The sequence below is a fragment of the Streptomyces gardneri genome, from assembly GCF_006539185.1.
GTDB lineage: Bacteria > Actinomycetota > Actinomycetes > Streptomycetales > Streptomycetaceae > Streptomyces > Streptomyces gardneri.
In genome coordinates this window covers 1-54,847 of the sequence record NZ_BJMN01000051.1, presented here as the reverse complement: position 1 = coordinate 54,847, position 54,847 = coordinate 1, and the positions used below count along the sequence as shown (strand labels likewise).

General features: G+C 72.8%; 56 protein-coding genes and 1 other RNA gene (1 of these 57 cut by a window edge). 38 read left to right on the top strand and 19 right to left on the bottom strand.

Annotation, left to right across the window (positions count from 1 at the left end):
• Positions 1 to 728: the 3' portion of a tol-pal system YbgF family protein gene (locus SGA01_RS33175; RefSeq protein WP_255325315.1), read on the top strand. Its footprint begins 607 nt before the window's first position; the window shows 728 of its 1,335 coding nt (coding positions 608–1,335); its start codon lies beyond the left edge, outside the window; the stop codon is at positions 726 to 728.
• 81 nt (positions 729 to 809) lie between these two features.
• Here SGA01_RS33175 and SGA01_RS33170 read toward each other — a convergent pair whose 3' ends face one another.
• The 3 genes from SGA01_RS33170 to SGA01_RS33160 all read right to left on the bottom strand — a co-directional run bounded on the left by SGA01_RS33170 (position 810) and on the right by SGA01_RS33160 (position 2,266).
• The gene (locus tag SGA01_RS33170) at positions 810 to 1,076 is read right to left on the bottom strand and encodes a hypothetical protein (RefSeq protein WP_141301273.1); all 267 of its coding nucleotides are present in this window, start codon (positions 1,074 to 1,076) and stop codon (positions 810 to 812) included.
• Between the two features lie 84 nt (positions 1,077 to 1,160).
• Positions 1,161 to 1,790, bottom strand: a complete 630-nt coding sequence (locus tag SGA01_RS33165; RefSeq protein WP_141301271.1) for a class I SAM-dependent methyltransferase — start codon at positions 1,788 to 1,790, stop codon at positions 1,161 to 1,163.
• Between the two features lie 47 nt (positions 1,791 to 1,837).
• Positions 1,838 to 2,266, bottom strand: a complete 429-nt coding sequence (locus tag SGA01_RS33160) for an ATP-binding protein (protein WP_167534234.1) — start codon at positions 2,264 to 2,266, stop codon at positions 1,838 to 1,840.
• An 84-nt stretch (positions 2,267 to 2,350) separates the two neighbouring features.
• On the opposite strand from SGA01_RS33160, the gene SGA01_RS33155 reads away from it, so the two are divergent.
• Genes SGA01_RS33155 through SGA01_RS33140 form a run of 4 tightly spaced genes read left to right on the top strand, consistent with a single transcriptional unit; the run spans position 2,351 to position 4,151 of the window.
• Positions 2,351 to 3,190 (top strand): helix-turn-helix domain-containing protein, encoded by an 840-nt coding sequence (locus tag SGA01_RS33155; protein ID WP_141301269.1) that lies wholly within the window; start codon positions 2,351 to 2,353, stop codon positions 3,188 to 3,190.
• Positions 3,159 to 3,434 carry a DUF397 domain-containing protein gene (locus SGA01_RS33150; protein ID WP_141301267.1) on the top strand — a complete coding sequence of 92 codons (276 nt, stop codon included), beginning with the start codon at positions 3,159 to 3,161 and terminating at the stop codon, positions 3,432 to 3,434. The genes SGA01_RS33155 and SGA01_RS33150 overlap by 32 nt, the downstream gene beginning before the upstream one ends.
• 2 nt (positions 3,435 to 3,436) lie before the next feature.
• On the top strand, positions 3,437 to 3,895 hold the full coding sequence (locus tag SGA01_RS33145; RefSeq protein ID WP_141301265.1) for a hypothetical protein: 459 nt from the start codon (positions 3,437 to 3,439) through the stop codon (positions 3,893 to 3,895).
• Positions 3,888 to 4,151: a hypothetical protein gene (locus SGA01_RS33140; RefSeq protein ID WP_141301263.1), complete on the top strand. Its 264-nt coding sequence runs from the start codon at positions 3,888 to 3,890 to the stop codon at positions 4,149 to 4,151. The genes SGA01_RS33145 and SGA01_RS33140 overlap by 8 nt, the downstream gene beginning before the upstream one ends.
• Here SGA01_RS33140 and SGA01_RS33135 read toward each other — a convergent pair.
• Positions 4,131 to 4,574 (bottom strand): DUF4259 domain-containing protein, encoded by a 444-nt coding sequence (locus SGA01_RS33135; protein WP_141301261.1) that lies wholly within the window; start codon positions 4,572 to 4,574, stop codon positions 4,131 to 4,133. The two genes, SGA01_RS33140 and SGA01_RS33135, sit on opposite strands and share 21 nt — an antisense overlap.
• A gap of 134 nt (positions 4,575 to 4,708) precedes the next feature.
• Between SGA01_RS33135 and SGA01_RS33130 the strand changes: the two genes are divergently transcribed.
• Complete coding sequence (locus SGA01_RS33130; RefSeq protein ID WP_141301259.1) at positions 4,709 to 5,707, top strand: endonuclease/exonuclease/phosphatase family protein; 999 nt, start codon at positions 4,709 to 4,711, stop codon at positions 5,705 to 5,707.
• Positions 5,708 to 5,725: 18 nt separating this feature from the next.
• Here the strand turns inward: SGA01_RS33130 and SGA01_RS33125 are convergent, their stop codons facing one another.
• A complete protein-coding gene (locus tag SGA01_RS33125; protein WP_141301257.1) occupies positions 5,726 to 6,127 on the bottom strand; it encodes a cupin domain-containing protein in 402 nt (133 codons plus the stop codon).
• 136 nt (positions 6,128 to 6,263) lie between these two features.
• On the opposite strand from SGA01_RS33125, the gene SGA01_RS33120 reads away from it, so the two are divergent.
• Positions 6,264 to 6,593 carry an FKBP-type peptidyl-prolyl cis-trans isomerase gene (locus SGA01_RS33120; protein WP_141301255.1) on the top strand — a complete coding sequence of 110 codons (330 nt, stop codon included), beginning with the start codon at positions 6,264 to 6,266 and terminating at the stop codon, positions 6,591 to 6,593.
• A 38-nt stretch (positions 6,594 to 6,631) separates the two neighbouring features.
• A complete protein-coding gene (locus SGA01_RS33115; RefSeq protein ID WP_141301253.1) occupies positions 6,632 to 7,645 on the top strand; it encodes a GlxA family transcriptional regulator in 1,014 nt (337 codons plus the stop codon).
• A gap of 22 nt (positions 7,646 to 7,667) precedes the next feature.
• Here SGA01_RS33115 and SGA01_RS33110 read toward each other — a convergent pair whose 3' ends face one another.
• Positions 7,668 to 8,762, bottom strand: a complete 1,095-nt coding sequence (locus SGA01_RS33110; RefSeq protein WP_229917566.1) for a phage baseplate protein — start codon at positions 8,760 to 8,762, stop codon at positions 7,668 to 7,670.
• Between the two features lie 206 nt (positions 8,763 to 8,968).
• Here SGA01_RS33110 and SGA01_RS33105 point away from each other — a divergent pair, with 206 nt between their 5' ends.
• The 4 genes from SGA01_RS33105 to SGA01_RS33090 all read left to right on the top strand — a co-directional run bounded on the left by SGA01_RS33105 (position 8,969) and on the right by SGA01_RS33090 (position 15,334).
• Positions 8,969 to 11,140, top strand: coding sequence for an acyl-CoA dehydrogenase family protein (locus tag SGA01_RS33105; protein WP_141301251.1), 2,172 nt, complete (start codon positions 8,969 to 8,971; stop codon positions 11,138 to 11,140).
• Between the two features lie 12 nt (positions 11,141 to 11,152).
• Complete coding sequence (locus tag SGA01_RS33100) at positions 11,153 to 12,355, top strand: lipid-transfer protein (RefSeq protein ID WP_141301249.1); 1,203 nt, start codon at positions 11,153 to 11,155, stop codon at positions 12,353 to 12,355.
• A 137-nt stretch (positions 12,356 to 12,492) separates the two neighbouring features.
• A complete protein-coding gene (locus SGA01_RS33095; protein ID WP_141301247.1) occupies positions 12,493 to 13,974 on the top strand; it encodes an MFS transporter in 1,482 nt (493 codons plus the stop codon).
• Positions 13,975 to 13,984: 10 nt separating this feature from the next.
• Entirely contained in the window at positions 13,985 to 15,334 is a 1,350-nt protein-coding gene (locus SGA01_RS33090) for a phospholipase D-like domain-containing protein (RefSeq protein WP_141301245.1), read from the top strand.
• A gap of 22 nt (positions 15,335 to 15,356) precedes the next feature.
• Here the strand turns inward: SGA01_RS33090 and SGA01_RS33085 are convergent, their stop codons facing one another.
• Entirely contained in the window at positions 15,357 to 15,989 is a 633-nt protein-coding gene (locus SGA01_RS33085) for a response regulator transcription factor (RefSeq protein WP_141301308.1), read from the bottom strand.
• 400 nt (positions 15,990 to 16,389) lie between these two features.
• Here SGA01_RS33085 and SGA01_RS33075 point away from each other — a divergent pair, with 400 nt between their 5' ends.
• A complete protein-coding gene (locus tag SGA01_RS33075) occupies positions 16,390 to 16,971 on the top strand; it encodes a hypothetical protein (protein WP_141301243.1) in 582 nt (193 codons plus the stop codon).
• Positions 16,972 to 17,124: 153 nt separating this feature from the next.
• On the opposite strand, the gene SGA01_RS33070 is transcribed toward SGA01_RS33075, so the two are convergent.
• A complete protein-coding gene (locus SGA01_RS33070; protein WP_141301241.1) occupies positions 17,125 to 17,949 on the bottom strand; it encodes an ABC transporter permease in 825 nt (274 codons plus the stop codon).
• A complete protein-coding gene (locus tag SGA01_RS33065; RefSeq protein WP_174867591.1) occupies positions 17,946 to 18,866 on the bottom strand; it encodes an ATP-binding cassette domain-containing protein in 921 nt (306 codons plus the stop codon). Before SGA01_RS33065 ends, SGA01_RS33070 begins: the two co-directional genes overlap by 4 nt.
• A 212-nt stretch (positions 18,867 to 19,078) precedes the next feature.
• Between SGA01_RS33065 and SGA01_RS33060 the strand changes: the two genes are divergently transcribed.
• Both SGA01_RS33060 and SGA01_RS33055 read left to right on the top strand, forming a co-directional pair.
• Positions 19,079 to 20,254, top strand: a complete 1,176-nt coding sequence (locus tag SGA01_RS33060; protein WP_141301237.1) for a sensor histidine kinase — start codon at positions 19,079 to 19,081, stop codon at positions 20,252 to 20,254.
• Positions 20,251 to 20,913: a response regulator gene (locus SGA01_RS33055; RefSeq protein ID WP_141301235.1), complete on the top strand. Its 663-nt coding sequence runs from the start codon at positions 20,251 to 20,253 to the stop codon at positions 20,911 to 20,913. The genes SGA01_RS33060 and SGA01_RS33055 overlap by 4 nt, the downstream gene beginning before the upstream one ends.
• On the opposite strand, the gene SGA01_RS33050 is transcribed toward SGA01_RS33055, so the two are convergent.
• Entirely contained in the window at positions 20,880 to 21,524 is a 645-nt protein-coding gene (locus SGA01_RS33050) for an HIT family protein (RefSeq protein ID WP_141301233.1), read from the bottom strand. The two genes, SGA01_RS33055 and SGA01_RS33050, sit on opposite strands and share 34 nt — an antisense overlap.
• A gap of 62 nt (positions 21,525 to 21,586) precedes the next feature.
• Here SGA01_RS33050 and SGA01_RS33045 point away from each other — a divergent pair, with 62 nt between their 5' ends.
• Positions 21,587 to 22,135: a GNAT family N-acetyltransferase gene (locus tag SGA01_RS33045; protein WP_141301231.1), complete on the top strand. Its 549-nt coding sequence runs from the start codon at positions 21,587 to 21,589 to the stop codon at positions 22,133 to 22,135.
• 29 nt (positions 22,136 to 22,164) lie between these two features.
• Here SGA01_RS33045 and SGA01_RS33040 read toward each other — a convergent pair whose 3' ends face one another.
• Genes SGA01_RS33040 through SGA01_RS33030 form a run of 3 tightly spaced genes read right to left on the bottom strand, consistent with a single transcriptional unit; the run spans position 22,165 to position 24,963 of the window.
• Complete coding sequence (locus tag SGA01_RS33040; RefSeq protein WP_141301229.1) at positions 22,165 to 23,313, bottom strand: sensor histidine kinase; 1,149 nt, start codon at positions 23,311 to 23,313, stop codon at positions 22,165 to 22,167.
• A 13-nt stretch (positions 23,314 to 23,326) separates the two neighbouring features.
• Positions 23,327 to 24,046: an ABC transporter permease gene (locus SGA01_RS33035; RefSeq protein WP_174867589.1), complete on the bottom strand. Its 720-nt coding sequence runs from the start codon at positions 24,044 to 24,046 to the stop codon at positions 23,327 to 23,329.
• A complete protein-coding gene (locus SGA01_RS33030) occupies positions 24,043 to 24,963 on the bottom strand; it encodes an ABC transporter ATP-binding protein (protein ID WP_141301227.1) in 921 nt (306 codons plus the stop codon). Before SGA01_RS33030 ends, SGA01_RS33035 begins: the two co-directional genes overlap by 4 nt.
• 295 nt (positions 24,964 to 25,258) lie before the next feature.
• Here SGA01_RS33030 and chsH3 point away from each other — a divergent pair, with 295 nt between their 5' ends.
• The 3 genes from chsH3 to SGA01_RS33015 are packed head-to-tail and all read left to right on the top strand — an operon-like array spanning position 25,259 to position 28,191.
• Entirely contained in the window at positions 25,259 to 26,113 is an 855-nt protein-coding gene (gene chsH3, locus SGA01_RS33025) for an enoyl-CoA hydratase ChsH3 (RefSeq protein ID WP_141301225.1), read from the top strand.
• Between the two features lie 41 nt (positions 26,114 to 26,154).
• Entirely contained in the window at positions 26,155 to 27,231 is a 1,077-nt protein-coding gene (locus SGA01_RS33020) for a Zn-dependent alcohol dehydrogenase (RefSeq protein WP_055643842.1), read from the top strand.
• Positions 27,232 to 27,246: 15 nt separating this feature from the next.
• Positions 27,247 to 28,191, top strand: coding sequence for a 3-oxoacyl-ACP reductase (locus tag SGA01_RS33015; RefSeq protein WP_141301223.1), 945 nt, complete (start codon positions 27,247 to 27,249; stop codon positions 28,189 to 28,191).
• A 318-nt stretch (positions 28,192 to 28,509) separates the two neighbouring features.
• On the opposite strand, the gene SGA01_RS33010 is transcribed toward SGA01_RS33015, so the two are convergent.
• A complete protein-coding gene (locus SGA01_RS33010) occupies positions 28,510 to 29,649 on the bottom strand; it encodes a hypothetical protein (RefSeq protein WP_141301221.1) in 1,140 nt (379 codons plus the stop codon).
• Positions 29,650 to 29,891: 242 nt separating this feature from the next.
• Here SGA01_RS33010 and SGA01_RS33005 point away from each other — a divergent pair, with 242 nt between their 5' ends.
• The 5 genes from SGA01_RS33005 (at position 29,892) to SGA01_RS32985 (ending at position 34,994) form a co-directional block, all read left to right on the top strand.
• Positions 29,892 to 30,929 (top strand): ABC transporter substrate-binding protein, encoded by a 1,038-nt coding sequence (locus SGA01_RS33005; RefSeq protein WP_141301219.1) that lies wholly within the window; start codon positions 29,892 to 29,894, stop codon positions 30,927 to 30,929.
• Between the two features lie 177 nt (positions 30,930 to 31,106).
• Positions 31,107 to 31,940, top strand: coding sequence for a Nif3-like dinuclear metal center hexameric protein (locus SGA01_RS33000; protein WP_141301217.1), 834 nt, complete (start codon positions 31,107 to 31,109; stop codon positions 31,938 to 31,940).
• On the top strand, positions 31,937 to 32,680 hold the full coding sequence (locus tag SGA01_RS32995; RefSeq protein ID WP_190133496.1) for a zinc ribbon domain-containing protein: 744 nt from the start codon (positions 31,937 to 31,939) through the stop codon (positions 32,678 to 32,680). The genes SGA01_RS33000 and SGA01_RS32995 overlap by 4 nt, the downstream gene beginning before the upstream one ends.
• Positions 32,680 to 34,116, top strand: a complete 1,437-nt coding sequence (locus tag SGA01_RS32990; protein ID WP_141301215.1) for a bifunctional RNase H/acid phosphatase — start codon at positions 32,680 to 32,682, stop codon at positions 34,114 to 34,116. Before SGA01_RS32995 ends, SGA01_RS32990 begins: the two co-directional genes overlap by 1 nt.
• A gap of 44 nt (positions 34,117 to 34,160) precedes the next feature.
• A complete protein-coding gene (locus tag SGA01_RS32985; protein ID WP_141301213.1) occupies positions 34,161 to 34,994 on the top strand; it encodes a GNAT family N-acetyltransferase in 834 nt (277 codons plus the stop codon).
• Here the strand turns inward: SGA01_RS32985 and eda are convergent.
• Both eda and yaaA read right to left on the bottom strand, forming a co-directional pair.
• A complete protein-coding gene (eda, locus tag SGA01_RS32980) occupies positions 34,975 to 35,643 on the bottom strand; it encodes a bifunctional 4-hydroxy-2-oxoglutarate aldolase/2-dehydro-3-deoxy-phosphogluconate aldolase (protein WP_141301211.1) in 669 nt (222 codons plus the stop codon). The two genes, SGA01_RS32985 and eda, sit on opposite strands and share 20 nt — an antisense overlap.
• A gap of 67 nt (positions 35,644 to 35,710) precedes the next feature.
• A complete protein-coding gene (gene yaaA / locus SGA01_RS32975; RefSeq protein WP_141301209.1) occupies positions 35,711 to 36,478 on the bottom strand; it encodes a peroxide stress protein YaaA in 768 nt (255 codons plus the stop codon).
• Between the two features lie 95 nt (positions 36,479 to 36,573).
• Between yaaA and SGA01_RS32970 the strand changes: the two genes are divergently transcribed.
• A complete protein-coding gene (locus tag SGA01_RS32970) occupies positions 36,574 to 38,016 on the top strand; it encodes an RNB domain-containing ribonuclease (RefSeq protein WP_141301207.1) in 1,443 nt (480 codons plus the stop codon).
• On the opposite strand, the gene SGA01_RS32965 is transcribed toward SGA01_RS32970, so the two are convergent.
• Both SGA01_RS32965 and SGA01_RS32960 read right to left on the bottom strand, forming a co-directional pair.
• Positions 37,961 to 38,809, bottom strand: coding sequence for a hypothetical protein (locus tag SGA01_RS32965; RefSeq protein ID WP_141301206.1), 849 nt, complete (start codon positions 38,807 to 38,809; stop codon positions 37,961 to 37,963). The two genes, SGA01_RS32970 and SGA01_RS32965, sit on opposite strands and share 56 nt — an antisense overlap.
• A complete protein-coding gene (locus tag SGA01_RS32960) occupies positions 38,806 to 39,567 on the bottom strand; it encodes a MerR family transcriptional regulator (protein WP_141301204.1) in 762 nt (253 codons plus the stop codon). Before SGA01_RS32960 ends, SGA01_RS32965 begins: the two co-directional genes overlap by 4 nt.
• A gap of 78 nt (positions 39,568 to 39,645) precedes the next feature.
• Here SGA01_RS32960 and rnpB point away from each other — a divergent pair.
• Positions 39,646 to 40,044: RNase P RNA component class A (gene rnpB / locus SGA01_RS32955), an RNA gene on the top strand.
• A gap of 85 nt (positions 40,045 to 40,129) precedes the next feature.
• Here rnpB and SGA01_RS32950 read toward each other — a convergent pair.
• On the bottom strand, positions 40,130 to 41,287 hold the full coding sequence (locus SGA01_RS32950) for a serine hydrolase domain-containing protein (protein WP_371866245.1): 1,158 nt from the start codon (positions 41,285 to 41,287) through the stop codon (positions 40,130 to 40,132).
• 169 nt (positions 41,288 to 41,456) lie between these two features.
• Between SGA01_RS32950 and SGA01_RS32945 the strand changes: the two genes are divergently transcribed.
• From SGA01_RS32945 to SGA01_RS32885, 12 genes are all read left to right on the top strand, one after another.
• A complete protein-coding gene (locus SGA01_RS32945; protein ID WP_141301202.1) occupies positions 41,457 to 42,734 on the top strand; it encodes a sensor histidine kinase in 1,278 nt (425 codons plus the stop codon).
• A complete protein-coding gene (locus SGA01_RS32940; protein ID WP_141301200.1) occupies positions 42,731 to 43,405 on the top strand; it encodes a response regulator in 675 nt (224 codons plus the stop codon). The genes SGA01_RS32945 and SGA01_RS32940 overlap by 4 nt, the downstream gene beginning before the upstream one ends.
• A 149-nt stretch (positions 43,406 to 43,554) precedes the next feature.
• On the top strand, positions 43,555 to 45,048 hold the full coding sequence (locus SGA01_RS32935; protein ID WP_141301197.1) for a DHA2 family efflux MFS transporter permease subunit: 1,494 nt from the start codon (positions 43,555 to 43,557) through the stop codon (positions 45,046 to 45,048).
• A gap of 45 nt (positions 45,049 to 45,093) precedes the next feature.
• Positions 45,094 to 46,218 carry a ketoacyl-ACP synthase III family protein gene (locus SGA01_RS32930; RefSeq protein ID WP_141301195.1) on the top strand — a complete coding sequence of 375 codons (1,125 nt, stop codon included), beginning with the start codon at positions 45,094 to 45,096 and terminating at the stop codon, positions 46,216 to 46,218.
• Between the two features lie 64 nt (positions 46,219 to 46,282).
• A complete protein-coding gene (locus SGA01_RS32925) occupies positions 46,283 to 47,551 on the top strand; it encodes a beta-ketoacyl-[acyl-carrier-protein] synthase family protein (RefSeq protein ID WP_229917567.1) in 1,269 nt (422 codons plus the stop codon).
• A complete protein-coding gene (locus SGA01_RS32920) occupies positions 47,548 to 48,765 on the top strand; it encodes a ketosynthase chain-length factor (RefSeq protein ID WP_141301191.1) in 1,218 nt (405 codons plus the stop codon). The genes SGA01_RS32925 and SGA01_RS32920 overlap by 4 nt, the downstream gene beginning before the upstream one ends.
• Positions 48,762 to 49,967, top strand: coding sequence for an acyltransferase domain-containing protein (locus SGA01_RS32915; RefSeq protein ID WP_141301189.1), 1,206 nt, complete (start codon positions 48,762 to 48,764; stop codon positions 49,965 to 49,967). Before SGA01_RS32920 ends, SGA01_RS32915 begins: the two co-directional genes overlap by 4 nt.
• Positions 49,940 to 50,734 carry a 3-oxoacyl-ACP reductase FabG gene (gene fabG / locus SGA01_RS32910; protein ID WP_055643856.1) on the top strand — a complete coding sequence of 265 codons (795 nt, stop codon included), beginning with the start codon at positions 49,940 to 49,942 and terminating at the stop codon, positions 50,732 to 50,734. The genes SGA01_RS32915 and fabG overlap by 28 nt, the downstream gene beginning before the upstream one ends.
• 119 nt (positions 50,735 to 50,853) lie before the next feature.
• Positions 50,854 to 51,843, top strand: coding sequence for an aromatase/cyclase (locus SGA01_RS32900; protein ID WP_229917569.1), 990 nt, complete (start codon positions 50,854 to 50,856; stop codon positions 51,841 to 51,843).
• Positions 51,844 to 51,847: 4 nt separating this feature from the next.
• Positions 51,848 to 53,623, top strand: a complete 1,776-nt coding sequence (locus tag SGA01_RS32895; RefSeq protein WP_141301187.1) for an acyl-CoA dehydrogenase family protein — start codon at positions 51,848 to 51,850, stop codon at positions 53,621 to 53,623.
• A 143-nt stretch (positions 53,624 to 53,766) separates the two neighbouring features.
• Complete coding sequence (locus tag SGA01_RS32890) at positions 53,767 to 54,420, top strand: 4'-phosphopantetheinyl transferase family protein (protein WP_141301185.1); 654 nt, start codon at positions 53,767 to 53,769, stop codon at positions 54,418 to 54,420.
• 99 nt (positions 54,421 to 54,519) lie between these two features.
• Complete coding sequence (locus SGA01_RS32885; protein WP_055643859.1) at positions 54,520 to 54,783, top strand: acyl carrier protein; 264 nt, start codon at positions 54,520 to 54,522, stop codon at positions 54,781 to 54,783.
• Positions 54,784 to 54,847: the final 64 nt, after the last annotated feature.

Here is a 54,847-nt window from a genome sequence, read left to right as displayed (position 1 = left end):
TCCCGAAGTCGAGCCACGCCACCCGCGTCGAGCCGGCGGTCCGGGAAGCGGTCAAGAAGCGTACGGACGTGCTCGACAGCTCCACCGACCCCTGCGTCGCCACGGCCGAGCTCCGCACCCTCAGGACGACCCTCAGGGACATGACGGACGCCTCCCTCGACGGCGTCACGCGCGAGGCCGTCGCTGGCGTCCAACGGGGCGACTTCGCCTGCGGCACCGACCAGTTCAAGGACAAGAAGTACGAGGAGGCCATCAAGACCATGACCGAGTACGCGACGGCGTACCCGGACAGCCCGCAGGCCGCGCACGCCCGCTCCATCGCCATCGCCGCCGAGATCGCCGACGAGGAGCCGGCAGCCGGCAAGCGCCTGCCGCCCTCGGAGGTTCCCGGCGGCTCGCGGATGATCCTGGTCGTGAGCAACGACGGCCCGGGCGCGGTGGACCTGCTCTACACCGGCCCGATGACCGGCAAGGTCACGCTCAAGACCTGCACGACCTGCACCAAGTACCCCGGCCCGATCTTCTCCCAGGGCAAGAAGATCAAGGCCTGCCAGGGCCCCGCCTCGAAGTACCCGAAGGCGACCCTGCTGCTGCCCGCCGGTGACTACCACTTCCTCCAGAAGCGCGCGGGCACCGGCTCGTCCTACAGCGACACCAAGACCAGCAAGGTCAAGATCGAACCGGGCTACAGCTACACCAACTGCCTGTACGTGACGTCGGGCTACTGACGCCCGCGTACCGGCGACCGCGTACCGACGGCCGTTCCCCGAGGAGGGGGCGGCCGACGGGCCGTCCCGCCTGCCGCGTACCTACCGCGTACGCCTCCGCAGGGCGACGAGCCAGACGGCCCCGCCGACGAGGGCCGTGGCGCCCAGGCCGAGCATCACACCCTCGCCGACGCTGAACGCCTTCATCTCCTCGTACGTGCGGGAGTGGGCGCCGGTGCGGCGAACCGTCGTGCACGCGTCGCCCGGGGACATCTCCTCCCCGTCGCAGTGGGGAGTCCCCAGGCTGTTGAAGGTCATGAGGAGCAGAAGGATCCCGAGCCCCATGGTCAGAACCGGCGGCTTGCTCATGACACAGTCCCCCCGTCGTGTGCGCGTGGGGACAATCCTGCGGCCGTGCGGGACGGGCCGTCCAGGTCCATACCGGCCGGGGCGTCAGCGGCGGCGCAGGACCCGCAGCGAGTCGGTGACCGAGACCTCGTCGAAGTCGCCCGACTCCAGGGCGCGGAGGTAGATCCGGTACGGGGCCTGGCCGCCGTCCTCCGGGTTCGGGAAGACGTCGTGGATGACGAGCAGGCCCCCGGGGGCGACCTTGGGGGCCCAGCCCTCGTAGTCGTTCGTGGCGTGCTCGTCGGTGTGCCCGCCGTCGATGAAGACCAGGCCGAGCTGCCCGCCCCACGCCTTCGCGACCAGCGGCGACCGGCCGACGACCGCGACGACGTGCTCTTCGAGCCCTGCCTTGTGCAGGGTCCGGCGGAAGGTCGGCAGGGTGTCCATCAGCCCCACCTCAGGGTCGACCACGGTCGGGTCGTGGTACTCCCACCCCGGCTGCTGCTCCTCGCTGCCCCGGTGGTGGTCCACGGTCACCGCGACCGTCCCCGCCTGCCGGGCCACGTCCGCGAGCAGGATCGTGGACCGCCCGCAGTAGGTCCCGACCTCCAGGAGCGGCAGCCCGAGCTTCGCGGCCTCCGCGGCAGCCTCGTACAGCGCGAGGCCCTCCCCGACGGGCATGAAGCCCTTCGCGGCCTCGAAGGCGGCAAGGATCTCGGGCGCGGGCACGGACATGATGGGCTCCTACTGGCGAGTACGCGGTTACGGGCGCCTATCGTGCCCTACGCGTGCCCCGGCGCGCCCTCCGCGTCGCACTCGAACCACACCGTCTTCCCCGTGGCCGTCCCGTCGACCCCCCAGCGGTCCGTCACCGCCTCCACCAGCGCGAGCCCCCGCCCGCGCTCCTCCAGCGGACCGGCGAGCTTCGCGATCACGACCCCGGGGACGGCATCCGCGACCTCCACCCGCAGCCCGTACGGCTCCCGCAGCATCAGGACGGAGCAGCGCCGGCCGGGCACGTGCCGGACGACGTTGGCGACGAGCTCGGTGAGCGCGAGCGTGGCGGAATCGGACAGCCGGTCGAGCTCCCAGCGGGTGAGGAAGATGCGCAGGATGCGGCGCATGTGACCGGCGGAGTGCTCACCGACGGTGAACCCCATCCGGTAGCTGGTGGCAAGTACCGGAGGATAGAGGTCAGTTGCGTGATTCATGCCACCAGGGTGGGGCGGCGTCGTTACGCTCGGCTACGGACTGAACGCAACGCCTCACCGCGTGAGCTTGGGGGTGACCTCGCCGTGGTCAACATCCGCAACCTGGATCCCAGCGCCTCGCCGCTGGACTACTACGGATCCGAACTCCGCCGCCTGAGAGAGGAGGCGGGCCTCGGCCAGGCGCAGCTGGGCTCGATCCTCTACTGCACGGCCTCCCTCGTGGGCCAGATAGAGACGGCGAAGAAGGTGCCGACCCGCCAGTTCTCGGAACGGCTGGACGCGGCGCTGATGACGGGCGGGGTGTTCACACGGCTGGTGGGGTTGGTTCTGAAGAGCCAGTTGCCGACGTGGTTCCAGGCGTATGCGGAGATGGAGGCGAAGGCGACGTACATCTCGACGTACCAGTCGCAGTTGGTCTACGGCTTGCTCCAGACGCCCGCGTACGCGAGGGCTGTGCTGGGCGTCGACAGCCCGGTGCGGCTGGACGAGATGGTGGCGGCCCGGATGGAACGCCAGCGCATCCTGGAGCGGGAGCACCCGCCGGTGCTGTGCGTCGTCCTCGACGAGGCGGTGCTGCACCGGGAGATCGGCGGGGCGGAGGTCATGCGGACCCAACTCGCCCACCTGTTGGGCTTTCGCGACCACCCGTGGGTGCAGGTCCAGGTGCTGCCATTCGCAGTCGGCCAGCATCCGGGCTTGCTGGGTTCGTTCAACCTCCTGCGCTTTGAAGATGACCCGGACCTCTTCTACGCGCCGGTGTACGGCGGGGGGCATATGGCGGCTGATCCGCAATCGATCAGGGAGCGGTCCGTCAGTTACGCTCGGCTGCAAGCCACGGCCCTCTCCCGCGAGGACTCGGCAGCGCTGATCAAACGCGTGATGGAGGAACGGTATGGGCACCAGTCAGGACCTGAGGTGGCGTAAGTCGTCCTACAGCGGCCCCGATGGCGGCGACTGCATCGAGTGCGCCCCCCTCGGCACCGCCGCCTGGCGCAAGTCCTCGTTCAGCGGTCCCAACGGCGGCGAGTGCATCGAAGTCGCCGACCTCACCGCCCACATCGCCGTCCGTGACTCCAAGAACCCCGAAGGCCCCGCCTTCCTCTCCACTCCCGCCGCCTTCACGGCCTTCGTGCGGGCCGCCGCCGAGGGGCGCATCGGCGGGCGCTGACCGTGGCGACCCTCATAGGGACGATGATCCTCGCCATCGGCCTGCCGGCCTGGGCGGGGATCACCTACGTCGGGCTGGTCCGGGCCCGGCGGGGCGACGCGCTGCCCGAGCCCCAGCTGCCCCGCGCCCGCCGCACACCCGTCAGGAAGGCCGCCTGGACCGCCGGGCTCGCCTACCTCGCCGGTGGCGCGCTGCACCTGTACGGGCTGTCGTATCTGCCGTTCCTCCAGCCCGAGGACGCGTGCTGGTTCAACGCGGGGGCGATGGTCGTCCCCGACTCCAGCAGCGCGCTGCCCGTGAGCCTGGTGTGCCACGGCGAGGAGGTCGTCCCGCCGTGGGTCAACCCCGGGCTCCTCGTCCTCGCGGTCACCGCCGTCGGCGCCACCGTCACGAGCATCGTCCTCGCCCTGCGCCGGCCTGCCGCGCAGGATGGAGCGGGAGGCCAGGTGCAGGGTGAGTGATCTGGCAAAGGTGGCCGACGAGCTGAGGGTGGCTCACGCGGAAGGCAAGGGCGCAGTGGAGTTGGCCTTGCTTTCCATGGCCAAGTTGGGTCCGGCGTTCGGCGTCATTTCTTTCATCGCCGTATTCCGTATGGCGTTTGATGTGCCGATTCACGTTCTTCAGCGGGCGCAGGCGTGGGAGCGGTTCGGCGGGGGAGGCGTCCAGATTTCCGACCAGGAGTTCTCCGCCCTGCTCTCACCTCGGCTCACCGACTGACGAGTCCGACCCCGTGTTCGCTCCGTCCAGGACCGCCCGGAGCTTCCGTATGCCCGCCTTCCATTCCTCGCCGTCCGACTCCTCCCACAGCTCCAGGAGCTCCGACTCCGGGCCGAGTACGCGGTCGAGGGCGGCGACGGCCAGCGGGCGGAGTTCCACCGGGAGTTCGGGAAGGGGCTGCTTCGGGCCGTACGCGGTCGTGACCGGGTCGCCGCCCGGGCACTGCGCGGCGACCAGCGCCGCCGAGGCGACGGCCTTCACCGCGAAGTACGAGTCCAGGAATTCGTCGTCGCCGGTCGAGGTCACCTCCTGGAAGGCCTCGCGCAGCACCTCCGCGCGCTTTTCCGCCGGGGCCTCGTCCACGCGGTACGAGAAGTCCGCGGCGGTGTCGCTGTCGAAAGGTCCGATGTCCCAGGTGCCCATGGTGTGTTCATTCCCTCTGTTCGCGTTCTTTCGCGTGCTGTGGGCATCGTGACAGGCCCCACTGACAGCGCCCCGGGACGCGGGCGGCCGTGCGAGGATGCGCCGTCCGTTGCCGATCATGAAAGGACGTGCCCATGCGCGCGTCGTTCAGAGCGCTGCTCGCCGCGCTCTTCTCGATAGGTCTGCTGCTCACCGCCGGGACGGGGTCCGCCCAGGCCGACGAGGTCACCCCGGAGACCGCGAAGCCGCTGCGCTTCATCTCGTACAACGTGTGCGGGGCGAAGTGCCCCCTCCCGGTGGGGACGGGGACGGAGGCCGAGAAGACGGCGGTCAAGGCCGCGTGGGTGTCCGGTCTCGTCGCGGAGGTCGACACCTGGGACTCCGACCTGGTCATGCTCCAGGAGCTCTGTTACGGCCAGTGGAAGCTGATCCGTGACGCCCTGGCCCCGGCCCAGCGCGCCGGAAAGGCTTCCTACGACACGGTGTGGGGGTCGTCGCTGGCCTCCGCCTCCGGCTGTGACCAGTGGGACCCGGTCGACCGTCGCTTCGGGCTCGCGATCTTCTCGAAGGGCCAGGGCTCGGTCGTCCCCGGCACCCGGACCGTGACGTTCCTCCCCGAGGTGCCCACGGCCCCGACGGAGGACCGCATCCTCCTGTGTGCCCAGACGGCCCTGGACGGCCGGACGGCCCGCGCCTGCAACACCCACATCGACTTCCACGACGCGACCACGGCTCTCCAGGTGCCCAAGGTGGCCGAGCTCGTCGAGGCCGCCCGGCAGGACGGCGAGCCCGCCGTCCTCGCGGGAGACTTCAACCAGCTGCCCGAGCACGCCGACATGAACGCCCTCTACAACCACGGGACGGGTTCGACCGGCCGGTTCCAGGAGGTCGACGAGAACGACAAGGAGGAGTTCACGGTGAGCGTCGACTGCCCCGAGACGGCGGTCCGCTGCCGCAGCGGTGAGGAGACCGCCAGCACGGCCTGCTCGGCGCACACGACCGAGAACAGCAAGATCGACTACCTCTTCCTGAGCTACGAGTGGTTCAAGACCGTGCAGGGCGACGCCCTGCCCTGCACGTCGGGGCTGTCCGACCACCATCTCCTGCGCGGTGCCGCGGCCTGGGAGAAGTAGCCGAGCGGCCTCCGGGAGTCAGGCGTCGAGCGCGTGCCCTGTCGTCGCGTCGACGTGTCCCGGAAGGTCGTCGTGGCGGTCGCCGACCGTCGAGGTCCCCGTGGGTTCGAACATGAGGATGGCCGCGCCGGCGGGGGCGTACGGCTTGTGCTCCGTGCCGCGCGGGACGGTGAAGACCGAGCCCCGGGGGAGCCGGACCGTGCGTTCCCCCGTCGGCTCGCGCAGGGCGAGGTGCAGCTCGCCGTCGAGGACGAGGAAGAACTCGTCGGTGTGGTCGTGGGCGTGCCAGACGTGCTCGCCCGCGACCTTGGCGACGCGGACGTCGTAGTCGTTGACGTGCGTCACGATGCGGGGGCTCCACAGGTCGTCGAAGGAGGCCAGGGCCCGGTCGAGGGCGAGGGGATCGTTGCCTTTGCTCATACGGTGATCGTCGCCGGTGGAGTGCGGGCCGCGTGAGTGCCAGGAATCGCACAGGTCGCAAGAATCCTCGCAGGTACGTATCGTCGCCATCGCTACATATCCGCCATGACCGCGCACAGCCGAGAAGAGGAACACCATGGGAGTCACGCGAGAAGTCATCGAGGCCGGGGACGGCGAGAACTTCCCCGAGCCCGGCGACGTGGTGACGATGCACTACACGGGCACGCTGGCGAAGAACGGGAAGAAGTTCGACTCGTCCCGGGACCGGGGTGAGCCGTTCGTCAGCCAGATCGGTGTCGGCCAGCTCATCCAGGGCTGGGACGAGGGCGTCCCCCAGATGTCGCTGGGCGAGCGTGCCACGCTGACGATCACCTCCGACTACGGCTACGGCGACATGGGTGTACCGGGCGTGATTCCGCCCAAGGCCACGCTCGTCTTCGACGTGGAGCTCCTCAAGATCAACTAGTGGCCGCCGGTCATCCGGGCGAGTGCGAGGGATCGCCCATGCCGTACGCATCCCCGCGGGGAGCCTCCGCCGACGGTCTCCACCGGGTCGTCGTGATCGTCGACGCCAACTCGAACCCCTTCGAGCTCGGCTGCGCCACCGAGCTCTTCGGCCTGCGACGCCCCGAACTCGGTCGTGAGCTGTACGACTTCCGTCTCTGCTCGCCCGAGCCGGACACCCTCATGAGGGACGGCTTCTTCACCCTCTCCGGCGTCGCCGGCCTGGAGGCGACCGAGGTGGCGGACACCGTGATCGTCCCCAATCGCCCGGACGTCGAGGTGCCGCGCCGCCCGGCCGTGCTCGCCGCCGTCCGGCGGGCGCACGCGCGCGGCGCGCGCCTCGTCGGCTTCTGCAGCGGCGCCTTCACGCTCGCCGAGGCCGGGGTGCTGGACGGACGGCGGGCCACCGCGCACTGGCAGTGGGCGGACTCCTTCCGGGAGCGCTTCCCTGCCGTGATCCTCGAAGAGGACGTGCTGTTCGTCGACGACGGCGACATCCTCACCGCCGCCGGCAGCGCCGCCGCGCTCGACCTCGGGCTGCACGTCGTCCGGCGGGACCACGGCGCCGAGATCGCCAACGCCGTCAGCCGGCGCCTCGTCTTCGCGGCGCACCGGGACGGCGGGCAGCGGCAGTTCGTCGAGCGGCCCGTGCCCGAGATCCCCGACGAGTCCCTCGCTCCCGTCCTGGCCTGGGCGCAGCAGCGCCTCGACGAGCCCCTGACGGTCGCCGTCCTGGCCGCCCGCGCCGCCGTCAGCCCCGCGACCCTGCACCGCCGCTTCCGGGCGCAGTTGGGTACGACGCCGCTGGCCTGGCTCACGGGGGAGCGGGTCGCCCTGGCCTGCCGGCTCATCGAGCGGGGCGAGGTGCGTCTCGACGCGGTCGCGCGGAGCAGCGGGCTCGGCACGACGGCGCACCTGCGGGCCCTGATGCGCCGCGAGACGGGCCTCGCCCCGTCGGAGTACCGGCGCCGGTTCGGCCCCGGGGGCGGTCCCGTGGCCGGTCCCGGCTCCTGAACTCGCTGCGGCGCCGGCGGGGTCAGAGCTGGATCAGGGAGTCCTTGTAGTAGACCGACGCCTCGCGCTGCCCCGGTGTCTCTCCCGAGGCGAAGCCCATGCAGAGGCGGAACACGTCGGGTCGGGACGCCTGGGGGATCTGGATGGCCAGGCCCTCGGGCTCACGGAACGGCAGGGTGTAGCCGGCCTTGGAGTGGAACGTCGTGACGATGCTCCCGGTGTTCAGGTCGACCGAGGTCAGATGGGTGTTGCCTTCGCCCGGCGGAGATATGACGATCTTGGGCGTCGACGGGTTGTCGTCGTGGTCCTGGGTGTAGCCGTAGGAATTGCCGTGCAGCATGTACAGGTACTGCCCGGCCACCGCGTATCCCTGGAACGACGGCTTGCCGAAGCGGTTGCGGTCGATCGAGATCGCGGGCTCGGCGATCTCCGCCAGCGGAGTGCCGAAGTCCCCCGCGCGGGCCTTGGCCAGATCGTAGATCCGGTAGTGCATCCCGTTCAGGCTGTACCGGACCACCAGCCGGTTGTTGATCGGGTCGATGCTCGCGGTGTTGTTCACGCTGCCCGGTACGGGGGTGAACTTCTGGAGCGAGGTGCTGGTGGCGTCCAGCGGCGTGCTGGAGGAGGCGAACTTGAAACGGCACAGCCGCCGGCCCCGGCTCGTCTCGTTCGCGGTGTCCTGGACGGCGTCGACCTCGGTCCACAGGTAGGTGCTGGTGCCGGACGGCTCGACGCCGAATCCGACGCCGTGCCCGAAGCCGCGCAGATACATGTAGCCCGTGATCCGGCCGGTGCCGCCGCCGTCCGCGGCGTCGGCGCCGAGGGTCCACTCGGTGATCGCGAGGTCGCCGTGCAGATCGCGGGTGCCACCGGAGAGGGGCGCCGACTCCCCCGCCAGCTGACGGCCGCCGCCGATGAGCTGGGCGTAGTAGAGCCGACGGTTGACGTTGTCGAACCCGATGGACTGGATGACGGTGCCCTCGTGCACGGCCACCTCGCGGAAGTAGGCCGGGCCCGTGTTGCCCTCGACCCTGATCAGCGGGGACGCCGGCAGACCGTCCGCCGCGCTCGCGGGCCCGGCTCCCGCTCCGATACCCGCGACGGAGAGTGCGGTCACGCCGCTCAAGGAAAGGAAAGTGCGCCGATTCAGCCGACTGTCGCTCATGTTGCTTCCCGTCATCGAAGGCAGGCGAAACGGAAGCATCCTTTCAGGCGACCGAAGTCCCGGCGACACCGGGCGATTTCGTCGGTCCGCCCCGACCACCCGGATCCGATCCGTATCTGACCTTCCGTCAGAATGGAACGTGTTCTAGTCTGCGGCGCATGGGCATCGCCATCACGCACGAACAGCGGGAGCTCGCCCGATCCGTCCGCGGCTGGCTCACCCGCGCCGTACCTCCCGAAGAGGTCCGCAAACACCTGGACGTCCCCGCCGCCGCCGCGGGCCGGCCCGCCTACTGGGACGCGGCCGTCGCGCAAGGGCTCCTCGGGCTCCATCTCCCCGAGGAGCACGGCGGCGGGGGCGGCGGTCTCGGAGACCTCGCCGTCGTCGTGGAGGAGGCCGCCCGGGCGCTGCTGCCCGGTCCTTACCTGCCCTCCGTCCTCGCCGCCGAGGTCCTCCACCGCGCCGGACAGGGGGAGTTGGCCGCCTCGATCGCCGGCGGGGAGCGGATCGCGGCCGTCGCCCTCGGGGGCACGGGCAGCCTCGCCGCCGTCCGCACCGCGAGCGGCTGGCTCCTCGACGGCGCCCCGCCCCCCGTCCTCGGCGGCGGCCAGGCCGGGCTCGTGATCCTCAGGGCGGCCACCGCCGACGGCTCCGTCTGGCTCGCCGTGGACGTCGCGGACACCGAAGGGCTCGCCGTCCGGGCCCACGAGAGCGCCGACCCGACCCGGCCCACCGGCGAGATCACCGCCCGCGCCGCACACGTGCCCGCCGCGCGCGAACTCGCCCTCGACTCCGGCCTCGTACGGGACCTCGCCGCCGTCCTCCTCGCCGCCGACGCGTGCGGAACCGCCGCCCGCGCCGTCGACACCGCCGCCGAACACGCCCGTACCCGCGAACAGTTCGGGCGGCCCATCGGACAGTTCCAGGGCGTCAAACACCTCTGCGCCGACATGCTCGTCCGGCTCGAACAGGCCCGCGCCCTCACCTGGGACGCCGCCCGCGCCGGCGACGACGAGGCCCGCTCCCTCACCGCCGCGCTCGCCGCCGCCACCGCCCTCGACGCCGCCTACACCTGCGCCAAGGACTGCATCCAGATCCTCGGCGGCATCGGCTTCACCTGGGAGCACGACGCCCACCTCCTGCTCCGCCGCGCCGTCGTCGCCCGCCAGCTCCTCGGCGCCGGCGACCACCACCGCCTCGCCGCCCTGCGGTACGCCGCCGACGGCGTCCGGCGCGGCCTCCGCCTCGACCTGCCGCCCGAGGCCGACGCGTACCGGAGGGAGGCCCGCGAGGCCGTCGCCCCCGCCGTCGGGCTCGAACCGGCCGCCGCCCGGCGCGCCCTCGCCCCCACCGGCTACGCGGCCCCGCACCTCCCGGAGCCGTACGGACTCGGCGCCGACCCGCTCCGACAGCTCGCCGTGCAGAAGGAGTTGGAGGCGGCCGGGATCGCCCTTCCCGGGCTCGGGATCGGCGCCTGGGTCGTCCCCTCGCTCCTCGCCTACGGCACCCCTCAGCAGCAGGAGACGCACCTCGGGCCGACCCTGCGCGGCGAGCGGCTCTGGTGCCAGCTCTTCTCCGAACCGGGCGCCGGCTCCGACCTCGCCTCCCTCCGCACCCGCGCCGAGCGCACCGAGGACGGCAGCTGGCGGATCACCGGACAGAAGGTGTGGACGAGCGCCGCCCAGTGGGCCCACCACGGCATCCTGCTCGCCCGCACCGACCCCGCCGCCCCCAAGCACAAGGGGCTGACCTACTTCCTCGTCGACATGCGGAACACCCCCGGCATCGACATCCGGCCGCTCAAGGAGATCACCGGGGACTCCCTCTTCAACGAGGTCTGGTTCGACGACGCGATCCTCCCCGCCGACGCCGTCGTCGGCGCGGTGGACGACGGCTGGCGGGTCGCCCGCAACACCCTCGGCAACGAACGCGTCCACATGGCCGACCAGGTCGCCTTCGACACCGGCCTCGAAGCCCTCATCGAGCGGGCCGCGCAGCACGACAGCTCCGTCCGGGCCCGCATCGGGGGCCTCGTCGCCGAGGCGCACGCCCTCGCCTGCATCGGCCTGCGCACCACCCTGCTCCAGGTCTCCGGCCTCGAACCGGGCGCGGGCGCCAGCGTACGCAAGCTCGTCCAGACCCTCCACCAGCAGAAGGTCGCCGAACTCACCCTCGAACTCCTCGGCGCCGAGGGCGCCTTGCGCGAGGGCCCCGGCGAACGGGCGCTGCACGGAATGCTCATGTCCCGATGCCTCACCATCGCGGGCGGTACCACGCAAGTACAGCTCAATGTCGTCGCCGAGCGCCTGCTCGGCCTGCCGAGAGACTGAGGGGGACCCGCGATGGCCACGAAGGCGTATGTCGTCGGAGTCGGGATGACCAAGTTCGAGAAGCCGGAGACCCGGGACTGGCAGTACTGGGACATGGCGAAGGAGGCGGGCACCGCAGCCCTCGCCGACGCGGGAATCCCGTACGAGAGCGTGGAACAGGCTGCCGTCGGCTACTGCTTCCAGGCCTCCACGGCGGGCCAGCGGGCCGTGTACGAACTGGGCCTGACCGGCATCCCCGTCTACAACCTCAACAACAACTGCGCGACCGGCTCCACCGCCCTCATGACCGCCCGCCAGTTCGTCGAGGGCGGCCTCGCCGACTGCGTCCTCGCCCTCGGCTTCGAGAAGATGGCCCGGGGCTCGCTCGGCGGCGGCGGATCGGCGGGCGAGAACGACTTCAAGACCTCGCCGGTCGCCCGGCACTACGGCATCATGGCCGCCGCCCACGGCTTCGAGATGTCCCCGCCCACCGCGCAGATCTTCGGCAACGCGGCCCGCGAGCACATGGAGCGGTACGGGACGACCGAGGTGCAGCTCGCGGCCGTCGGAGCCAAGAACCACCAGCACTCGGCGAACAACCCCAACGCCCAGTTCCAGGACGTCTACACGGTCGACGAGATCCTCGCCGCCAGGACAGTCCACCGGCCGCTCACCAAGCTCCAGTGCTCGCCCACCTCCGACGGCGCGGCGGCGGCCGTCGTCGTCTCCGAGCGGTTCGTCGAGGAGCACGGGCTGCGGGGGCGGGCGGTGGAGATCGCCGCCCAGGCGATGACCACCGACACCGGCGAGTCCTTCGCCTCCGGCTCCTGCATCGACGCCGTCGGCCGCCCGATGTCCCGGGCCGCCGCACGCCAGGTGTACGAGCGCTCGGGGCTCGGCATCGAGGACGTCGACGTCATCGAGCTGCACGACTGCTTCTCGATCAACGAACTGCTCACGTACGAGGCGCTCGGGATGTGCGAGGAGGGCGCCTCCGGCAAGCTCGTCGAGTCCGGCGCCACCACGTACGGCGGACGCTGGGTCGTGAACCCCTCCGGCGGGCTCATCTCCAAGGGCCACCCGTTGGGCGCGACCGGCCTCGCGCAGGCGACGGAGCTGGTGTGGCAGCTGCGGGGCGAGGCGGGGGCGCGGCAGGTCACGGGGGCGCGGGTCGGGCTCGCGCACAACATCGGCCTGGGCGGGGCGGCGGTGGTGACACTGCTGCGGAAGGCCTAGCGGAGGCCTAGCGGAAGGCGTAGGGGGCGGCGGGAGTCGTCGTGGAGGTCGTGGCGGGGCGCGCAGGGGTGGGGTGACGGTGCGACGGAGGTCGTAGGGCGGAATCCCCATGTACGGGTCCTGGCCGGTCTGCGACCATGACATCCATGCCGCAGACCGACTCCGCCACGAGCGATTCCGCCACGTCCTCCTCCCCTCGCACGCCTCGCCCGTGGCTGGTCGTCCTGACCGCCTGCGCCGCCCAGTTCCTCGTCGTCCTCGACGTCTCCGTCGTGAACGTCGCGCTGCCGTCGATGCGGACCGACCTCGGCCTCTCCGCGTTCGGGCTGCAATGGGTGCTCAGCGCCTACTCGATCGCCTTCGCCGGCTTCATGCTGCTCGGCGGCCGGGCCGCCGACCTCTACGGGCGGAAGGCGATCTTCCTGCTCGGGCTCGGGCTCTTCACCGCCGCGTCCGTCGTCGGCGGCATCGCCCCGGAGGGCCAGTACCTGATCGGCGCCCGCGCCGTGCAGGGCCTCGGCGCCGCCCTCCTCTCGCCCGCCACACTGACCCTCGTCACCGGCGCCGTCGCGGCCGGAGCCGCCAGGACCCGGGCCATCGGCACCTGGACGGCGGTCGGCGCGGCGGGCGGCGCCGCGGGCGGCTTCGTCGGCGGCCTCCTCGTCGACCTGCTCTCCTGGCGCTGGGTCCTCCTCATCAACGTCCCCATCGGCGTCCTCGTCCTCGCCGCCGCGCTGCTCTGGCTCCGCGAGGGCCCCACCGGCACCGGCAGCCGCCACCTCGACCTGCCGGGCGCCGTGCTCGTCACCGGCGGGCTCGCCACCCTCGCGTACGGCATCGTCCAGACCGAGGAGGCGGGCTGGACCGACCCGGCCACCCTCCTCACGCTCCTCGGCGGCCTCGTCCTCCTTGCCGTCTTCGTCGCCGTCGAGGCGCGCACGGCCGCCCCGCTGATGCCGCTGAAGATCTTCCGCAACCGGGCCGTGTCGGCGGCCAACGTGTCGATCCTGCTGTGCGGTTCGAGCTCCTTCGGCATGTGGTACTTCATGACGGTGTACGCGCAGAACGTCCTCGGCTACACCCCGATCCAGGCCGGCCTCGCGCTCGTCCCCAGCTCCCTCAGCGTCATCCTGGGCTCCAAGCTGGCCCCGCGCCTCATGCCGGCCCTCGGCGCCCGCAACGTCGCCGTGACGGGCGCGCTCATCGGGGCGGCGGGCTTCGCCTGGCAGTCGACGCTGACGGTCGACGGCACCTTCCTCGGGACGATCCTCGGCCCCGGCGTCGTGATGATGATGGGCCTCGGCCTGGCCACCACCCCGCTCGCCACGCTCGCCACCTCCCACGCGGGACCCGGCGACGCGGGCCTCGTCTCCGGCCTCGTCAACACCTCCCGCACGATGGGCGGCGCCCTCGGACTCTCGGTCCTCTCCACGGTCGCGGCGGCGGCCAGCCTGCCGGCCTTCGAGACGGGCACCGACTACTCCATGATCGGCACCCCGGACTCGTCGTACCTGGTCCCGGGCTACGCCATGGCCTTCCGGGTCTCGGCCGGGATCCTCGTGGCGGCGTCCGTCCTGATGCTCGCCTGGCTCCCGAAGGAGGCCAAGCGCGCCGGGTGACAATGCCCGGGTGATATCGATCAAGAAGAAGAGCACGAGCGAGAGCAACGGCGCGAGCGCGAGCAAGCGCACGAGCAGGAACGCGAGGACGTTCCGAACGGCCGCGCTGGCCCTGGCCGTCGGCGCGAGCCTGACGGTCGCGCCGTCGGCGTCGGCGGAGCCGGTCCTGGCGGTGACCACCGGCGCCCTGTTCAACGAACCGAACAGCACCGACGCCGCAGCGCGCGGGCGGATCCTCTCCCACCTGGGGGGCCTCGTCGACGGCGCGGAGACGGGATCGTCCATCCGGATCTCCCTCTACCTGTTCCAGTCGGTGTACCTGGCGAACAAGCTGGGCGACGCCCACAAGAGGGGCGTCACCGTCCAGGTCGTCGTCGACGCCGACAGCAGGTCCACGGGGCTCGACACCCTGAAGAGCCGGCTGGCGGACCCGGCGGGCAGCCCCGACTCCTGGGTGCGGACCTGCAAGCCGGAGGAGGCCTGCCTGGCCCTGGACCCGGGCACCACGGAGACGGACCCGAACGGCACGTACGACAACGTCAACCACAACAAGTTCTTCCTGTTCTCCCGTACCAAGGGCAAGGGCGACATCGCGGTCGACGACGTGGTGGTGCAGGGCTCCGGCAACCTCACGAGCCAGGACACCGACGACTGGTGGAACGACGCGCTGACGGTCGTCGGCAACACGGCCCTGTCCGGCGCGTACGGCCAGTACTTCGCCGACCTCGCGGCGGCCGCCGCCGGGCAGACGCCGCAGGTCGCCGACTACGCGCACGACACCCAGGCGGGCAAGGCGAAGGTCTACTTCTTCCCCCGGTCCGGCACCGACACCGTCGTCAACATCCTGGGGACGGTGGCGCCCGTCGGCACCCCGGACTCCTGCGGCGGCAACTCCACGGGCTTCGGCACGACCGACGGCCGTACGAAGATCCGCATCGCCCAGGGCCACATCACCCGCACCGAGGTCGCCCGGAAGCTGTGGGAACTCGCCGAAGCGGGCTGCGACATCGAGATCGTCTACCGGTCCCTCGACAACTGGACCGCCGACGACAAGCCCATGGGACAGGTCGCCAACTGGCTGACCAGGCCGGTGACGGGCAAGGGTCGGATCACCCTGCACCAGCTCGACAACGACAAGCGCGGCGGCTCCGACACCCACACCAAGTACCTGCTGATCGAGGGCACGTACTACGGCGGAGTCAACAAGAAGATCGTCTTCACGGGCAGCCACACCTACACGACGACGGCGCTCAGGTACAACGACGAGACGCTGCTCAAGTACGAGGACGCGGCGGTCTTCGACGCCTACGTGAAGAACTTCGAGGCCCAGCGGTCGGCGGCCCTGACCGAAGGCCTGTAGGACGCCGGGGCCGGGCCGCGCCCTACAACCAGCCCTGCTGACGTGCCGCCCGCACCGCCTCCATGCGGTTGCGGGTGGACGTCTTGCCGATCGCCGAGGACAGGTAGTTGCGGACGGTGGACTCCGACAGATGGAGCCGGGCCGCGATGTCCGCGATCGTCGCCCCGTCCACCGAGGCGGCGAGCGCCTCCCGCTCCCGCCCCGTCAGCGGGTTCGGCCCCGCGCCGAGGGCGGCGGCCGCGAGGGCCGGGTCGATGACCGTCTCACCGCGCAGGACCTGCCGGACCGCCTCGGCCAGCTCCTCCACGGGCCCGTCCTTCACCAGGAACCCCGCCGCACCGGCCTCCATCGCCCGGCGCAGATAGCCGGGGCGGCCGAAGGTCGTGAGGATCAGGACCCGGCAGTCCGGCACCTCGTCGCGCAGGTCGGCGGCGGCGTCGAGCCCGCTGCGCCCGGGCAGCTCGATGTCGAGGAGCGCCACGTCGGGCCGCGAGAGCAGCGCGGCGTCCACGATCTCGTCACCCCGCCCGACCTGGGCGACGACCTCGATGTCCGGCTCCATCCCGAGCAGCAGGGCCAGCGCCCCGCGCATCATGCCCTGGTCCTCGGCGAGGAGAACTCTTGTACACCTCACTGGGCGGTGGTCCTGCGGCATCTCGTCCACGAAGAACAGCGTAGGACAGATGGCCTGTTGGGGCGCCCCCGGCAAGGCTGTGAAAACAGAGGAGTCAACTCGCGTCGCGACAGCGGGAAGTGGTCGGCCACGTTCGCCCCACGACCACACAGCACGCACCACGGGTTGGCGTACAGGTACGCCTTACGGATGCGCTGACACCGCGTGGCGCAGACAGTGCCACCACCTGACGCACGGTCCTTGTCTGCTTCCCTCCCGGGTATCGAGCACGAGGGCAGGGTCGTCGGGGCGTGGTCATCACCTCAAGCTCGCCACTTGTTTTGACAGGCAGTTGAAAGGGGAACGTGAATCCGTCTGCCGGCGTGCGTGTGCATCCATGCAGGAGGACACTAAAACCGTGCTCCGCATCTAGGAGGCATCCATGGGTGGTGAGCCTGCGACAGAATCACGAGGAAGTAGGCTGCGGACCCACATCGGCTGGTGGGTAGGCATCTGTTCGGCAGTCATCGGCATCTTGGCCTTCTTCCTGACGCGATGCGAGAGCGGGGCCCCGAGTCTCAGCGAGTGGCGAGCCAAGGCGGATGCGATCTGCGAGCAGGAGTTTCCGGGCGTTCTTCAGAAAATGCGCGCTTCGGACGAGTCTTTTCTTTCGCTCATACGGAAGACCAACCCCGAGCAAACTGATCGAAATGCTGCGTCGGACGCAGCGCAGGAGGTCTCCGCGTCCATGCGGCACCTTGTGGGGAGCTGGCGTGCACTGGAGCAGCCGGACGAACAGCGAAGCGAGATCGATAAACTTCACTCAGCCGGTGCCGCTTTCAGTGAAGCGTACGCGAGCTTTTCGTCGGCAATTTACCTCGACGAATATAAGGATGAGGCATACGGGGACCAGGAGACCGCCGCGATCAACGCGCTCAGTCATCAGGTGGATATCCTGAAGCTGAAGGAGTGCAAGGGGCAGGTCGGTAGTCCGGAAGACGAGGGCGTGATCATCGTCCCGTGACCACCACAGCGGTAGGTGCCTACCGATACGAGCGCTGATCTTGCGGGGTCGGACGTGCCGAAAAGACCCGGCACAGCGCCAGCCCAGAACCGTGCATCTCGGTCACGGGGAACAGGGTGGGGCGGAACGGCTGTCCGGGGCCTGTCCAGTGGTTCACACGTCGCGGCGTCTCACGACGAGCACGGCGAGTGCGACCGCGGTCAGCGGCCAGAGCACGTACACGAGCCAGGAGCCGGGGACCGTGGCGGTGTGTCCCAGGGATCCGGGGTCCGGCTCCCAGTTCTGGACGAGGCGCTTCCAGGCGGCCGAGACCATCGCGTGGTGGACGACTGCCGACCAGCGCGCGCTCTCCGAGAACATGGGGGGCAGCATGAGCAGCGTGAAGACGCTGGTGACCATGGTCGCGGCGCTGTGGCGGAGCAGGACGCCGAGGCCCAGGCCGATCAGGGCGCAGACCGGTGCCAGCAGCGCGGACGCCACCAGCGCCCGGAACACCCCGGGGTGAGTGAGGGGGACCCCGGCGTCCTGACCGCCGAGGACGGCCTGGGAGACCAGGAAGGAACCGGTGGAGACGACCGTGCCGACCGCGGTCCACAGCGTGGCGGTGACGGCCGCCTTGGCCAGCACCACCGAGCCGCGGGCGGGGACGGCCACGGTGGTGGTGCGGATCAGGCCGCTGCCGTACTCGCTCACCACGGTGAGGGCGCCGACGCAGCCGGAGACGAGTATCAGCGTCCAGTAGCCGGCCGGCGGATAGGCGACGTAGGGCAGGAACCCGGCGGAGCCGGAGCGGGCGCCGTCGGCCGCGAGCGCGGCCACGGCGGAGGACCCGATGACGAACACGACGGTGAGTGCGATCGCCCACGGGGTGGAGCGCAGGGACCGCATCTTGATCCACTCGGAGGCGACCAGGTCGAGGAAGCGGGCGGGTGACCCGGTGACCGCGGTGGTCGGGGGGACAGAGGCGAGTGTGGTCATCGGGGCTGTCCTGCCTGGTATTCGACGCTGTCGGCGGTGAGTTCCATGAAGGCCGCCTCCAGCGAGGCGGTGTGGTGGGTCAGTTCGTCCAGCCGGATGCGGTTCTCGAAGGCGAGCGCTCCGATCCGGTCCGCCGGGAGCCCGGTCACGGCGAGCTTCTCGGCGCCCGCCGAGCCTTCCGGCTCGACCGTGGCGCCCGCCGCGGTCAGCACGGCCGCCAGCTCGGCGGCCTGCGGGGTCCCCACCACGACGCTGCCACGGGTGCCGCGGGCCGCGAAGTCCCGTACGGACTCGGCGGCGATGAGGCGGCCCCGGCCGATGACGACCAACTGGTCGGCGGTGTTCTCCATCTCCGACATCAGGTGGCTGGAGAGGAAGACCGTGCGTCCCTCGGCGGCCAGGCGCCGGAAGAGCCGGCGTACCCAGAGCACGCCCTCCGGGTCCATGCCGTTGATCGGCTCGTCGAACATGAGCACCGGCGGGTCGCCGAGCAGGGCGGTGGCGATGCCGAGACGCTGCTTCATGCCGAGGGAGAAGCCGCCGACGCGACGGTTCGCCACCTCGGCGAGACCCACCTCCTGGAGCACCTCGTCCACCCGGCGCCGCGGGATGCCGTTGCTGCGGGCCAGGGCGGACAGATGGGCGGCGGCGCTGCGTCCGCCGTGGACCTGGCCGGCGTCGAGGAGGGCGCCCACGTGCCGCAGTCCGCGCGGGTGGTGGGCGAAGGGGACACCACTGACGGTGGCGGAGCCGGTGGTGGGCGCGTCCAGGCCGAGGATCATCCGCAGGGTGGTGGACTTGCCGGCTCCGTTGGGGCCGAGGAATCCGGTGACCCGGCCCGGCCGCACGGTGAAGGACAGATGGTCGACGGCCGTCCTGCCGCCGTAGCGCTTGGTGAGTTCGTTGACTTCGATCACGGCACCCACACTGCCGAGAGGACCCCCGCCCGGGCATGGGGCCGTGGGCGGCAATCGTGCGGCCGGGTTCGCCCGTGGGCGTACGTCCCGAGGCCAATGCCGTGCGGGCGGCGGTCCGGTTAGTCTCGCGGCGTGGACCTCATGACGATCATCACGCCGCCTGCGCGTGCCGCGCACCGCGGCCCTGCTCCCGAGCGAGGGGCACCCCGCCGATGACGAGAACGAAGGCTGTGGCCTGGGCAGGGGGCGCCGCCTACCTGCTCATGGTGGGTCTGCTGGTGGGGGGCGCGCCGCGGGCATCGGGCACGGTCCACGGTGTCGGGTCGCTGCTGGCCGTGAGCCTGCTCGTCGGAGTGGTACGACGGAATCCGCTGCCGGCTCTGGCACTGGTGCTGTTCGGTTCCACCGCCGTGGTGGCGGGCACGCCGAGCTCCGTCCACGCGGACCTGTCGGTGGGGTACCAGGGCCAGTTCCTGTCGTTTCTGGCCGTGGACCTCGTCCTCGGCTTCCTCGTCGCCACCTGCGCCCGGCGAGCCTCGACCGTCGCCGCAGCCGTGTCTCTCGCCGTGCAGCTCCTGGCCATCGGCGTCTTCGCGCACGGGGACAACCTGACCGTGAACGTCGTCATCGCCCTCTTGGCGATGGCCGCGTCCTGCACGGTCGGCCTGCTGAGCCGTGAGCGCCGCGAGCACGCGGCGGCGCTGCGTTCCCAGGAGGTGGCCGAGGCCGTGACCGCCGAAAGGCTGCGGATCGCGCGGGAGTTGCACGACATGGTCGCGCACAGCATCGGCATCATCGCCATCCAGGCCGGTGTGGGCGGCCGGGTCATCGACACCCAGCCCGCGGAGGCCCGTGAGGCCCTGCGCGCCATCGAGGCCACCAGCAGGGAGACTCTGTCGGGTCTTCGGCGCACACTGGTGTCACTCCGTCAGGCCGACCCGGGAGCGACCGCGTCGGAGCGGTCACCGCTCGCACCTTCGCCGGGGCTGGCGGACGTCGACCGGCTGGCGGCGTCGACCGCGGACGCGGGGACACACGTCGATGTGCGCCGCAGCGGGGAGCAGCGTCCCCTGCCGGCCGACATCGATCTGTCCGCCTACCGGATCGTGCAGGAGGCGCTGACCAACGTGGTCCGGCACGCGGACACCGCGCGTTGCCGGGTGGCCATCGACTACGGGGACGAGGAGCTGTCCGTGGAGGTCGTCGACGACGGGCGCGGCGCCGCCCAGGACGGCTCGGCCCGCGGTTTCGGCATCATCGGGATGCGGGAGCGGGTCGCCCTGCTCAACGGTCACCTCAGCGCCGGACCGCGGACCGAGGGCGGCTTCCGGGTGGCTGCCAGGCTGCCGCTGCCCGCCCGCATCGGAGCTCCGGTGGAGGCCCGATGACCGTGCGCGTGGTGCTCGCCGACGACCAGCCGCTGGTGCGGTCCGGTCTGCGCGTCCTCATGGCCGATCACCCCGACCTGGAAGTCGTCGGTGAGGCCGGCACCGGCGCCGAGGCGGTCCGGCTGGTCAGGGATGTCAGCCCTGACGTCGTGGTGATGGACATCCGGATGCCCGGCATGGACGGGATCGAGGCCACCCGCCTGATCATGGCCGGTCCGGCGACGACCCGCGTCCTCGTCCTGACCACCTTCGACGAGGACGACTACGTCTACGGCGCGCTCCGGGCCGGCGCGAGCGGCTTCATGGTCAAGGACATGGCGCTGGACGACATCCTCGCGGCGGTCCGCGTGGTCGCCGCCGGCGACGCCCTGATCGCGCCGGGAGTGACGCGCCGTCTGATCGCCGACTTCGCCCGGCGCCCCGAAGCCGTCCCGGAGCGCTCCCCACGGCCGGTCGAGGGCATCACCGAACGGGAACGGGAAGTGCTGACCCTGGTCGGACGCGGCCTGTCGAACACCGAGATCGCGGAGGACCTCTTCATCACGGTGGCGACCGCCAAGTCGCATGTGTCACGGCTGCTCACCAAGCTGGGCGCCCGGGACCGGGTCCAGCTCGTGATCACCGCCTACGAGGCGGGGCTCGTCACGCTGCCTCGCTGATCGGCGGCGGGCCGGCGACTGCCTCCGTAGGAGGCGACCAGGGCGTCCGCCACGATCGCCGCGTCCGCCTCGGACACGTCCTCCGGGTACTCCGGCAGCAGGTCGTCCCAGATGGTCATCCACGACCCGTACAGCTGGGCCTGCCCCTCGGGGCGGGCGAAGAACCAGATGTGCAGGTGGGCGCCGCCGTCTCCGATGCGGTAGACGTGGGCCCGGGAGATGTGCGGCAGTGCCTGCACATGGCGGGCGATGTGCGTGCTGAGCACGCCCAGTTCGGCCGCCAGTTCGTCGGGCAGGTCCGCCAGGTCGTGGTGGTCGAGCGGATGCAGCATCAGCACCAGCGGCACGCCGACCTTCGCGATCCGGGTGAGCCGCCAGCGTTCGTCGAACCAGATCCCCTCGTCCCGGCCGCGGCACGAGTCGCAGTCCGACGGGTCCTCGCCGTGCCGTGGAGGTTCGGGCAGGACCGGCGAGCGCAGCGGTGCGACGCGCAGGCCGTCCGGCTCGAACGGGCTGATGTCCCACCCCGTCATACGGGCCAGGGGGAGCCGTCGTTCACCATCCGCGGCAGTGCTCGCGTGGTCGTAGAACTCGTCAGGTCGCAGGGCCATGCCCGAAGGCTACTGTGGCGATCTCCTCAACTCCCGTACGGGCGTGCGATAGGTTCCCCGACATGACCGAACTCGGGCCTGACTCCTGGCCGCCCGCCCCGATCAAGACCGAACGGCTCGTGCTCCGCGCCTCCGAGGCGCGGGACCGGGCGGCGTTCGTCGAGCTGTTCTCCTCGCCCGAGGTGGGTGTCCACGTCGGTGGCGCCCGGCCGCGTGACGAGCTCGACCGGGCGATGCCCGAGGTGCCCGGGCAGCGGCACGGCCTGTTCGTGATCGCGCTCGACGGGGCGATGATCGGCATGATCACGCTCGACCGGCGCGACGCGGAGCGTCCGGGACACGTCCGGCCGGAGGGCGGAGAGGCCGAGCTCGGCTACATGCTCCTGCCGGAGGCGTGGGGACAGGGGTACGCCGCCGAGGCGTGCGCGGCGGCGCTCGACTGGTTCGCCGGCGCGTGCCCCGGTGAGCCGGTGGTGCTCGGCACCCGGACGGCCAACGACCGCGCGATGCGCCTCGCGGCGAAGCTGGGGTTCACCGAGGCGGAGCGCTTCGAGGAGTACGGCGCCGAGCAGTGGTTCGGTGTGCGGCACTCGGTCACGCCGTCCGGCTGAGCCCGCGCCGCCCCCGCTCGTGGTCGTGATCACGAGCGGGGCGCGCCCGTCTCCGCGGGGAGTTCCGCGGGGAGTTCCGCCGTGACCTGGAAGCCGCCCCGGGGCGCCGGGCCCGAGGTCAAGGTGCCGCCTGCCGTCGCCATCCGCTCGCGCAGGCCCCGCAGGCCGCTGCCCGGGACGCCGTCCGTGGGGCCCCGGCCGTCGTCCGTGACGGTGAGGCGGACCCGGTCGGCGGTGCCGTCGAGGGCTATCACGCAGCGGGTCGCGCCGCTGTGCCGTACCGCGTTCGTCGCGGACTCCCGTACGACCCAGCCCAGGAGGGCCTCCGTCTGCGGCTCCAGGAGCGGGCCCGAGCGGCGTACCACCGGCTCGATGCCCGCCGAGGAGAGCGCGTCGCGCGCCCGGTCCAGCTCCGTCGCGAGACTGCCCTCGCGGTAGCCCGTGACCGCCTCCCGGATCTCCGTGAGCGCCTGGCGGCCCACCGACTCGATGTCCGCGATCTGCGACAGCGCGCCGTCGAGGTCGTGGGGTGCCAGGCGGCGCGCGGCCTCCGACTTCACCACGACCACCGAGAGGGTGTGGCCGAGGAGGTCGTGCAGGTCCCGGGAGAAGCGGAGCCGTTCCTTCTCCACCGCCGCCCTCGCCAGCTCCTCCCGGGTCGCCCGCAGCTGCCGGACCAAATCGTCCAGGGCGAGGATCGCCGACGTCACCATGATCGAGGTGAACGTCCCGTACACCACGCTGATCGAGTCCCAGCCGTCCCGCCAGAAGGTCACCACCCCGGCACCCAGGACCAGGGGGACGGTGACCAGGGGCAGCATCCTGCCCCGGCGCACCACCGCCCCCACCACCAGGCCCAGGAGCGGGAAGAAGAGCAGCCACTCCCGTCCGTAGCCGATGGCCAGGGCGAAGGTGAGCGCCGCCAGCGCGCCGAGGAGGGTCCACGTGAGGCGGGACTCGCGGAGCTCCGGGACGAACGCGCGGAAGATGATCGCGATGTAGAGGGTGTTGAAGGTGATGAGGCCGAGGCTGCCGATCCAGGGGTTCGGGGCCTCGCCCCCGAGGAGGTGGGAGAGCGCGCCCATCCCCATCAGGAGCCAGGGGAGGAGGCTGAGGCCGGTCGGGCCCCGGTCGGAGTGGGCCCGTGCCACCCTTCTCCACCGTTGCCAGGTTCGCATCCTCGCCCGCCTTTCACACCGTCCGTGCCGAGCGACGGTACGAGACCGCCGCGTACATCCCGAAGAGTGCCGTCCACACCGCCAGTACGGCCAGGGCGCCCGCCCCCGGCGCCGTGCCTTCCGTCATCGCCACGCCCAGCTCCGCGAAGCGGTTCGTCGGGGTGTACTCGGAGATCGTGCGGAGCCAGGACGGGAAGAGGACGGTCGGGAACCAGAGGCCGCCGACGACCGCGAGGCCGAGGTTGCAGGCCACGTTGACGACTCCCGTCGTCTGCGCGGAGAGGCGGTAGCCGTTGCCGATGCCGAGGAGCGTGAAGGGGAGCGAGCCGAGCCAGAGCGTGAGGGCGACCGCCGCCCACTGCCAGGCCGCCATCCGCACGCCGTTGGCCAGGCCGCCCGCGAGGAGGACGCCCGCGATCGCCGGGAGGACGACCACCGAGCCGGTCAGGGCGCGGCCCGTCACCACCTGGCGCGGGGTCATGGGCGTGACGCGCAACTGCCGCAGCCAGCCCGTGGACTTGTCCTCGGCGACCCCGGTGCCCAGCGAGAGCGCGGCGCCGAGCGCCCCGTACGCCGCCATGCCGACCATCGCGGCCGTCGCGAACGAGCCGTCGTCCGTGCCCAGGTTGGTGAAGAGGAGGTACATCATCACGGGGACGCCGATCGTCGAGATCGTGAATCCGGCGTCGCGCAGGGTGCGGCGCACTTCCAGGCGGACGTATGCGGTGATCATCGGGTCGGCTCCGGTTCCTTGAGTGCGGCGGCGGGCTTGTGGGTGAGGGCCAGGAAGGCGTCGTTCAGGGAGACCGGGGCCACCTCGAGGGACCGGATCGCGTCCCGTGCGGCCAGGGCGCGGACCGTGGCGTCGGAGTCGTCGGTACGCAGCCGGGCGCGGTCGCCGCGGATCTCGACGGAGGTGACCCCGGGCAGCGTGCCGAGCCACTCCGTCGGGCCGCCCGCCAGGTCGAAGGCGACGAGGCCGCCGCCGGCCGCCCGCTTCAGCTCCTCGCCCGTGCCGTCGGCGAGGATCCGGCCGGAGTCGAGGACGACGATCCGGTCGGCGTGCGCGTCCGCCTCCTCCAGGTAGTGGGTGGAGAACAGGACGGTGTTGCCCCGGCGCGCGTAGCCGCGCATGGCGTCCCAGAACTCCTGGCGGGCCTCGACGTCGAGGGCGTTCGTCGGCTCGTCCAGGACGATCAGCTCCGGGTTCCCGGCGAGCGCGACGGCGAAGCGGACCCGCTGGACCTGGCCGCCCGAGAGCCGCTCGACCCGGCGGTCGGCCAGGGCGGTCAGCCCGGCGAGCGCCAGGGCCTCCGCCACCGGCATCGGCGAGGGGTACGTGCGGGCGACGAAGGTGAGCAGCTCGCGGACCGTGACCCGGGGGACCGGCCGGCCCTCCTGGAGCATCGCGCCCACCCGGCCGGCCGCGACGGCGCCGGCCGGGGCCCCGCCGAAGAGCCGGACCCGGCCGCTGTCGGGTGTGTCGAGGCCGAGGAGCAGGCCGATGGCCGTGGACTTGCCGGCGCCGTTCCGGCCGAGCAGGGCCACGGTCTCGCCGGGTGGAACGGCGAGGTCGAGGCCGTCGACGGCGCGGACCGGTCCGTACGCCTTGGAGGCGGCCTCGAAGGCGACCGCGGGTTCGTTCGTCATACGGACGACGCTACGGATCCGGGCACCCGGGGCGGCAGGCGTGAATGTACGGACCTGGCCGGGACAAATGTCCTGGGCGCCGTCGACGGTCCTTTGCGGTGTATCTGACGTACCGTCAGGCGAGGGGTGCCGGGAGGGTTCCCAACTCCTTTCGCCTCGGCTATACATGAGATCCACCGACCTAGAACGCGTTCTAGAACGGCCGCGTCCGGGACGGTCCCGCACGGCCTCGGTGCGACCGACGGTGCGGACGGTCGCACCGAGGTCTTTCCACGCCACGAGGAGCAGCAGCCCGATGCCGATCGACCCCGCCAAGGCCGTCGCCGCCGAACCCCGCAGCGCCGAGATCTCCTGGGACCACAAGGACGTCCAGCTCTACCACCTGGGACTCGGCGCGGGCACGCCCGCGACCGACCCCGACGAGCTCCGCTACACCCTGGAGTCCAGGCTCCACGTCCTCCCCAGCTTCGCCACCGTCGCGGGCGCCGGCATGGGCGTCGTCGGCGGGCTCTCCGCCCCCGGCATCGACATCGACCTCGCCGCCGTCCTGCACGGCGGCCAGTCGGTCACGCTCCACCGGCCCGTCCCTGTCAGCGGCCGGGCCGTCTCCACCTCCCGGGTCGCCGCGGTCTACGACAAGGGCAAGGCAGCCGTCCTCGTGCTGCGCAGCGAGGCCTCCGACGCCGACGGCCCGCTCTGGACCAGCGACGCCCAGATCTTCGTACGCGGCGAAGGCGGCTGGGGCGGCGACCGCGGCCCCTCCGAGCGCCTCGCGCTCCCGGACCGGCAGCCCGACGCCACCGTCGAGCGCCCGATCCGCGAGGAGCAGGCCCTGCTCTACCGGCTCTCCGGGGACTGGAACCCGCTCCACGCCGACCCCGAGTTCGCCAAGCTCGCCGGCTTCGACCGGCCGATCCTGCACGGGCTCTGCTCGTACGGCATGACCCTCAAGGCCGTCGTCGACACCCTGCTCGACGGGGACGTCACCCGGGTCCGCTCCTACCGCACGCGCTTCGCCGGGATCGTCTTCCCCGGCGAGACCCTGCGCCTGCGGATGTGGGCGGACGAGGGCCGCGTCCAGGTGGTGGTCACCGCCGTGGAGCGCGACGACGCCCCCGTGCTCGCCGACACCGTCGTCGAGCACTCCTGAGACCTCCGACCCAGACCCGTACTCCTGAGGGGAGCCGCACCATGCGCGCAGCCGTACTGCACGAGATCGGCCAGGACAAACTCGAAGTCCTCGACGACGTCGAGGCGGTGGGCTTCGGCCCCGGCAAGGTGCGGATCCGCGTCCGGGCCACCGGCCTCTGCCACTCCGACATCTCCGCGATGAACGGCGTCCTCCCGCAGCCCGCCCCCTTCATCCCCGGCCACGAGGGCGCCGGCGAGATCCTCGACATCGGCGACGGCGTCACCCACCTCACCCCGGGCCAGCGCGTCCTGCTCTGCTGGCTGCCCTCCTGCGGCACCTGTCCCGCCTGCAAGCGCGGCCAGACGCAGCTCTGCCTGGCCGGCTTCATGAACGCCGGCACGCCCAACTTCAAGCGCCCCGGCGGGGACGTCTTCGGCTTCGCCGGCACCGGCACCTTCACCGAGGAGGTCGTCGTCGACGCGGGCTGCGCCGTCCCCATCCCCGACGACGTGCCCTTCGACATCGCGGCCCTGATCGGCTGCGGCGTCACCACGGGCCTCGGCGCGGCCATCAACACCGCGAAGGTGGAGGCCGGTTCGTCGGTCGCCGTCATCGGCTGCGGCGGCGTCGGCATCTCCGCGATCCAGGGCGCCAAACTCCAGGGCGCCGCCCAGATCATCGCCGTCGACCCCGTCGAGTCCCGGCGCGAGGCCGCGCTGCGCTTCGGCGCCACCGAGGCCATCGCCCCGGACGCGCTCGCCGACGCCAAGCAGCGGATCACCGCGGGCGAGGGCTTCGACTACGTCTTCGAGGTCGTCGGCAAGTCCGCCACCGCCCGCACCGCCTACGAGACGACCCGGCGCGGCGGCACCCTCTGCGTCGTCGGCGCGGGCGCCCTCGACGACTACCTCCAGCTCAGCATGTTCGAGCTGTTCTTCGACGAGAAGCGGATCCTGCCCTCCATGTACGGCGGCGGGGACGTGCTCACCTCGTACGAGCGGACCATCGCGCTCTGGCGGGCCGGCCGTGTCGACCTGGAGTCGCTCATCACCCACCGCGTGCCGCTGACGGGGATCAACGAGGCACTGGAGCAGATGCGGACGGGTGCGGCACTGCGCACCTGCATCGAGATCTGAGAGGACTGCTGCGAGATGTCACTCCCCCTTGAGGGTTTGAGCGCGATCGTCACCGGCGCCGGACGGGGTCTCGGCCGCGCCGAGGCGCTCGAACTGGCCCGGCTCGGCGCCGCCGTCGTCGTCAACGACTACGGGCAGGCCGGGCGCGACGGCTCCGGAGAGGCCTCCGCCGCGCCCGCCGAGGAGGTCGCCGCGGAGATCCGCGCGGCCGGCGGCCGGGCCGTCGCCCACCTCGGCGACGTCTCCGACTTCGAGACGGCGCGGGGCCTGATCGACCTGGCGGTGGCCGAGTTCGGGAAGCTGGACATCCTGGTCAACAACGCGGGCATCCTGCGCGACCGGATGGTCTTCTCGATGAGCGAGGACGAGTGGGACTCCGTCGTACGGGTCCACCTCAAGGGCCACTTCAACACCACCCACTTCGCCGCGGTGCACTGGCGGGGCCGGTCCAAGGCGGGGGAGACCGGCGTCTACGGCCGGATCGTCAACACCTCCTCCGAGGCCTTCCTCGCCGGTTCGGCCGGACAGCCCAACTACGCGGCGGCCAAGGGCGGCATCGTGGGCCTGACGACCTCGTCGGCGCTGGCGCTCGCCCGGTACGGGGTCACGGCCAACGTGATCTGCCCGCGTGCCAGGACCCGGATGACGGAGGACGTCTTCGCGGGCTTCGCCGAACCGGCGGCCGAGGGGGACCTCGACCCGCTGTCCCCGGAGCACGTGGCGCCGCTCGTCGGCTACCTCGCCTCCCCGGCGGCGGCCGGGGTCAACGGCCAGCTGCTCGTCGTCCACGGCGGGATGGTGGCGGTCGTGGAACGGCCGAAGGTGTCGGCCAAGTTCGACACGGCCAAGGAGACGTTCACCTACGAGGAGCTGGACTCCGTCCTGACCCCGCACTACGCGTCCCGGCCGGCGGGCGAGACGTTCGCCGCGGCGGAGGTGCTGGGCCTGAAGAAGGGCTGACGGGGGGAAGCCGCAGGGGCACGGTGGGGAACGGCGATGGGCCCCGGGGAGACCCGGGGCCCATCGCCCTGTGCACTGGACCGCTCGCTGGACTACTCGGTCACTGCGCGTCGGGTTCACGACGGTGACGACCGTGCGGCGAGGACGTGGAGTCCTCCGCCGGCGACGCCTCACCGCGATGCCTTCCGGAGCCGTTCGGCTCCTTACCCTCCGTGCTTGCATCCGACATGCTGGAACTCACCCCGTATGAAATCGGTCTTTCGGTGTTGCTGTGCAGGCAGTGAGTTTAATGATCCGGACCGACAAGGACGGAACGGTTCAGCCCGCGGGTCGACGGTCCGTCAGCGGGGCCTGCTGCAAGGGCACCGGGCGGCACACCCGGGGCTCGTCGACGGCCACCACCACCGGTACCGGTTCCGGTTCGGGCGGTGCCTCCAGGTCCGCGAGGCCGCACGGCGCCCCGGCCGTCGCGTACGGCAGGCGCAGTACGCCCTCCGCCGTCCACAGTCCCGCGCCGGGCAGCCAGCCCACGGGTGCGGCCGACTGGACCAGCCGGCGCGACGAGGGCTCCCAGGTCCCCACCCAGCTCCCGCCCGCCGCGTCGATCCGCAGCGCCACCGAGCAGCTCTCCGGCATCAGGACCTGGCCGGGCTGCACCGCGAACGGCGTCAGCGCAGCGTCGTCGAGCTTCAGGCACTCCGGGAACCGCACCGGCAGCAGGCTCCCGAGCACGCCCCAGCCGAGCCGCTCACGCCCCGGCGACGGCGCGTCGGAGCCGATGAGGAGCAGCCCGCTGTCCGGGTCGGCGAGGAGCAGCCGGTCGTCGCTCTCCTCGGTGATCTGGAGCAGCGGCGTCACCTCGCCGCCCCGCTCCAGGTCGACCGCGACGGCCTTCACCGGCCCGTCGTCCAGCCGCCGGTCGAGCGCGAGCATCCGGCCCGTGCGGTCGATCCACACCCCGCCCGTGCAGCGGCCCTTGATCTCGGCGACCTGCTCGGGGCCGAAGGCGCCGCCGGCGACGAGCCACAGCGTCGTCGTGTCGGGGCCGACGCACATCGCGTACGCGCAGATGCCGTCGGGCGAGGGCGGCAGCAGGACGAGGCGCTCGGAGCCGGGCGCCTCGACCGCGCCGAGCTGGAGCTCCCCGGTGGCCGGACCGGTGGGGTAGAGCAGTGAGAACGTGCTCCGCCGCCCGTCCACGCGACGGGCGACGAGGACCCGGCCGTCCGCGAGGGGCAGCAGCTGGGTGTGCGGCTCCTCCGGCTGGCCGAGGGGGAGCGGGACGGCATACGGCTCGGGGCCGTCGAGCGTCCACCGCTCCACGTACAGGGCGTCACCGGCGCCCGCGAGCCTGGCCGCGTACGCGCCGTTGGCCGTGATCGTGAAGCCGGCCGACCCGGTGGGTTCCTTGTCACGGTCGTCGTCCTCGGCCGCGGTCTCGATGGCACACGCTGTCATCGACTCGTCACCTCCGGCCACGAAGCTAGTTTTCGCACTTCCTGCCGAACAACACGAGCCCGGTCACTTCACACATAAGGGTGGTCGTCCGGCGGTTCGGCAGTGGATAAGGGGGCGGCTGTGCTGGAGTGACCCGTGATGAGTAAGGTAAGGCGAGCCTAAGCGGAGTCTGTGGCTCCGGTGTGGTCGCGCCCGTATCCCCGTACAGAAGCGCGTACAGCAGCACGTACAGGAGCCTTCTCATGTCCTTCCGCCGTCGCGGCACCGCCACCGTCGTCGCCCTCGCCGCCGCGCTCTCGCTCGCGGCCTGCGGGGGAGGGGACGGAGGGTCCGACACCTCCGCGAAGGAGGGCGCGACCAAGAAGAAGGACGTCGCCACCGGCGGCAAGGACTTCGGCGACGCCGCCGCCAAGACCGCCGCCATGGGCACCGACGCGAAGCCCGGCCAGTTCCCGCGCACGCTCACCCACGCCCTCGGCACGACCGAGCTGAAGGCCGCCCCCAAGCGGGTCGTCGTCCTCGACGTCGGCGAGCTCGACAACGTCGTCTCCCTCGGCGTCCAGCCCGTCGGCTACGCCCCCTCCGAGGGCGACGACGGCATCCCCGGCTACCTGAAGAAGGACGCCGGCACCCCGAAGTCCGTCGGCACCATCAACAACCTCAACCTGGAGGCCATCGCCAACCTCCAGCCCGACCTCATCCTCGGCAGCCAGCTGCGCGCCGCGGACAAGTACGACGAGCTGTCGAAGATCGCGCCGACCGTCTTCTCCATCCGCCCTGGCTTCACGTGGAAGGAGAACTACCTCCTCAACGCCGCCGCGCTCGACAAGTCCGCCGAGGCGAAGACGAGGCTCTCCGCGTACGAGGCGAAGGCGAAGCAGCTCGGCGCTGACATCGGCACGGACAAGCCGACCGTCTCCATGGTCCGCTACCTCCCCGGCAAGATCCGCCTCTACGCGAAGGCCTCCTTCATCGGCACGATCCTGGAGGACACCGGGCTGCCCCGGCCCGAGAACCAGCGGATCGACGAACTCGCGGCCGAGGTCAGCCCCGAGAAGATCGACGAGGCCGACGCCGACTGGATCTTCACCGGCGTCTACGGCGACGCCAAGGCCACCAAGAAGGACGCCGCCCAGACCAACCCGCTCTGGAAGAACCTGACGGCGGTCAAGGCCGGCCAGGCCAAGGACGTCCCGGACGAGACCTGGTACCTCGGCCTCGGCGTGACCGCGGCGAACAGCGTCCTCGACGACCTGCGCGGCTACCTCGTCAAGAAGTAGCCCCGACGCTCCGGCGCTCCGGCGCTGCGGGCCCGGGGCCTGCGGCGCCGGGGGCTTCTCGGCTTTTCCGGCGAGGACGACCGCAACCCATCATCGAGGAACCTCTGCGGCGGCCCGCCACATCCGCGAGAGCGGCGCCGGTTTAGGCGCAAAGGGGAGCCAGGTAGCCTTTCCCTCGTGCCCCGTCTGTCTGAAGTCATCGCCGCGCTCGACGCCCTCTGGCCGCCAGAGCGAGCCGAGTCGTGGGACGCCGTCGGCACCGTCTGCGGCGACCCCGACGCCGAGGTCGGCCGTGTGCTCTTCGCCGTCGACCCGGTCCAGGAGATCGCCGACGAGGCGATCGCCCTCGGCGCCGACCTGCTCGTCACCCACCACCCGCTCTACCTGCGCGGGACGACGACGGTCGCGGCCGGCCACTTCAAGGGCCGCGTCGTGCACGACCTCATCAAGCACGACGTCGCCCTCCACGTCGCGCACACCAACGCGGACACCGCCGACCCCGGCGTCTCCGACGCCCTCGCCGGCGCGCTCGACCTCCGGGTCACCGGCCCCCTCGTGCCCGAGAACAACCTCGGCCGGATCTGCGAGCTCGACCACCCCGAGACCCTCGCCGAGTTCGCCGCCCGCGCCGCGAAGCGGCTGCCCGCCACCGCGCAGGGCATCCGGGTCGCCGGCGACCCCGACATGATCCTGCGCCGCGTCGCCGTCAGCGGCGGCTCCGGCGACAGCCTCTTCGACGCCGTGCGGGCCGCGGGCGTGGACGCCTTCCTCACGGCCGACCTGCGCCACCACCCGGTCTCCGAGGCCACCCAGCGCGCGACGCGGTCGGCCGGGCCGCTGGGCCTGGTCGACGCCGCCCACTGGGCCACCGAATGGCCCTGGTGCGAGCAGGCCGCCGCCCAGCTCGACGAGATTTCCGACCGCCACGGCTGGGACCTCCGCGTCCACGTCTCGAAGACGGTCACCGACCCCTGGTCCTTCCACCACACCTCCCCTGGAGCCCCCAACTGAACGCCGCGCCCGCCGACCAGATCCGCCTCCTCGACGTCCAGGCCCTGGACATCCGACTTCAGCAGCTCGCCCACAAGCGCAAGTCGCTGCCCGAGCACGCCGAGATCGAGTCGCTGACCAAGGACCTCACCCAGCTGCGCGACCTGCTCGTCGCCGCGCAGACCGAGGAGAGCGACTGCGGCCGCGAGCAGACCAAGGCCGAGCAGGACGTCGACCAGGTCCGCCAGCGTTCCGCGCGCGACCAGCAGCGGCTCGACTCCGGCGCCGTGTCCTCCCCGAAGGACCTGGAGAACCTCCAGCGCGAGATCGTCTCCCTCTCCAAGCGCCAGGGCGACCTCGAAGAGATCGTCCTGGAGGTCATGGAGCGCCGCGAGTCCGCCCAGGAGCGCGTCTCCGAGCTGAGCGAGCGGGTCTCCGCCGTCCAGGGCAAGACCGACGACGCCACCGCCCGGCGCGACGCCGCCCAGGGCGAGCTGGACGCCGAGGCCGCCTCCGTCACCAAGGAGCGCGAGCTCGTCGCGGGCACCGTCCCGGCCGACCTGCTCAAGCTGTACGACCGCCTGCGCGAGAAGCAGGGCGGCGTCGGCGCGGCCCGGCTCAACCAGCGCCGGTGCGAGGGCTGCCGCATGGAGCTCGACATCACCGAGTTCAACGAGATCCGCGCTGCCGCGCCCGACACGGTCGTCCGCTGCGAGAACTGCAGCCGCATCCTGGTCCGCACCTCGGAGTCCGGCCTGTAATGACCACGGCACGCGAGCTGATCGTCGAGGCGGACGGCGGATCCCGGGGCAACCCGGGGCCCGCCGGTTACGGGGCCGTGGTCCTCGACCCGGTCACGGGCGAGACGCTCGCGGAGGCGGCCGAGTACATCGGCGTGGCGACGAACAACGTCGCCGAGTACAAGGGCCTGGTGGCGGGGCTCACGGCGGCCCGGGCGCTCTTCCCGGACGCCACCGTCCACGTCCGCATGGACTCCAAGCTGGTCGTCGAGCAGATGTCCGGCCGCTGGAAGATCAAGCACCCGGACATGAAGCCGCTGGCGGCCGAGGCGGGGCGGGTCTTCCCGGCGGGCCGCGTCCGCTACGAGTGGATCCCGCGCGAGCTGAACAAGCACGCGGACCGGCTCGCCAACGAGGCGATGGACGCGGGCAAGCAGGGCCGTCAGTGGGAGCCGTCCGGCTCGACGGCCGCGCTGGACGCCGTCGCCGCGCGCAACGCCGCGGCCCTGCCGCCCTCGGGCCCGCCCGGCGACGCCACCGCGGGCGCGGCGCGCGCCCGTGCGGCCCTGGCGACGCGCACGTCCGGGGTGCCGGCCGAGGCCGTGACGGGCTCCGCCGACGTGCGGGGTGACGGACTGTTCGCGGCGGAGGAGGCCGGAGCGTCCTCGGGAGACTTCGAGGCCGAGGCGGGAGCGGCGGCGCCGACGGGCCACGCCGCGCGCGTCCTCGCCCCGACCGCCCCGACCGCCGCGGTCCCCGCGGAATCGTCCGCGACCGCTGCCGCCCCGGCGGGTTCCGCCGCGCCCCGCCAGGGATGGTCCGGGCCCGACATGGGGGCTCCGGCGACGTTCGTCCTGCTGCGGCACGGCGAGACCGCGCTCACGCCCGAGAAGCGGTTCTCGGGGAGCGGCGGCACCGACCCCGAGCTGTCGGCGGCCGGGCTGCGCCAGGCCGAGGCCGTCGCCGCCGCGCTGGCCGCGCGCGGCACGATCCAGGAGATCGTCAGCTCGCCCCTCACCCGCTGCCGCCAGACCGCCGCCGCCGTCGCCGCCCGCCTCGGGCTCGACGTGCAGGTCGAGCGGGGGCTGCGCGAGACCGACTTCGGGGCCTGGGAGGGCCTGACCTTCGGCGAGGTCCGCGAGCGGTACCCGCGCGACCTGGACGACTGGCTGGCCTCCCCGAAGGCCGCGCCGACCGGCGGGGGCGAGAGCTTCGCGGCCGTCGCCCGGCGTGTCGCCGCCACCCGGGACCGGCTGACCGCCGCCCACGCGGGCCGCACCGTCCTCCTCGTCACCCACGTCACCCCGATCAAGACCCTGGTCCGGCTCGCGCTCGGCGCCCCGCCGGAGTCGCTGTTCAAGATGGAACTGTCGGCGGCCTCGATCTCGGCGGTGGCGTACTACGCCGACGGCAACGCGTCCGTACGGCTCCTCAACGACACCTCGCACCTGCGCTGAAAAAGGCTGGACCTCCGGCCCCCGGCGTACCACCATCACCGTTCATGACCTGGTACTTCACCGAGGACGTCGACACCTTCCGCACCGCCGCGGGCGGCCTGCTCGCCGCCGAGGCGGCCCGTAACACCGCCGTGCTCACGATGATGGACTCGGCCGGACGGCTCGGCTGGTGGGCCGAGCCCGACGGCCGGGTCACCGGGGTGCTCGCGGTGTCCCCGCCGCGCGAGCCCTCCCTCGGGGCCGTGACGGTGGAGGCGGCCCGCGCCCTCGTCCTTCCCGAGGTCTTCCCCGAGGGCGAGGAGCCGACGACCGTACGGGGGGAGACGGCGGCCGTCGAGGCCTTCGCGGAGGCGTTCGCCGGGGCCACGGGCCGCCCTTGGCGGACCACCGTCCGGATGCGGCTCTTCCGGCTCGGCGAACTCACCCCGCCGGACCCCGCCCCGGCCGGCCGCGCCCGCGTCGCCACGGAGGCCGACATCCCGTTCACCGCCGCCTGGGCACGCGATTTCGCCCGTGACGTCGGCGAGGACGTCACGGGCCAGGACTACACCGGGCACGTCACGGACCGGATCACCGACGGCCGGCTCCTCCTCTGGGAGGCAACCGACGGGCGCCCCGTGTCGATGGCGTCCGTCTCGCGCACCATCGAGGGCCAGGCCCGCGTCCACCTCGTCTACACTCCGCCCGCCGAGCGCGGTCGCGGCTACGCGGCCGGTGCCGTCGAGGCCGTCAGCAGGGCCGCCCTCGACGGCGGAGCCGCGCACGTCCTCCTCTTCACGGACCTCGCCAACCCCACCAGCAACGCCCTCTATCAGCGGCTCGGCTACCGCCCGGTGACCGACCACCTGACGGTCGAGTTCACCGCTCCCGCAGACTGACGGGGGCTCCGGCGGGGGCCCTGAGCGCCGCCGCGCCGCGCGCCAGGGCCTCGATCCGGGCCCAGTCGCGGGCCGCGAGGGCGTCGGGCGGCAGCATCCACGTACCGCCGACGCAGCCGACGTTCGGGAGGGCCAGGTAGGCGGGGGCGGAGGCGAGGGAGACGCCGCCCGTCGGGCAGAAGCGGGCCTGCGGGAGCGGGCCGGCGAGGGACTTCAGGTACGGGACCCCGCCCGCCGCCTCCGCCGGGAAGAACTTCATGTCCCGCACCCCGCGTTCGAGCAGCGTCACGACCTCCGAGGCCGTCGAGACGCCCGGGAGGAAGGGCACGCCCGACTCCCGCATCGCACCGAGGAGCCGGTCGGTCCACCCGGGGCTCACCAGGAACCGGGCCCCGGCGCCGACCGCTTCCGCGACGCCGGCGGCGGAGACGACCGTCCCCGCGCCGACGACCGCCTCCGGCACCTCGGCGGCGACTGCCCGGACGGCGTCGAGCGCGGCGGGGGTGCGGAGGGTGACCTCGATCAGCGGGAGCCCGCCGGCGACGAGGGCGCGGGCCAGCGGGACGGCGTCGGCGGCCTCCTCGATCACCACGACGGGGACGACGGGGACTCCGCGGGCTTCCGGGGCAAGGCCGAACACACTCGTCATGGGCCTCATCGTGCCCATGCCGAGCGTGACACGCAACGAGCGTTGCGCAGGGTGCAACGGGAAGGAGTCAGTGGATCTCGTCCACCAGCACGTCAAGCGCCCCCGCCTTGCCGCCCTCCTCCACCACGTACCCCAGATCCCGCAGGGCCGCGGTCAGCTCCTCCGGCGAACCCGGCTCCGCGCCCGCCTCCAGGAGGCTCCGCACGATCCGGCCCTTCGTCGCCTTGTTGAAGTGGCTGACGACCTTCCGGGTCGGCGCGTGCAGCACCCGCACGGTCGCCGTCCGCGCCGCCACCTCGCCCTTCGGCTTCCACGCCGACGCGTACGCCGACGAACGCAGGTCCAGGACGAGCCCGTCCCCGGCCGCCTCCGGCAGCACGGACGCCATCGCGCCCCGCCAGTGCGCGCCCAGCGCGCCGAGCCCCGGCAGCTTGACCCCCATCGAGCAGCGGTACGACGGAATCCGGTCCGTCACCTTCACCGCGCCCCACAGCCCCGAGAACACGAGCAGGGAACGCCCCGCGCGCTTCGAGGCCGCCGTGTCCAGCGTCGCCAGACCCAGCGCGTCGTACAGGACCCCCGTGTAGACCTCGCCCGCCGGGCGCGCGCCCGCCGTCCGCAGCTCGACGTTCTTCGCGACCTCGCCGCGCAGCCCCTCGCTCAGCCCGAGGACCTCGCGCGCCTTCTCCTCGTCGGCGGCGCACAGCTCGACCAGCTCGTCCAGGACCGCGGCCCGCGCCTCGGCGAGCCCCGGCAGGGACAGCGACTCCGGCTTGAGCGGCGCCCCGCGCCCCGAGGAGGCCTTGCCTTCGGAGGGCGGCAACAGCACGAGCACGGTGGTTCTCCTTCGTACGTTCGGGGCCGGGAGTGCGGTCCCGGCTGTCCAGCGTACAAAGTGCCGGGCCCCGCCCCTGGTCATAGGCTCGGTCCATGCCACGCCGCCACATCCACGTGACCGGCGCAGCCGAGGCTCCGCTGCGGGCCGCCCTGCGCGCACTCCGTACCGAGCTCGCGATCCCCGAGGCCTTCCCGCCGGCCGTGCTCGCCGAGGCCGAGGCCGCCGCGAAGAACCCCCGGCTCCCCGCGTACGACGCCACCGACCTGCCGTTCCTCACGATCGACCCGCCGACCTCCACCGACCTCGACCAGGCCATGCACCTGGCCAGGCGGGCCGACGGCGGCTACCGGGTCCACTACGCCATCGCCGACGTCGCCGCCTTCGTCGCACCCGGCTCCGCGCTCGACGCCGAGGCCCACCGCCGGGTCCTCACCCTCTACTTCCCCGACGGCAAGGTCCCCCTCCATCCCCCCGTCCTCTCCGAGGGCGCCGCCAGCCTCCTCCCCGGCGAACCCCGCCCCGCGCTGCTCTGGCGCATCGACCTCGACGCCGAAGGGCGCAGGGTCGCCACCGACGTCCGCCGCGCCCTCGTCCGCAGCCGCGCCAAACTCGACTACGCGGACGTGCAGCGGCGGATCGACTCCGGCACCGCCGAGGAACCCCTCGCACTCCTCCGCGAGATCGGACGGCTCCGCGAGGCCCTCGAAGCCGAGCGCGGCGGGATCTCCCTCACCGTCCCCGAGCAGGAGATCGTCGAGAGCGACCACACGTACTCCCTCGCCTACCGGGCGCCGCTCCCCGCCGAAGGCTGGAACGCCCAGATCTCCCTGCTCACCGGCATGGCCGCCGCCGACCTCATGACCGCCGCCGGCACCGGCGTCCTGCGCACCCTGCCCACGGCCCCCGACGGCGCCGTCGCCCGGCTGCGCCGCTCCGCGCGGGCCCTCGGCGTCGACTGGCCGCACCACGTCTCGTACGCGGACGTCGTCCGCTCCGCCGACCCCACGAACCCGCGCCATGCCGCCTTCCTCCAGGAGTGCACCACCCTCCTGCGCGGCGCCGGGTACACGGTCTTCACCGACGGCCACATCCCCACCCCGGCGGTGCACGCCGCCGTCGCCGACGAGTACACGCACTGCACCGCGCCGCTGCGGCGGCTCGTCGACCGGTACGCGGGCGAGCTGTGCGTGGCGGCGGTGGCGGGGAACGAACCGCCCGAGTGGGTCAGGGCCGCGCTGCCCGGACTCCCCGACGAGATGGCGGCGGGCACGCGCCGCGCCAACACCGTCGAGCGCGAGAGCGTCGACATCGTCGAGGCGGCGCTCCTGAAGGAGCGGGTCGGCGAGGTCTTCGACGCGTACGTGATCGACGTGAAGGAACGCGAACCGGCCGTCGGCACCGTCCACCTGGAGGACCCGGCGGTCGTCGCCCGGATCGCCGGCGGCACCTCCCACCTGCCGCTGGGGGAGTGGCTGCGGGTCAGGCTCGCGGAGGCCGACCCGGGCTCGGCGAAGGTGCTGTTCGCGCCCGTGTGAGCGCGTCGGCCAGCGCCTTCGGGTCGTCGGCGTGGACGCGGACGATCCGTACGGGCCGGGGCGCGCCGAGCAGCCGGGGCGCGTCGACCGGTTCGGTCAGCTCGATCGTGAGGGAGGTCTGCGAGCCGACGGCGAGGTTGAGCTCGCCGTCGGTCTTCTCGTGCGAGAACAGCGACTCGCGGCGGACGGACGCGATCAGATCGAGCGGTACGCGCACGTCGACGTGCGCGGCCTGGCGCAGCCGCAGGGCGTCGCCGGTCAGGACGTGCGGCCGGGTCACGGAGGCGGCGTGCAGGCCCAGCACGAAGAGCACGGTGTAGACGTCGAGGACGAGGACGACGGCGTGGACGGCGGGCCAGTCGGCGAGCAGGTACGACATGCCGACCGACTCGACGAGACAGACGAAGGCGAAGCCGTAGAAGAGCGCGGCCTGGTCACGGGCGTGCGGGAAGACCCCGACCGCGCCGCCGACCCCGTGCGGCCGCCGCGCGACCCATCGCACCAGGCTCGTCATCAGCCGCAGCTCGTGCCCGACGAGCCGCAGCACGGGCTCGGGCACGAGCTCCGCCACGGCCTCCCGGACGGAGAGCCCGCGCCGCCGCAGCCGGCGGAAGACGAGACCCTCGGCGACGAGGAGCGCCACGACCGCGAGCTCGGCGACGGCGAGGACGGCCCCGGGTATCCGCACCCCGGCGACGAGACACACGGCGAGGACGACCTCGGCGGGCAGCGCGGTGTACGCGACGAGCCGCAGGCCCCGGACGACGGCGGCTTCTCCGCCGCGCCGGGTCATCGCTCTCCCTCCCGTCGCTCCCGTTGCCTGTCCTGGGCGAGGCGAAGGGCGAGGCGGACGGCGGCGGACTGGGCGGGGGCGAGGTCGCCGAAGAAGGCGTCCGCGAGGCCGCCCGCCCCCGCGGCGGGCAGCTCCCAGCCCACCTCGTCGGGCAGGACATCGGCGAGCACCCGGGCGGCCTCGGCCACACGGGGGTCGTCGGGCTCCGCCCCGGCGAGGGCGTCGAGCCGCTCGTACACCTCGTGCGCGTACTCCGCCGTCCCGTGGAGCAGGCCGATCAGCTTGGCCCGGTCCTCCTCCGGGACGACGGTGTCGAGGAGGGCGAGGATCTCGCGGTCCTTCGCCGCCATGGGCGAGTCGGAGACCGGTCCGAGCCCCGCGAGGAGCTCGCCGAGCTCCTCCGACACGGGCCCCTCGGCGGGCAGCAGCCCCTCCCGCGCCCGGCCGAGCAGCGCACCGAGCCGCTCCCGCCGCTCCCGGATGACCGCCTCCTGCCGCGCGAGATCCTCCTCCAGCTCCCGGAGCACCTCCACGAGCCCCCGCCCCTCGTCGTCCGCGAGCACACCCCGCACCTCGTCGAGCCCGAGCCCCAGCTCGGTCAGCCGCCGGATCCGCGCGAGCAGCACGGCGTCCCGGATCCCGTACTCCCGGTACCCGTTGGCCCGCCGCGGAGGCTCGGGCAACAGCCCGGACTGGTGGTAGTGCCGCACGGCCCGCGGGGTGACCCCGACGAGCGCGGCGATCTCGCCGATACGCATGCGATCAGTAGAAACCCTGACGCTGCGGCAAGGTCAAGCGTGCTCCGTCGTGGCGGGTAGCATGGTCGGCACGGCAGACGAGCCGGGCGGGCGGCCGCGTGAAGATCCTCGGATCTTCCCGAGGAACGTCCGGGCTCCACAGAGCAGGGTGGTGGCTAACGGCCACCCGGGGTGACCCGCGGGACAGTGCCACAGAAAACAGACCGCCGGGGACTTCGGTCCTCGGTAAGGGTGAAACGGTGGTGTAAGAGACCACCAGCGCCTGAGGTGACTCAGGCGGCTAGGTAAACCCCACTCGGAGCAAGGTCAAGAGGGGACACCTCGGTGTCCCTGCGCGGATGTTCGAGGGCTGCTCGCCCGAGTCCGCGGGTAGACCGCAGGAGGCCGGTGGCAACGCCGGTCCTAGATGGATGGCCGTCGCCCCGACGACCGCGAGGTCCCGGGGCACAGAACCCGGCGTACAGCCCGACTCGTCTGTCGGCCCATACGCGAAGGGCCCCTGACCAGGCAGCAGCCTGGTCAGGGGCCCTTCGCGTATGCCGGCCACCGGCGCGAGGCGTGGTCAGCGGCGGCAGAGGGCCGTGTCCACGACGGTTTCGACGCGCCTCGTACCCGAGATGTCGGCCGGGATGCTCGTCACCGCGATGTTCGCGGCGTAGCCGTCGTCGGTGGCTCCGCCGCGGGTCTCGTATCCCACGATGTCGCCGCCGTGGCCCCAGTAGACGCCGCCGCACGACAGCTTCCTGCTCATGAGACCCAGGCCGTAGTGGGCGCCGGTGTCGCCGACCGGGACGGTGGTGCGCATCTGGGCGAGCTGGGCGGCCGGGAGGAGGTCGCCGTCGAGGAGCGCGGTGAAGAAGCGGTTGAGGTCGGAGTTGGTGGAGATCATCTGGCCCGCCGCCCAGCCGGCCGACGGGTCGATCTCGGTGTACTCGCGCAGCTCGCCCGTCGGCATCACGCGGTAGCCCTTCGGGTGGGGTTCCCTGATGGTCCTGTCGCCGGGGGCGGGGAAGTAGGTGTGGCGCAGCCCGAGGTGCCGGACGACGCGCCGGTCGATCTCCTCGGCGAGGGGGCGGCCGGTGACCTTCTGGACGATGAGGCCGGCCAGGACGTAGTTCGTGTTGCTGTAGCTCCACTTCGTCCCGGGCCGGAACTCGGACTTTTCCTTGAGGGCGATGTCGACGAGGTCGCGCGGCTCGAAGTACCGGTGCGCGATCTCGTCGTCGCTGATGTGCCCCCCGTACTCGGGAAGCCCGCTGGTGTGCTGCAGGAGCTGACGGACGGTGATGCGGCGGCCGTCGTTGCCCTTCCCGCGTACGAGGCCGGGGAGATAGGTGTCGACGGAGGCGTCGAGGGCGATCTTCCCCTCGCCGACGAGTTGCAGCACGACGACCGCGACGAACGTCTTGGTGTTGCTGCCCATGCGCACCTGGCCGTCCCTCGGCACCTTCGCACCGGTGGCCAGGTCGCCGACGCCCGCGGTGTAGGTACGGGCGCGGCCGTCAGGGCCCTGGACGGTCGCCAGCGCTGCGGGTTGGCCGTCGCGCACCAGTTCGTTCAGGCCCTGCTGGACGGTGTCCGGCCGGGCGGCGGCGGATGCCGTGGGCGGAGTCACGGCGCCCGTGGTCATCAAGGCGACGGCCACCGCGGCCGCGGCCGCCAGCACTCCGCGGCGCCGCTTCGTGGAGGTGGGGGGCCCGTGCCAGGTCTGCTCACGCATGAGTCAACTCCAGGGAAATCGTGGGGTGCTGTCGGATGAGCCGCCCGTCGACCGGGCAGGGCACGATCATGGATTCCCGGGCTCCGGCGCGCATCGCGGGAAAGCGGGAGAACGTGCTCCCCCGATCGGGGGAGGCCGCGCGTGAGCCGCCCGTACATACTGGCCGATCATGATCAAGGGACTGCGGCCGCTGCTGAGCCGCTCCACGTACTCGGGTGCGCTGTTCGCCTACGGCGCCGTCCTGGCGAGCCTTCCCCTGCTGTCCTTCGCGCTGGTGCCGGCGCTGGCGTGGCGCTCCGCTCCCGAGGGCGTGCAGATCGTCGTGGTCCTGCTCGTCTGGGCGGCACTGATCGGCCTGGTCGGTCTCGCGCGCACCACGCGGCGGGTGCTGGTCGTGTCCGCCCGCCGGCTGCTGAGGGTGTCGTTGCCCGAGCCCGTCGCCGTACGTACGCCCACGAGCCGGCCCGGCGACGGGCCGGCCGCCGCTGTGGCGTCCCACGTCGACCGCTGGCGGACTCCCCTCTGGCTGCTGCTGCACGTGACGCTCGGATGGACGGGAGCTTTGGCGAGCGGCGTGCTGCTCTTCGCGGGCCTGACTCTCCCGGGGGGTTGGCTCGACGCCGAGTTGGGGCTGAGCCTGTTCGGCCGGACGGTACGGGTGGATGGCGGCTGGCAGAGCTGGGCGGTCGCGCTCGGCTGTCTGCTGCTCGCGGCGAGCGTGTGCGTGGTGGTGACGAAGGCCCTGCGCTGGTCGGCGCCCCGGCTGCTCGGGCCGTCCGCGGCAGAGCGGCTCGCGCTGGCGGCCGAGCGGGAACTGCAGCTGGCCGAACGCAACCGACTGGCCCACGAACTGCACGACTCGATCGGGCACACCCTCACCACGACCACGATCCAGGCGGCGGTGGCGGGCGAGATGCTCTCCGCCGACCCGGAGGCGGCGCGGGCCGCGCTGCGCAGCATCGAGGAGTCGTCCCGGGCCGCGCTGGAGGACCTGGACTACGTGCTCGGCGTCCTGCGCGCACGAGAGGCCGAGACGGCGCCGACCCGCACCCTGGCCGATCTGCCCGAGCTGCTCGACCGGTTGCGGCACGCGGGCGCGGTGGTGGAGCTGGAGCTGTCGGGGGACCCGGCGCAGGTGCGGGGGACGCTCTCCCGCGCGGCCTACCGGATCCTGCAGGAGGGGCTGACGAACGCGATGCGGCACGGAGCGGGCGGTCCGATCGAGGTCCGCGTGGCGGCCGCGCCGGACCGTCTTGAGCTCGATGTGGTCAACCGGACCGGGGACGGGCCGCGTACGGGCAAGGGGCGAGCCTTCCCCACGTCCGGGCACGGCCTGCCCGGACTCACCGAGCGCGTGCGACTGCTGCACGGCGAGATCGATGCGGGCCCGGACGGGCCCCGGCACTGGCGGTTGACTGTCCGGCTCCCCGTACGGTTGTCGCCATGACCGGCACCGGCAGCACACCCGTCACCCTCCTGATCGCGGACGACGACGAGGTGACCCGCAGCGGTCTGCGCACCTTGCTCGCGGCACAGCCGGGGCTCGCGGTGGTCGGCGAGGCCGCCGACGGCGTCGAGGCGGTCGAAGAGGCCCGGCGGCTGCGTCCGGACGTGGTCCTGATGGACGTACGGATGCCGCGCCGCAACGGGATCGAGGCCACCCGGCACCTCCTCGCCGGGTCGGCCGAACCGCCGAAGGTCGTGGTGATCACCACCTTCGAGAACGACGACCACGTCACCGCCGCGCTCAGCGCGGGCGCCAGCGGGTTCGTGCTGAAGCGGCTTCCGGTCCGGCAGATCGCGGAGGCGGTGCGGGTGGTGGCGGCGGGCGAGGCGATCCTCTTCCCGACGACCCTGCGCCGGATGGTCGCACCCCGACCGCTGAACTCCGCCGAGGCCCTGCCGAGGGCGGCGCTGACGGGGCGGGAGGAGGAGGTGCTGCGGCTGATGGCCACCGGCCTGTCCAACCCGGAGATCGCGGAGTCGCTCACGGTGAGCCTGGAGACGGTGAAGACGCACGTCGGGAACGTGCTGACCAAGCTCGGCGCACAGAACAGGACCCACGCGGTGGTGATCGCGTACGAATCGGGCCTGGTGGTCCCGGGGTTCGCCGGCTGAGCCCCGGAACGCCGTAGGGACCCGCACCGGACCCGCCTCCGGACCACGCCCCGGCACGCTTCAGAAGTGCTCCAGCGGTGCGCTATCGCCCGGGGTGACCTTTCTTCACGGCAGCAGTCGACGTAGTGAAGAAGGAGAGGGTTCCCACGATGGCCTCCATCGACGTACCGCCCACAGGTTCCGGGGTGACATACGGCCATCCGGGACGGACCGCGGCCGTCGCCGCGGTGGCCGTGTTCATGGTGTCCCTGGACAACCTGGTCGTCACGACCGCGCTTCCCGTGCTCCGTGACAGCCTGCACGCGAGCCTCAGTGCCCTGGAGTGGACGGTCAACTCCTTCACCCTGGTCTTCGCCGTGCTGCTGCTGTCCGCCGCGGTCGTCGCCGACCGGTTCGGGCGCAAGCGGCTCTTCACCCTCGGCATCGCCGTCTTCACCGCCGGGTCCGTGATGTCCGCCCTCGCCCCCGGCATGGGTCTGCTCATCGCCGGGCGCGGTGTGCAGGGCATCGGCGCCGCGATCGTCCTGCCCCTCACGCTGACCCTCCTCTCGGCCGCGTACCCGCCGGAGAAGCGCGGAGCCGCGCTCGGCATCTGGGGCGCGGTCGGCGGCCTCGCGGTCGCGCTCGGGCCCGTCGTCGGCGGCGTCGTCATCAACTACCTGTCCTGGCAGTGGATCTTCTGGATCAACGTGCCGATCGGCATCGCCCTGCTCGCCCTCGCGCCCAGCTGGCTCGCCGAGAGCCACGGTGAGCGCAAGCCGCTCGACCTGGTCGGCACCGTCCTCGCCAGCGTCGGCATGCTCGGTCTCGTCTTCGGCCTCGTCGAGGGCAACGCGGCCGGCTGGACCAGCCTCCGGGTCCTCGCGAGCTTCGCGGTCGGTGTCCTCGCCTTCGTCGCCTTCCTGGTCTGGGAGAGCCGCACCCGGTACCCGATGATGCCGCTCTCGCTCTTCCGCAACCGCGGCTTCAACGCCATCAACGGCGTCTCGCTCCTCATGTACTTCGGCATGTTCGGCTCGATCTTCCTGGTCACCCAGTACGTGCAGACCGTCCAGGGCGCGTCTCCGCTCGGCGCCGGCGTCCGGCTGCTCGCCTGGACCGGCATGACGCTCATCGCCGCACCCATCGGCGGCATCCTCTCCGACAAGATCGGCGGCCGGCCGATCGTGATCGCCGGCATGGTCCTCCAGGCCGCGGGCCTCGCGCTCATCGCCGCCACGGTCACCGAGACCTCCGGCTTCCTGACCCTGCTCCCCGCCTTCGTCCTCAACGGCCTCGGCATGGGCCTGTACTTCGGACCCGCCGCCAACCTGGCGCTCGGCGCCGTACGCCGCGAGGAGGAGGGCATCGCCTCCGGCGTCAACAACACCATCCGGGAGCTCGGCGGTGTCTTCGGCGTGGCCGTCCTCGCCGCGGTCTTCGCCTCCTACGGCGGCTACACCGACCCGAGCACCTTCGTCGACGGCATGGTCACCGCCCTCTGGATCGGCGCGGCGGCCGTCGCCTGCGCCGCCGTCTGGTCGCTGTGGCTCGACGGCCGCAAGGACGACCCGACCACGGACGTCCAGGGCCTGAGCGAGGCCAAGACCTCCCGCCCCGGTGCGGAGCGTCCCGTCGAGGAGCCGGTGGGCGCGCGGGGCTGACCACCGCCCCCGTACGCAGCCCGAGCATCCCTCTGGAGGACCCAGTTGAGGTACGAACGCGACATCTTCATCGCCGGGGTCGGCAGCAGCGTCCCGGCCACCCGCCGGGTGCGCGACGCCGTCGCCGAAGGGCGGATCGACGAGCGCACCGCCCGGCAGATGCGGATGGACAGCGTCGCGGTGTCCGCGTCCGAGCCCGGACCGGTGCTCGCCGCCACGGCCGGCCGCCGGGCCATGGCCCACGCTGGGCTCGGTCCCGCGGACATCGACCTGCTGCTGCACGCCACCGTGCACTACCAGGGCCACGACCTGTGGCCGCCCGCCTCGTACATCCAGCGCGAGGTGCCGTGCGGCGACGGCCCCGCCCTGGAGGTGCGGCAGATGTCCAACGGCGGCATGGCCGCGCTCGACCTCGCCGCCGGATACCTCCTCGGCGGCGACAGCAGGTCGGCGGCGCTGCTCACGGCCGGAGACCGGTTCGGCGAACCGGCCTTCGACCGGTGGCGCTCGGACCCGGGCACCCTGTACGGCGACGCCGGGGCCGCGCTCGTGCTCTCCCGGCGCGCCGGGTTCGCCCGGCTGCTCAGCCTCGCCACCGTCGCCGACTCCGAGCTGGAGGGCATGCACCGGGGCGACGACCCGTTCGGCGCGGCGCCGTTCGCCCTGCACCCCGTCGTCGACATGGAACGCCACAAGCGGGCCTACGTCGGCGCGGCGGGCATGTCGTTCACCGTCGCCCGCGTCTCCGCCGGACAGCGCACCGCCCTCAAGCGGGCGCTCGCCGAGGCCGACGTGACCCTCGACCGGATCGACCGCTTCGTCCTGCCGAACCTGGGATGGCGCCGCCTGGACGCCGCCTTCTTCCAGCCCTTCGGCATCCCCGAGGAGCGCACCGTCTTCGACTGGGGCCGCACGGTGGGCCACCTCGGCGCCGCCGACCAGTTCGCGGCCCTCGCGCACCTCGCCGCCACCGGCGCGCTCCGGCCCGGCGAGCACGTCCTGCTCGCCGGCATCGGGGCCGGGTTCACCTGGTCCTGCGCCGTCGTCCGTGTCCTCGACACGCCGGCGGTGCCGCCCACGGCGCCCGTCGCCCCGCCCGAGTCGCCCGCCGTTTCCTGCGGTCCCGCCGCCCCGCCCGTATCCACCCATGTGGAAGGACAAGAGAAGTGATCCGAGTCGTACGCGTCGTACGAGGAGCCGCCGAGGCGCTCCGCAGCCGCGCGGGGGTGCGTCCGTGACCCGCAGAGTCGTCATCACCGGCATCGGGGCCGTCGCCCCGGGCGGCGTGGGCGTCAAGGCCTACTGGGAGCTGCTGACCGCAGGCCGCTCCGCCACCCGGACCATCACCCACTACGACGCCTCGCCGTTCCGCTCCCGGCTCGCCGCCGAGGTCGACTTCGACCCGCGCGCCGCCGGGCTCAGCCCCCAGGAGATCCGGCGCCTCGACCGGGCCGCCCAGTTCGCCGTCGTCAGCGCCCGGGAGGCGCTCGCCGACAGCGGCCTCGACCTCTCCGCCCACGACCCCGGCCGGATCGGCTCCACCCTCGGCAACGCCGTCGGCTGCACCACCAGCCTGGAGCGCGAGTACGTCGTCGTCAGCGACGGCGGCCGCAAGTGGGAGGTCGACCACGAGTACGCGGTCACCGACCTCTACCGCCACTTCGTGCCCAGCTCCATGGTGGCCGAGCTCGCCTGGCAGGCCGGCGCCGAAGGCCCCTCCGCCGTCGTCTCCACCGGCTGCACCTCCGGCCTCGACGCCCTCGGCCACGCGGCCGAACTCATCCGCGAGGGCAGCGCCGACGTGATGATCGCCGGCGCGACGGAGGCCCCGATCTCCCCGATCACCTCCGCCTGCTTCGACGCCATCCACGCCACCACCCCGCGCAACGACGAGCCCGGCACCGCCTCCCGGCCCTTCGATCTCACCCGCAACGGCCTGGTCCTCGGCGAGGGCGCCGCCGTCCTCGTCCTGGAGGAGCTGGAGAGCGCCCGGCGCCGGAACGCCCACATCTACGCCGAGATCGCGGGCTACGCCTCGCGCTGCAACGCGTACCACATGACCGGACTCAAGCCCGACGGACGGGAGATGGCCGAGGCCATCGACCGCGCCCTCGGCGAGGCCCGGATCTCCCCGGACGCCGTCGACTACGTCAACGCGCACGGCTCCAGCACCAAGATGAACGACCGCCACGAGACCGCCGCCTTCAAGCGGAGCCTCGGCGCCCACGCCTACGACGTGCCCGTCAGCTCCATCAAGTCGATGATCGGGCACTCGCTCGGCGCCATCGGCGCCCTGGAGATCGCGGCCTGCGCGCTCGCCATCGAGCACGACGTGGTCCCGCCCACCGCCAACCTCCACACCCCGGACCCCGACTGCGACCTGGACTACGTGCCGCTCACCGCGCGCGACCACCGCACCGATGTCGTCCTGAGCGTCGGCAGCGGCTTCGGCGGCTTCCAGACCGCGATGGTCCTGGCCAACCCCGACAGGAGGAACCCGTGACCGCGGTAGTGACCGGCATCGGCGTCACCGCGCCCAACGGCCTGGGCGTCGAGGCCTACTGGAAGGCCGCGCTCGACGGCAAGGGCGGCCTCGGCCCCCTCACCCGCTTCGACGCCACGCAGTACCCCACCCGGATCGCCGGCGAGGTCGACGGCTTCGACGCCGCCGAGCACCTGCCCAGCAGGCTGATCCCGCAGACCGACCACATGACGCGGCTCGCCCTGAAGGCCGCCGACGAGGCGCTCGCCGACGCGGCCGTCGACGCCGCCGCGCTCGACGAGTACGGCATGGGCGTCATCACCGGCGCCTCCGGCGGCGGCGTCGAGTTCGGCCACCGCGAGCTCCAGAACCTGTGGAGCAAGGGCAAGGAGTACGTCTCCGCCTACCAGTCCTTCGCCTGGTTCTACGCCGTCAACACCGGCCAGATATCCATCCGGCACGGACTGCGCGGCCCCAGCGGCGTCCTCGTCACCGACCAGGCCAGCGGCATCGACGCGCTCGGCCACGCCCGCCGCCAGCTGCGCCGCGGCACCGGGCTCGTCGTCTCCGGCGGCGTCGACGGCGCGCTCTGCCCGTGGGGCTGGGTCGCCCAGATAGCCACCGGCCAGTTGAGCCGGTTCGACGACCCCGAGCGCGCCTACCTGCCGTTCTCCGCCGAGGCGTCCGGCTACGTGCCCGGCGAGGGCGGGGCGCTCCTCGTCGTCGAGGAGGCCGAGGCGGCCCGCGCCCGCGGCGCCCACCAGGTGTACGGAGAGATCGCCGGATACGCGGCCACCCTCGACCCGAAGCCCGGCTCCGGACGGCCCCCCGGCCTGGAGCGGGCGATCCGCGCCGCCCTCGATGAGGCCGGGGCCGCCCCCGCCGACGTGGACGTCGTCTTCGCCGACGCCTCCGGCGTACCCGCCCAGGACCGGGCCGAGGCCGAGGCGCTCACCGCGGTGTTCGGCGCGCGCGGCGTGCCCGTGACCGCGCCGAAGGCCGGCACCGGCCGGCTCTTCGCCGGCGGCGGCTCCCTCGACACGGCGACCGCGCTGCTCGCCCTGCGCGACGGCGTGATCCCGCCGACCCCGTACGTCGACGCCCCCGACCCCTCGTACGGCCTCGACCTCGTCACCGGCACCGCCCGCGAGGCCCGGTTGCGCACGGCCCTCGTCGTCGCCCGCGGCCACGGCGGCTTCAACAGCGCCGTCGTCCTGCGCGGGAACGACCGGTGAACGGCGTGACGGCCACCCCCGCCGCGGCGCTCCCGGGCGACGCGGCGGGGGTGGCCGGCGGCCCCGCGCCCACCCCCGTCATCCTCATGCTCCCGGGGCAGGGCTCCCAGTTCGCCGGGATGGCCCACGGCCTCTACGGCACCGAAGCCGTCTTCACCCGGGTCGTCGACGAGGTCCTCGGGCTCCTCGGGGCCGAGGGGCGCCGGGTGCGCGACGACTGGCTCGCCGAGCGCCCGCTCGTCGACATCGACGACGTCACCCGCGCCCAGCCGCTGCTCTTCGCCCTCGACGTCGCCTACGGCACCCTCCTCGCCTCCTGGGGCGTCCGGCCCGTCGCGCTCGTCGGGCACAGCGCCGGCGAGTACGCGGCCGCCGTCCTCGCCGGGATCATGAAGCTGCCCGACGCGGTGGCCGCGCTCGACGCCCGCGTACGAGCGCTCGCCACCGCCCCGCGCGGCGGCATGGCCGCGGTGGCCGCCGCCCCGGCGATGCTCACGCCCTGGCTGACCTCGCAGGTCGTCGTCGGCGCGGTCAACGCGCCCTCCCAGGTGATGATCGCCGGACCCGAGCCCCACCTGTCCGCCGTCACCGACGCCCTGACCGCCGGGTCGGTGACCTGGATGCGGGCCAAGGCCACCACCGGCTTCCACAGCCCGTCCGTCGAGGCGGCCTGCGCGAGCACCCGGCCCGCGTACGAGCGGATCGCCTTCAAGGCGCCGAGGACCGTCGTGGTCTCCGGCTACACCACGCGTCCGCTCGCCGAACCGCAGCTGAGCGACCCGGGGTTCTGGGCGATGCAGCCCGCCAGGACCGTCCTCTTCGGCCCGGCGCTCAGCCACCTCCTCGACGGCGCGGGGCCCGTCGGCGGCGGCCCCTTCCTCCTCGTCGAGGCGGGCCCCGGACAGGGTCTTTCCATGCTCGCCCGCCGCCATCCCGCCGTCACCCGGAACGGATCGGCCGTCGTGCCCCTCTCCCCGGTACGGGCGGGTGCGCAGCTCGACGTCAAGCAACTGGCCACCGTGGCCGCGAAGTTGCGGGACCACGGACATCGGCTCGGGCACCGTGCCCCCGCCCCCGTGAATCCCGTTGCCCCTACGGCCGCCGTGAATTCCGTAGATCCCGTAGGCCCCGTGGGCCCCACCGACTCTTCCATGCGACAGCGAGAGGACCAGAGATGGACAGCAACAGCGGGCGCCGCGTAGCCCTCATCACCGGCGGCACCAGCGGGATCGGTCTCGCCTGTGCCGAGCTCCTCGCCGAGCAGGGGCACGCCGTCTTCGTCTGCTCCCGCAACGAGGACGACGTCCGCGCCGTCGTCGACAAGCTGCGGTCCGCCGGCCACGAGGCCGACGGCGTCCGCGCCGACGTCACCTCCAAGCAGGACGCCAAGGACGTCGTCCGGGCGGCCGTCGAGCGCTTCGGCCCCCTGCACGTCCTCGTCAACAACGCGGGCCGGGGCGGCGGCGGCATCACCGCCGAGCTCTCCGACGAGCTGTGGGAGGACGTCATCGAGACCAATCTCAACGCCGTCTTCCGCCTGACCCGCGAGGCGCTCACCACCGGCGGCATGCTGGAGCGCAAGGCCGGCCGGATCATCAGCATCGCCTCCACCGGCGGCAAGCAGGGCGTCGTCCTCGCCGCCCCGTACTCCGCCTCCAAGCACGGCGTCGTCGGCTTCTCCAAGGCCCTCGGCCTGGAGCTCGCCCAGGCCCGCGCCGGCATCACCGTCAACGCGGTCTGCCCCGGATACGTCGAGACGCCCATGGCGGGCCGGGTGCGCCAGGGGTACGCCGACCACTGGGGCACCACCGAGGAGCAGGTCCTGGAGAAGTTCCAGGCGAAGATCCCGCTCGGCCGCTACTCCACCCCGGAGGAGGTCGCGGGTCTCGTCGGCTACCTCGCCTCCGACACCGCCGCGTCGATCACCGCGCAGGCCCTCAACGTCTGCGGCGGCCTGGGCAACTACTGACCCGTACGCGGCCGGTGGCCGTCGCCGAACCGCCTCCGCCCGCCCGCCCGCAACCCTCCTCCCGGCGCCGCCCCTCCCGGCGGTGGCGCCGGGGCCTCGCCCCCGGAAGGAAGACCGCCTTGACCATCACCGACGCCCCGACCCTCACCGACGCCCCGACCGTCCACGTCACCCGGCACGAGACCGTCGTCGCAGCCCCGCCCGAGGAGGTCTACGCCCTGGTGGCGGACGTGACCCGGTGGCCCCAGGTCTTCGGGCCCACCGTGTACGCCGAGGTCACCCAGGACGACGGCACCGAACAGGCCCTGCGCATCTGGGCCTTCGCCAACGGCGAGGTCCGCTCCTGGGCCTCCCGGCGCACCCTGGACCGGACCGCGCGCACGATCGTCTTCCGCCAGGTCGTCTCCTCGGCGCCGGTCGCCGCGATGGGCGGCGAGTGGCGTGTGGAGGCCGACCAGTCCGGCGGCTGCCGGGTGGTCCTGCTGCACGACTACGCCGTCGTGGACGACGACCCCCAGGCCGCCGAGTGGGTGGCCAGGGCCGTCGAGACCAACAGCGTGAAGGAGCTCGACGCCCTGCGCGCGACCGCCGAGCAGGCCTCCGCCGCGGGTGGCGAGGGGGACGAACTGACCTTCACCTTCTGCGACAGCGAGCGGATCCAGGGCTCCGCCCGTGACGTGTACGCGTTCCTCGACCGGGCCGACCTGTGGCCCGAGCGGCTGCCGCACGTCGCCGCCACCCGCTTCACCGAGGAGGACGGGGGCGTCCAGGTCCTCGACATGGACACCCGCAGCCCCGACGGCTCCCTCCACAACACCCGTTCCGTCCGGGTCAGCTTCCCCGAGCGCGGACTGCTCGTGTACAAGCAGCTGAAGGTGCCGCCGGTCATGGCCGGCCACACCGGGCGCTGGACCGTCGTGCAGCACGGGGACGAGGTCACGGCCACCTCCTGGCACACCGTGACCCTGGACCCGGCCGGCGTCCGGCAGGCCCTCGGCGAGGCCGCGACGATCACCGAGGCCCGCGGCCTGGTGCGGCACGCCCTCGGCACGAACAGCTCCACCACGCTTCGGCACGCCAAGGCGTACGCCGAGGCCGCCCGGGCGTGACCCGATGGGCACGCTGGGCGGGGCCGGGCCGGCGGCCCCTGCCGGGGCGGCGACCCCGGCAGCCGGGCCCGCCGTCCCCGTCGGGGCGCGGATCGACGCCGTCGAGGCCGCGCTCGGCGATCCGCGCGACCCCGCCAACCCCGTCGGCTGGGCCGCGGTGCTCGCCGCCGACGAGGAGCGCGTCCCGCCCCCGGCGGGCGTCGCGCTCTACGACCGCCTCGGTCTGAACGCCGAGTTCGTGCCGGCCTCCCTCGGAGGCCGGCTGCGCGGCACCGACGAGCTCGGGCCCGTCCTGCGCGCCCTCTTCCGCCGCGACGCCGCACTGGGCGTGGGCAGCGCGCTGACCTCCTTCATGGCCGCCACCGCGGTCTGGGCCTTCGGCGACGACACCCAGCGGGCGAGGACCGCCGAGGTCCTGCTCGACGGGGGCCGCGCCACCATCGCGTACCACCGCTTCGCCCACGGCAACGACTTCGTCAGCGACGAACTGCGGGCCCGGCGAACCCCGGACGGCTATCTGCTCGACGGCCGCAAGCGGGCCGTCCACAACGCGCAGGACGCCCGGCTGGTCGTCGCCTTCGCCCGCACCGGCGAGGGCGAGGACGGTGACGGCGGCGGGCATTCGCTCTTCCTGCTCGGCGCCGCCGAGCTCACCGGCCCGCGGGTCCGCCGCGGCGAGACCCGCAGGGCCGCCGGCATGCGCGGACTGCGCGTCGGCAGCCTGGAGTTCACCGAGCGTCCGCTGTCCCGCACCGCGCTGCTCGGCAGCTGGGGCGGCGGCGTGCGCCACAGTCTCTCCGTCTTCCCGCTCATCCACGCGGCCGTGCCGTCCATGGTCATCGGGGTCTCCGACACCGCGCTGCGCACCGCGGCCCTGTACGCCGTGGAGCAGCGGCCCTTCAGCCGTCCGCTGCCCCAGGTCTCGTACGCGCGGACCGCCGTGGCCGGGGCCTTCGCCGACCTCCTGCTCGCCGACGCCCTCGCCCGCACGGCGGCCCGCGCCCTGCACCTGCTGCCGGGCGGCTCGCCGGTCCTGGCCGCCGCCGCCAAGTACCTGATCCCGGCGGGCGTCGAGGAGAACCTCAACGCCCTCTCCGTGATCCTGGGCGGCGCCTTCCACGCACGGGACGGCGCCTACGCCATCCTCCAGAAGCACGTACGGGACTTTCCCACGGTCACTTTCGGCCATGTGGGCAACGTTGTCTGCCAGACCGTCATGGCCCAGCACCTGGGCTGGATCGGCAGCGGCCGCTGGACCGGTGAGGCGCCGCCGCCCGCCGCGCTCTTCCGCCCGGGCCCCGTGCTGCCGCTGGACCCCGCCGTGTTCACCGCCGCCGACGGCCGGGACGGGCTCTGCGCCCTGCTGGCCGGAGCGCCGGGCGAGCCGCGGCTCGCGGGCGGCGATCCCGTGCTCCGGACCCTGCGGGCCCAGCTGAGGCTGCTCGCCGCCGAGACCGTCCGCCTCCAGGAGGCCTGCGACGGCCTCGGGAGGTTCGGGGCGGGCCGCCCCTACCCCTCCCGGGTGTTCCCGCTCACCGACCGGTACGCCCTGCTGCTCGCCGCCGCCGCCGGTTTCGGCGTCTGGCGGGAGAGCCGCGGCGAGGGCGGCGCCGCCGACCCCGGCTGGCTCGCCGTGGCCCTGCACCGGATCCTGCGCCGCCTCGGCCGGGCCGCCCCGCCACTGCCGCCCGGCGTCGAGGCCGACCTCTGCGAGGAGGTCCTGCTCCGGGCCGCCGAGGCCCGCAGTTACGACCTCGACGACCGGGTGCTCGCGGGATGAGCGCGACGAGCGACGGGGGGCCTGTAGCCGCACCCCTGCGCGTATCTGTGCCCGGGCCTGGACCCGTACCCCGGCATGTGCCCGGGCCTTGTGGCCCGTGGGCGCCGGTCGTCGGGGACCTGGCGCGGTGCGGAACGGCCGTCGTGTGGTCCCGGGTGGCGCCGTGGCACCCCTCCCTGACCGCCCCCGCGCGACTGCGGGCGCTGCTCGGCGACGACCGGGCGCGGTACGAGGCCAGGGACGGCGCCGACGCCGAGCGGTTCGCGGCCGGACGGCTGCTGCTCAAGTACGCGGCGGCGCAGGCCCTGCGGGCCGATCCGGCCGGCCTCGAACTGGCCTACGGACTCACCGGCCGCCCTCTCGTACGCGGCAGGCCCCGGGTCGCGCTGAGCCTCAGCCACACCGGTGACCTGCTCTGCGTCGCGGTCACCGTCGCCGGCGGCGTCGGCGTCGACGTGGAGAACGCGGGCCGGCGGCTGTACGGAACGGGCCTGGAGCCCCGGATGTGCGCCCCCTCCGAACGGGCCGCGCTCGCCCGGCTGCCCGAGGCGGACCGCGACGCCCGGCTGCTGCGGCTCTGGGTGCTCAAGGAGGCGTACACGAAAGCCCTGGCCCAGGGGCGGCTGCTGCCGTTCACGTCGTTCGGCTTCCGTCCGGACAGGGCCGGCGGAGGGGCCGCGCTGCTCCGGGCCGACGGCACACCCGTGGCCGACCCGGCCTGGCGGTTCACGACGCTGCCCCTGGACGGCAGCCACCTCGTGGGTCTCGCGGTGCGTGACACCCGGGAGCAGCAGTGATGCGGAGTGTTCAGATCCGCTCGATCGGTTGTCGAGGAAGACGGCCGAGAATCTTCTTGTAAGCGACTCAACAGAACTTGTAGGGAAGGGACTTCCACCATGGCCCGGCTGACGCTTGACACCCTCTTGCAGATCCTCCGTGAGTGCGCGGGCGAGGAGGAGGGCGTGGACCTGGGGGGCGACATCCTCGACACCCCGTTCGTGGAGCTCGGTTACGACTCGCTGGCCCTGCTCCAGGCGACCGGCCGTATCGAGCGGGACTTCGGGGTCGCCCTGCCCGACGACGTCGTGGCGGAGGCGGAGACGCCGGCCCTCCTCCTCGGCCTGGTCAACGGCGCGGAGGCCGTACCGGTCGCCGCCTGAGCACGACGGCACGACCGCAGGACAGCAGGGGCGGGGCCCGACCACCGGAAGGTGGCCGGGCCCC

What these genes read in the sequence shown, in the direction of transcription:
- SGA01_RS32885 (WP_055643859.1), top strand. Translation starts at nt 54,520, where the DNA reads ATGGCCCGGCTGACGCTTGACACCCTCTTGCAGATCCTCCGTGAGTGC.
- SGA01_RS33050 (WP_141301233.1), bottom strand. Translation starts at nt 21,524, where the DNA reads ATGGCCCTGCGACCTGACGAGTTCTACGACCACGCGAGCACTGCCGCG.
- SGA01_RS33160 (WP_167534234.1), bottom strand. Translation starts at nt 2,266, where the DNA reads ATGAATCACGCAACTGACCTCTATCCTCCGGTACTTGCCACCAGCTAC.
- SGA01_RS33030 (WP_141301227.1), bottom strand. Translation starts at nt 24,963, where the DNA reads ATGACGAACGAACCCGCGGTCGCCTTCGAGGCCGCCTCCAAGGCGTAC.
- SGA01_RS32945 (WP_141301202.1), top strand. Translation starts at nt 41,457, where the DNA reads ATGATCAAGGGACTGCGGCCGCTGCTGAGCCGCTCCACGTACTCGGGT.
- SGA01_RS32895 (WP_141301187.1), top strand. Translation starts at nt 51,848, where the DNA reads ATGGGCACGCTGGGCGGGGCCGGGCCGGCGGCCCCTGCCGGGGCGGCG.
- SGA01_RS32965 (WP_141301206.1), bottom strand. Translation starts at nt 38,809, where the DNA reads ATGACCCGGCGCGGCGGAGAAGCCGCCGTCGTCCGGGGCCTGCGGCTC.
- SGA01_RS33005 (WP_141301219.1), top strand. Translation starts at nt 29,892, where the DNA reads ATGTCCTTCCGCCGTCGCGGCACCGCCACCGTCGTCGCCCTCGCCGCC.
- SGA01_RS32960 (WP_141301204.1), bottom strand. Translation starts at nt 39,567, where the DNA reads ATGCGTATCGGCGAGATCGCCGCGCTCGTCGGGGTCACCCCGCGGGCC.
- SGA01_RS33115 (WP_141301253.1), top strand. Translation starts at nt 6,632, where the DNA reads ATGCCGTACGCATCCCCGCGGGGAGCCTCCGCCGACGGTCTCCACCGG.
- SGA01_RS33165 (WP_141301271.1), bottom strand. Translation starts at nt 1,790, where the DNA reads ATGTCCGTGCCCGCGCCCGAGATCCTTGCCGCCTTCGAGGCCGCGAAG.
- SGA01_RS33055 (WP_141301235.1), top strand. Translation starts at nt 20,251, where the DNA reads ATGACCGTGCGCGTGGTGCTCGCCGACGACCAGCCGCTGGTGCGGTCC.
- SGA01_RS33085 (WP_141301308.1), bottom strand. Translation starts at nt 15,989, where the DNA reads ATGCCGCAGGACCACCGCCCAGTGAGGTGTACAAGAGTTCTCCTCGCC.
- SGA01_RS33135 (WP_141301261.1), bottom strand. Translation starts at nt 4,574, where the DNA reads ATGGGCACCTGGGACATCGGACCTTTCGACAGCGACACCGCCGCGGAC.
- SGA01_RS32935 (WP_141301197.1), top strand. Translation starts at nt 43,555, where the DNA reads ATGGCCTCCATCGACGTACCGCCCACAGGTTCCGGGGTGACATACGGC.
- SGA01_RS33150 (WP_141301267.1), top strand. Translation starts at nt 3,159, where the DNA reads ATGGGCACCAGTCAGGACCTGAGGTGGCGTAAGTCGTCCTACAGCGGC.
- SGA01_RS33070 (WP_141301241.1), bottom strand. Translation starts at nt 17,949, where the DNA reads ATGACCACACTCGCCTCTGTCCCCCCGACCACCGCGGTCACCGGGTCA.
- SGA01_RS33020 (WP_055643842.1), top strand. Translation starts at nt 26,155, where the DNA reads ATGCGCGCAGCCGTACTGCACGAGATCGGCCAGGACAAACTCGAAGTC.
- SGA01_RS33095 (WP_141301247.1), top strand. Translation starts at nt 12,493, where the DNA reads ATGACATCCATGCCGCAGACCGACTCCGCCACGAGCGATTCCGCCACG.
- SGA01_RS33170 (WP_141301273.1), bottom strand. Translation starts at nt 1,076, where the DNA reads ATGAGCAAGCCGCCGGTTCTGACCATGGGGCTCGGGATCCTTCTGCTC.
- SGA01_RS32990 (WP_141301215.1), top strand. Translation starts at nt 32,680, where the DNA reads ATGACCACGGCACGCGAGCTGATCGTCGAGGCGGACGGCGGATCCCGG.
- SGA01_RS33015 (WP_141301223.1), top strand. Translation starts at nt 27,247, where the DNA reads ATGTCACTCCCCCTTGAGGGTTTGAGCGCGATCGTCACCGGCGCCGGA.
- SGA01_RS33130 (WP_141301259.1), top strand. Translation starts at nt 4,709, where the DNA reads ATGCGCGCGTCGTTCAGAGCGCTGCTCGCCGCGCTCTTCTCGATAGGT.
- SGA01_RS33100 (WP_141301249.1), top strand. Translation starts at nt 11,153, where the DNA reads ATGGCCACGAAGGCGTATGTCGTCGGAGTCGGGATGACCAAGTTCGAG.
- SGA01_RS32950 (WP_371866245.1), bottom strand. Translation starts at nt 41,287, where the DNA reads ATGCGTGAGCAGACCTGGCACGGGCCCCCCACCTCCACGAAGCGGCGC.
- SGA01_RS33040 (WP_141301229.1), bottom strand. Translation starts at nt 23,313, where the DNA reads ATGCGAACCTGGCAACGGTGGAGAAGGGTGGCACGGGCCCACTCCGAC.
- SGA01_RS33075 (WP_141301243.1), top strand. Translation starts at nt 16,390, where the DNA reads ATGGGTGGTGAGCCTGCGACAGAATCACGAGGAAGTAGGCTGCGGACC.
- eda (WP_141301211.1), bottom strand. Translation starts at nt 35,643, where the DNA reads ATGACGAGTGTGTTCGGCCTTGCCCCGGAAGCCCGCGGAGTCCCCGTC.
- SGA01_RS33010 (WP_141301221.1), bottom strand. Translation starts at nt 29,649, where the DNA reads ATGACAGCGTGTGCCATCGAGACCGCGGCCGAGGACGACGACCGTGAC.
- fabG (WP_055643856.1), top strand. Translation starts at nt 49,940, where the DNA reads ATGGACAGCAACAGCGGGCGCCGCGTAGCCCTCATCACCGGCGGCACC.
- SGA01_RS33125 (WP_141301257.1), bottom strand. Translation starts at nt 6,127, where the DNA reads ATGAGCAAAGGCAACGATCCCCTCGCCCTCGACCGGGCCCTGGCCTCC.
- SGA01_RS33035 (WP_174867589.1), bottom strand. Translation starts at nt 24,046, where the DNA reads ATGATCACCGCATACGTCCGCCTGGAAGTGCGCCGCACCCTGCGCGAC.
- SGA01_RS32940 (WP_141301200.1), top strand. Translation starts at nt 42,731, where the DNA reads ATGACCGGCACCGGCAGCACACCCGTCACCCTCCTGATCGCGGACGAC.
- SGA01_RS32985 (WP_141301213.1), top strand. Translation starts at nt 34,161, where the DNA reads ATGACCTGGTACTTCACCGAGGACGTCGACACCTTCCGCACCGCCGCG.
- SGA01_RS33120 (WP_141301255.1), top strand. Translation starts at nt 6,264, where the DNA reads ATGGGAGTCACGCGAGAAGTCATCGAGGCCGGGGACGGCGAGAACTTC.
- SGA01_RS33060 (WP_141301237.1), top strand. Translation starts at nt 19,079, where the DNA reads ATGACGAGAACGAAGGCTGTGGCCTGGGCAGGGGGCGCCGCCTACCTG.
- SGA01_RS32970 (WP_141301207.1), top strand. Translation starts at nt 36,574, where the DNA reads ATGCCACGCCGCCACATCCACGTGACCGGCGCAGCCGAGGCTCCGCTG.
- chsH3 (WP_141301225.1), top strand. Translation starts at nt 25,259, where the DNA reads ATGCCGATCGACCCCGCCAAGGCCGTCGCCGCCGAACCCCGCAGCGCC.
- SGA01_RS33045 (WP_141301231.1), top strand. Translation starts at nt 21,587, where the DNA reads ATGACCGAACTCGGGCCTGACTCCTGGCCGCCCGCCCCGATCAAGACC.
- SGA01_RS33105 (WP_141301251.1), top strand. Translation starts at nt 8,969, where the DNA reads ATGGGCATCGCCATCACGCACGAACAGCGGGAGCTCGCCCGATCCGTC.